Raw genomic sequence first — 57671 nt, forward strand, 5'->3', positions numbered from 1 at the left:
CATGACAAAATTGTTTAAAAGGTCTAGTAAAAAAGGTTAATAAGTCAATTATTTTGACTTTATGTACTCCGTAGAAAGGAGGTAATCCATCCCCACGTTCTCGTAGGGATACCTTGTTACGACTTAACCCCAGTCACCAGTCCTGCCTTAGGCAGTTTCTTTATAAACCGACTTCGGGCATTACCAGCTCCCATGGTTTGACGGGCGGTGTGTACAAGACCCGAGAACGTATTCACCGTAGCGTAGCTGATCTACGATTACTAGCGATTCCGACTTCATGAAGTCGAGTTGCAGACTTCAATCCGAACTGAGACCGGTTTTTTGAGGTTTGCTCCCAGTCGCCTGTTTGCTTCTCTTTGTACCGGCCATTGTAGCACGTGTGTAGCCCCACTCGTAAGAGGCATGATGATTTGACGTCGTCCCCACCTTCCTCCCGATTACTCGGGCAGTCTCCTTAGAGTCCTCAACTAAATGGTAGTAACTAAGGATAAGGGTTGCGCTCGTTGCAGGACTTAACCGAACATCTCACGACACGAGCTGACGACAACCATGCACCATCTGTCATTCTGTTAACCTCCACTATATCTCTATAGCTTTGCAGAAGATGTCAAGAGTGGGTAAGGTTCTACGCGTATCTTCAAATTAAACCACATGCTCCACCGCTTGTGCGGATCCCCGTCAATTCCTTTAAGTTTTATTCTTGCGAACGTACTACTCAGGCGGATCATTTAATGCGTTAGCTGCGCCGATGAGTTCCCCATCAGCTAATGATCATCGTTTAGGGCGTGGACTACCAGGGTATCTAATCCTGTTCGCTCCCCACGCTTTCGTCTCTCAGTGTCAGTGTATGTCCAGTTAGCTGCCTTCGCCATGTTGGTGTTCTTCCTTATATCTACGCATTTCACCGCTTCACAAGGAATTCCGCTAACCTCTACATAACTCTAGTTTGCCAGTATCCAACGCGGTTTGGGGTTGAGCCCCAAAATTTGACGCCAGACTTAACAAACAACCTACAGACGCTTTACGCCCAATAATTCCGGATAACGCTTGCAACCTATGTATTACCGCGGCTGCTGGCACATAGTTAGCCGTTGCTTTCTAATAAGGTACCGTCAAGATAATGTCATTTCCTACACTATTTTTTCTTCCCTTACCACAGCAGTTTACAATCCATAGGACCTTCATCCTGCACGCTGTGTCGCTCCATCAAGCTTTCGCTCATTGTGGAATATTCCCTACTGCTGCCTCCCGTAGGAGTCTGGGCCGTATCTCAGTCCCAGTGTGGCGGTTTAGTCTCTCAACCCCGCTAAACATCATCGCCTTGGTGGGCCGTTACCTCACCAACTAGCTAATGTTGCGCACCCCGATCTTTCAGTGAAGCAAACGCTCCTTTTATATAAAAATCATGCGATTAATATAAGTATTCGATATTGTCGAACGTTTCCGCTCGCTATCTCGATCTGAAAGGTACGTTGAGTACGTGTTACTCACCCATTCGCCGCTATGGTATTGCTACCATCGCTCGACATGCATGTATTAGGCACACAGCCAGCGTTCATCCTGAGCCAGGATCAAACTCTCGAAAAAATTGACTGTCATGTTTATATATCTAGTTTTCAAAGAACATTTTGCTAAAAAATAATTAGCTTTTATATTATAGATTAAAACTAATAAAACAAAAGAAAAATTTTATTTTTTCTAATATTTTAAAAAAACTAACTATTTTTACTATCGTTGCTTGGTTTGAATAACGATAATAATCATTATAATATAAAACTTTATATATACAAAAAAATATTTTTTAATTTCATTTTTGATTAAAAATTTTCACTGAATTTGGGGTGTTAATTAATTTTATGTCAAATTTTAGACTTGGTTCAACTATTCTAGAAACATTATGAATTCTAAAATTAATATGTCAATTATTATTCATTTTTAATTCTATTGTGTCCAAAGAATTTTGTTTGAATTTAAAACTTAAAATTTTTGTAGGAAATTTCGATAACTTGATTCTTGAATATTGATTATTTTGACTTAATTCATTATGGAGATTGAAGCATTTAATTTTTGTATTATGATCCGAGTCAAAAGAAATTATTTGATAAAAATCTCGTTTGCCGACAATATATTCAATTAAATTTTTAATAATTGATTTATTCCCATAATAACGAGTTAAAAATTCCTTGCTAAAAGCAGACAATAATGGTAAATAAATTGTTTCTTGTTTATTTTGCAAGCTTTTTCACTCAACTTGTTTTTCTTGTTCTTTCTCTAAATTTGCAAAAATTGGCCGAATATCATTTCAATAATTTTCAGAACAATTAATCCCATATCATCTTTGTCCAAAATCTATTTTATTAGATAGCCTACTATGTTTGAATGAAACATTATTCTTTTTTAAATTAAATCCGATTTCTCATTTTGTATTTTCAAATTTTAAAATTACATCTCTTGAGTCACCTTCTTCACCTTTTTTATCTTCATTTATATAAATATTAAGAATGTCATCTAAATTGTTTTTAAGGTTTGGTTCTAATTCTAAAATTAAATCAATCGTTTTGCGTAAACTTTGACGATAAGCTATTTGCTGAAATTTTGGCAAAGTAAATCATTCTTTTTGGGCAAAGCAAAAAGGATTATTCTTAATTATTTTAATTTTTCTAAATTTTTCAATTGCTTCGCTAAGTTCTAATAGAAAAGCGAATTCAAAACTTCTTCCGATTGTGTTGTGGTTCATGTTTTACTTCCAGCATATTATTTCTGTTAAATAAAGAGGAGCAGCTAAAAAAGAACAAAAATGGGAAAAGACTAAGCTTTTTCCCAAAATTTTATGTTTCTATTATATTTATATAAGGTATATTAATCAATAATAATTTCTGTGATTGAATGTTCCAAAAGATCTTTTTCTAATTCTGGAAGTTCTTTTAATTCACTTTCATAAAGTAATGCTTTATCTAAAACAGGTCTAGTAACAGGTTGTTTTGGCGCAAATAATTCACAGGTTTCATTTGCTTTAGTAATTGATAAGTCGTATGTACCAATTTCTTTTGCTAATTTAATTGTTTCGACTTTATCATTAGACATTAAAGGTCTTAAAACTAATAAATCTGTAGCAGCATTAATTGTATATAAGCTTTCGAGTGTTTGACTGGCTACTTGACCTAAATTTTCGCCATTTGAAATAGCATAAATTCTACGATTTTTAGCAAATTCGCTAGCTATTCTATAAAAACTACGACGCATTAGGTTTATTCTATAAGCTTCATTTGGTGTGAAAGTTAAATAATTAAGTATCTTAGAATAATTAGCAATATAAATTGAACTATGCATTTGATATTGACTTAAAATTTTTACAAGTTCAATCATCTTGTCAATAGTTTTTTGATCAGTTTGAGGTGGCGAGACAAATGATAAAAAGATAACATTTAGTCCCCTTTTCATTAGTTCGAAAGCTGCTACCGGGCTATCTATACCGCCTGACATAAGATGCACAACTGAACCACTAATGCCAACTGGTAAGCCACCTAAAGCTGGAAGAACTTTATCAAAAACATATGCTGCTTTTTGTCTAATTTCCACATAAATTGTGATATCTGGATTATGAACATCTACTGTTAAGTTTTGTGGATACCTTTTTAATATAAAAGCACCAGTAATTTGATTGATATCAGCACTATAATATTCAAAATTTTTATTGCTTCTGCGCGCTGAAACTTTAAAAGTTTGCACATCATCATCTATTAATGATAGGGCTGCGTAATTAATTCTAGTTATATCGTTTTCACAAATAATAATAGGACTATAACTAACAATTCCAAAAACATATTGCAACTTTTCCATATTTTTTTCTGAATAAGATAAATACATACGGTCATGTTCAATTAATGGGTATTCATTAGTTATTTTTTTAATATTGTTTGCTAGGGTTTGAATAAAGTTTTCACGGTTCTTACCTTTTAAAGTTAATTCACCATATCTTATGAGGATCTTGCTATACATATTTTCATTTTCCTTTTCTATCGATTAAGCAACCAATTAATAATTCATATGCTTCTTGAAATTTATAAGCTAGGATGTGACTATTACATAAGCGGACAATTTCATTTAATTCTTTGTTGTCAGTGTTGCGGTTGTTATTAATTTGTTCAAGCATTTTTTCAGCCATTTGTTTATAAATAAATCTTGTAAGGGTTAATTCATATAATTCTTGTAATAAGTTAATTCATTTAATTCAATGCTCATTATTATAATCTATATATTTATTTAATTGAATATCTTTGTCAACTTGTAATTTGAGCTGGATTAAATCTTTGAATTTGGATTCATTTTCACTTGAATCTTCGATTAAATCTTTTTTATCTAGCACATTGTAGTATCAAAAGTTGCACATGTGTAAATAGAACTTGTCATAGTTCATTTTGTTGATTCAATTATTGCGCTTTTGAATAACATCATTGATTTCATTGAGCAATTCACTGAACGAATCAACAAAAATGCGGAAGGTTAAAAAGCCTATATCACGGTTTTTTCATAAAGATAGCTTGATAGCATCATAATTAGAAGCGACGTTTGCGAAATTGAATTTTAAGGTTTCGAGTTTACTTTTATCATAGTTTAATACATGTTTAAGTGGAATTAACTCTTGAATATTTTTATGAAGCAGTAAAAATTGTTCATCAAAATAGTTAATAATTTTGACATTATTAGCTCTTAAATATTCATTGAAGGCAAGATTGTTTTCATATTCTTTTGTTAGAAGATGATATTGATAATAAATTTTTCTGGTTTTATCAAGTTGTTTTTGATATGGCGTTTCAGTAAAACTAGCTTGTAAGTTTTTAACTTCTTCAATTAGCTTTTTAATCTTAGTATCACGCGGATACATTTTGCTAAATTCTTCTAGTTTAATAGGCAATTGGTCAAAAATTGCTGCTTCTAAATTAACGATATGATCCACCTTTTTAATAAAGGATGAAATTCTTTTTTCATGCTCGTTAATTTCTAAAGTAACGTTTTCGATTTTGTCGGCTATTTTTCTAGCTTCTAGTTCATTAACTTGAACTAATAATCTGTTAGCTTCATTTTTTAATTCTTGATATGAATGTTGCAATTTATCTTTGTGGCTATCTAAATACTCAATAATTATTTTTAAGTTTTCAATTGAATATGTAGCTAAGCGATCAATAATTTGTCAGTGCTTGTTTAGTGTACTTGAGATACTGATGAACTCATTTTTAGCATCAAGAAAAGATTGCATAATAGATTCATATGTTTCAAATTCTTGCTCTACTAATTTAAGTTTATATTGCTTGATGTATTCTTCAATTTGTTGTTTGTAATAAAGTAAAGTATCTTGATTTTCACTCATTTTATCATCAAGACTTTTAAGTTTTTTAAGATCTCTTAAGTACTCACTTTTATTATTAGCTAGCATTCTAAAACGCAAAATGGTGCTTGAACGATTGCTATTAAATTTATTGATTTCGCTGAAGGACGTTTTGAGTTTTTCAGCATATTGTTTAAGCTTGCGGTTTCTAAATAAAACATAAATCAAAAAACCAGTAATTGTAATTGCAATTACTAAAAGAATAATTAAGCCAACTAATGATACTTTTTGAAGTGTAGTCATATTATTTTAATTATAATGAATTCTTCACAGCTTTGTTTTTTATTTATAAAATAAAAAAATGTAGCTAAGAGCCACATTAAATTATTCAGCACGTAAGTCTAAGCTTTTGTAACCTTCAACTTTTTTGCCATTATAGAAACCACAGTGTTCACAAACGTGGTGTTGTTGGATTAAGTTTGTACAGTTTTTGCATGCAACAAGGTTTTGAACTGTTAAAGCATCATGAGTACGTCTTTTGTGTTTACGTTGTTTAGATGTTTTACGTTTTGGAACTATAGCCATGAGTCCTCCTTAAGATATTTTTTTAACGCGTTTATAAAATAATATAACTATTATAATGCAAAAGTAGAAAAAATATATTTTTTTACAAAAATATTTTGCACCCATTATTTTAGGTTGTTAAAACTTAGTTTTAATATACTTTGATATCTTGATAGTAAGTTATTCCTTCATCATTAAGTGGTTTAACATAGAAATATTGTACTAGCAATTTTTCATAATCATTTACAAATAAATACGAAGTTTCATTTTGTCTGATCATTAATAAATCATCGGTAGCTCTTAATAAATCATATTGCATTGATTTTGAAAAGTTAGTGTTTATGTAATTGATGAATTTTTTACTGAATGTTAATTCGTCTAGATTGTATTCTTTTAATAATTCATCTAAAAGATTGCTTGAATTTTTATCTTTTAGTGAAGAAATTTTTTGTAAATAATTAGAGCCTAGAGTGCTTTTTAAAGCAGCACTAATTTTTTCAATCAGACTATAAAACTGTGGTTTTTGTATAAAATTATCAAATGCATTTAAGCATAATCAGATGTTAATTAATAATGATGAATCGAGTTTGATTAATGAATATAAATGTGAAGCAAAGCTGTTATCAATTGTGTGAAAAGTTTGATATTTATAAATATAATTTTGAGCTTCTGAACTAGCAAATTCATAGTTTGCATTGATGCGAGAATCGACTTCATTGATTATTTTAATTAATCTGTCATAATAATTGGTCAAATTATAAGTTTTTTCAGCGAAAACCGGGATTGTTCATTCAATTTTAGATTGGTTAAACTTAGGATTTTGTTCATAGAAAGTGTCCAAAATCTTTTTAATATTATTTTTATATAAATCAAAATGTGACGATTTAAGTTGCTTATTTAAATCTAGTATTTTATCCCCGATATAAGCTGAATCTATTAATCCATTTTTATCGCCTATTTTAGCAAAATCAATTGTTTCATAGTTATATTGGTCATTTTCCGTGTAATATTCTAGATGAATTCTATTGATATTGTCTTTTAAAGTGTACATCTTATCTTTTTCATTGTAAGGTGTATCAAAATAAGCTAGTTGAGAAATATATGAGTTTCAGTAAGTATCATAACCTAAGATTTTATTCCCAATATATTGGTTTTGCAAGTTGTTGATTAGATTTAAAAATGAAAATGAATTTTTATTATAAAAATTGTGATCAAATCCTTTTAACTCTAGAAGTTCTTTACCGTAAACTAATTTGCTAAAAGCATTGTTAAATTTATAGTTTTGATTGCTATTAAAATTTAAATTATAAAAATATTTATTAACGTTTTCATTGCTTGCGTTTGTGAATGTAAAAGTTAAACCATAAATTTTTGAATACTCTTCAATTTCTTGTTTTTGAGTTTCATTAAATAAATTAAAAGGAGCTTCTGAAACTAAATTTTGTCTAAAAGCGTTAAACATTTGTAATCTATAAGTAGCTTCATCAATTGCAACTGGGTTAAATTTTAAGATAACTTTTGATAAATATTCTGAGTTATTGTTGAAACTTTCATCTCAAGAATTATTATTTTTAAGATATGTGGCTTGATTTAAATTAAATGAATTGAGAACATATTTTGAAACAAATAACATGTTATTGCTTGTTGCTTCTTTATCATATAAAGGATTAAAAAGTGGATTATTTGTAATTTCTTTAGTTAAAAATAATGATAAATTTTTCGAATTTTGCACCGTTGAAATAAATTCAAGTGGCTTGCTTAAATCTATTTTTTTGAGGTCATATCTAAGCAATAAATTATTTAAATCAGCAAGGTTTTCTTGATATTGATATGAGTTAGCATAATCACTTTCTTGTAAAATTCTTTCTTGCTTAACCCCATTTTTATCAACATAATTAATGTTGTCTTTTAAAATCAATTTAACTTTTTTAGCATTTTTTAAATTGTTAAAAAAGTGATTACTATTAATGTTATTACTTTCATCGTTAATAATTTGTACAATTCCGCTTAAACTAGAAGCATTATGAAGTTCAACATCATCTTTATCATAAATAAACTTTTGATCTTCTCATGTTGTGATTTCAATTACTTTGGCTAATTCTAACTTTAAAAACTTGCTTGTAACTTTTGAAAAATTATGATTTATTTTGTCATATTTAGGGGTGCCGGCATAGTTTCATCTTATTAATGGACTTGATAATAAGGCTTGATTATCATTTTGAACATATGAATTTTGATTAATTATGCTTGACTTAATATAATTAGGTGAATTAAATGATTTTATGTACTCATCTTTACTTCTAGCTTCTCTTAAGTTGCAGCCAGCAGAAGCTAAAATAAATGAAGATGAAATTGCAATTGGAACTAAAAACTTTCATTTCGTTTTCATAATAACTCCTTACTTTACAAGATAAGCTTGATATAAAGCTAAACTTAAGAATTTAGATAAGAGTACATATAAACTAGTCAAAATAATAACGTATAAAAGATATGAAACATTTGATAAATCATTAATTAAATCTTGAAAAACATTACCAATATTTAGTGAGCTAGTAATACCTTTTACATTGAAAAATGCTAATGATGCTAAAACAAGTAAATCTAGTGCTAAATTATCAGCAATTAGTGAAAGGTTCATTCAACAATTTTCTAGCATAATTATTTTTCAAATAATTTGCTTATTAGACATACCTAAAACTTTGTAAGCTGTTATAAATTCAGCATTTTTAATATTAATTGTATTAGCATATGAGGTATAAAAGAAGCCAATTGAGCCAAATAAACCTAAAATTCATATAGCATTCCAAAATGAATAATTGATTATTTTAAAAAGCAAGATACTGATAATTAAAAATGGAAGAACATTAATAATATTAATGAGATGGAAACTCATTTTACTGCTGGTTTTATTTGAATAAAATCCAAGGATTGAACCTAATAATGAACCTAAAAATAATTGAATACTTATAGCAATTAAAGTAATAAGAACACTTATTCCCATAGCATGATTAAAGAAACTAAAACGATCAATTTTTTGATAATTAGTGCCAAATAATAAAATGTATTTTTGCCCGCTAAGTGCATAAATAAGTTGATATGGGTTATAATCAACTAAAAAGACATCACCAATTTGTTTATAATTTGAAACAATTTTTAAGTTAGAAAACTTTTTATTCGTTTCTAAAATTAATTTTAAAAATGGGCTATCTGGATTAAAGGTTCTTTCAACATTTGCATCATAATAATTAGGCAAATTAATTGCAATTTCACTATCTAAAACTGGTTTTGTTGGCGAATATTTATAAATTGTTGATGCTAATATTAAATAAAGCATAAATCCGAGAAATAAAGCTAGTCATAGATAATTAATTTTGTTTGAAAAGAATCTTTTTCAAAATAATGATCAGCTTGAATGATAACCAGCAAAGTTAGCATTTAGTCTTTTTTGAGACGCAAAAAGGAAATCATTTTTTGGCAAATTCATTTGTTTGATAGGGGAATTATTCATTTTGAACCCCCTTTTCTAACAAGGCATGTTTTTTAAAAACATTACCAAAATTAATTGTGTAATAAAGATTTAAACCATTATCAACTTGTAAAATGTCACTAGTTACTTCAAAAATTAAGCCTAGTGTAAATAATAAAAGTGCTTTGTAAAAGATTAAACACATTAAAACATTAATTTCACCATTTTCAAAAGCTGTAGTTAAGATTAAACTTTGTCCTGGAATTTGAAAAATTCTTTCAAGAATTAAACTGAAACTAATAATGATGATAATCATTGATAGAACTTGGTTAATTGTAGCTGCTATTAAATTTTTGAATACACCTTTAAAAAAGATACTTGTGGAACTTTGACCGCTTGTTTTAAGTACAGTTATATATTCTTGTTTTAGAATTTTTAATGTTGCATTCTTAATGATAATAGCATAATATGAAATTGCACTAATTGATAATAAAGCAACTGGTAAAAGCGATGATAATAAAGTAAAACCAAAGTTAGCATTGCTTGGAAGAATAAAATTAACTGGTAAATCAATTGCTTCAGCAAGGATCAAAATTAGTGGCGCTAAAATAAATGTTGGAATAGCTGCTAATAAGAAAATTATGAAGTTAACAATAACTTCAGAAAGTTTTTTATTTTTATAAGCTAGGAAAATTCCTATTAAAAATCCAATGATAATTGAGAAAAAGAAAGTTAAACCTTCAAATAATAGGCTCCATTTATAATAGTAGAAAAAGTATTCACTAGCATTAGAAAAACTGCTACTATGATAAACCTGCCCAAATGAATGAAAAATAGAACCAAGAAACTTAAAATATTGGTTCATTATAGGTTGATTAATTAATGATGCGTTATTAATAAAAGGAAAAATTACAACATATGACAATGATGTAATGAGAAACAAACCTAATAATACTAATAATACTTTTTTGAATAAATATTTGAAAAAGTTCATCAATTAACTTTCTACGGAATTAGTCAATAATGTTATTTGCTTTAAGTGCTTTTAAAACACCATCGCAAGCCGCTTCTTCATCTTCTCCAATAAATTTAATGGTTACGATATCATTCTTTTTAATTCCTAATGTAAGAATGTTCATAATTGATTTTAAGTTACCTACTCTACCTGTTTTGTTGTGAGTAAGTAAGATTTCGCTTTTGTATTTTGAAGCTTCGTTAGCAACAAAACTAGCAGGACGAGCGTGAAGTCCGATTGGATCAGCAATGGTGATTGTTAGTTCTTTCATATTGTTCTCCTATAATAATCTAAATACTAATAATAATTAGTTATGTTAATTATACCAAAATGTTCACTAGCTTTATTTAAAAGAACGCATTTTAGTCTTAAAAATTGGATTTGCGGGGCTTAGGATAATTATTAGTTATTTAACTTATCCAAGTTGCTTAAGTTGTGCTGAAATTTTTGCATGATTTAAAAATTTAGGAGAGCTAGGTTTTTATTGATTTATGGGCCGGGAAAAGTTTGAATTATGGTGAAGATGTTTAATAATTAAACTAGCAAATTTAAAATTTTGAATTTTCTTTAATTGCCTATAAAACAGTTAAATAATAAAATTTTGTTGCGGGTTTTTATTTGGCTTTCTTGGATTAACATTCTCAAATTTTCACATAATTTTTGCGTTGCTTCTTGCTTAAAAATTTATCTAATTAATCAGTCTCAAATATTGTTTTAAACTAGTTTTTTAAAAAATCTGCCCTAGCACATTAATATTAGATATTAAAAATTCAATATAAGGTATAATTTATACATTATGGATAAATTAGAATTAAAAGAAAAATTATTAAAAACCTTACAATCAATTGGAAAACAATTAGGTTTAGAAAAGGAGGTTTTATTAATTGAACCTAAAGGACATGCTGACCTTACAACCAATATGGCGATGGGTAACAAAGGCATGAATCCACTTGAATTAGCTAAGAAAATTGTAGGGATGATCGACAAAAAAGCTTTTAACCTTCAATCAATCGAAATTGCTGGTCCAGGTTTTATTAACTTTAACATTGCAAACGCATCATTAGTTGATGCTATTAATGAAATCGTTAAAAAAGGCAAGGATTATGGACGTGGAAATAAAAAGGGTGATTTAAATATTGAGTTCGTTTCAGCTAACCCTACTGGATACTTACACGTTGGTCACGCTAGAAATGCAGCTATTGGTAGTACAGTTGCTAACATTGTAGAATTTTCTGGAGTTAAAGTAACTCGTGAATACTACATCAATGATGCTGGTAACCAAATTAACATGCTAGCTAATAGTGTATTTGCTAGATACCAACAATTATTTGATAAATCATTCCCTATGCCTGAAGAAGCTTACAAAGGAACAGATATCATCTGATGTGCTAAAGAATTTAAGAAAAAATATGGCGATAAATTTAAAGGTGTGGCTTTAAAAGGTAAAGTTTTAGAAACCTTCAAAAATGAAGCAGTCGACTTATTTATGGAACAAGTTAAAAAAGACTGTAAAAAGTTTGGTGTATGATTTGATATCTTCTTTAGTGAAAAATCATTATATGACAACAACCGTGAAAAAATTAATGAAGCAATTAAACAATTAGGTAATACATACGAAAAAGATGGTGCTACTTGATTAAAAACTACTGTTCATGGTGATGACAAAGACCGTGTGCTTATTAAAAGTGATGGCACATTAACATACTTTGCACCAGATATTGCTTACCACAGAATTAAATATGCTAGAACAGGTAAAGACCCAGTTATTATGAATGTTTGAGGTGCTGATCACTCTGGTTATATCAAGAGAATGAAATGTGCTATGCAAGATTTAGGTTTAAATTCAGATAACTTAATCGTGTTATGCATGCAACTTGTAAGATTAATTAAAAACGGTGAAGAATTTAAGATGTCTAAAAGACGTGGTACAAGTTTCTACTTAAGAAACTTTGTTAAATTAGTTGGTAAAGATTCTGCTAGATTTATTCTTTTAGATAGAACCTACAACTCAAAATTAGACTTTGATATTGATGTTGCTACAAGTAAAACTAACGATAACCCAGTTATTTTAGTTCAATATGCTAATGCTAGAGCATATTCATTACTTAAAAAATCACAATTAAATTCAAACAAAATTAAAGCTACAGTAATTGACGAAGAAAGAGATGGAAAGTTAATTTCAACCTTGCTCGAATTCCCTGAAATTATTGAAAAATCAGCGGAAAAATACTTAACTCACTTACTTACTCAATACTTAATTAAGTTAGCTAAAGAATTTAACTCATGATATTCTAATAGTCCAAAACTTATTGGAAATGAAAATGAAGAAAGCATGTTAGCTCTTGTAAAAGCAGTTAATATCACCTTAGAAAATGGTCTTAAACTTTTAGAAGTTTCAACTCCACACAAAATGTAATAATAAAACTTGATAGGCTTAAATGCCTATCTTTTTTTGTGCCCTTAATTTGCTTACTAGGCTATTTAATAGTCTAATTAGGCAAATATTGCGAAAAAAATTAACACCTTTAAAGTGTTAATAATTTAATTAAATTTGATATTCTTTTCTGATTGCTTTAGCAAGGTTCTTGAATAATCATATAACTGTTAATGGACCAACTCCACCAGGTACAGGTGTATAACCTGCTGTTAATTCATAGTGACCTTCTAAGTTAGAATCTCCAACAAAAACTGATCTGTCTTCTTTTTTAACTAGTGTAATTCCAGCATCAATTAAATAGACACCTCTTTTAATATTATTTGGAGTAACTAAGTTAGGTTCGCCGGCTGCTGAGATTAAAATGTCAGCGTTTTCGATTCCTTTAATACCTGTATTACGGTTATAAGTTGAAACAATTCCACCTTCTTTTTTAAGTAAGAATGCTGTAGGTTTTCCAACTAAATATGAACGACCAATTACAGAAACTTTTTTGTCTTTTACATCAATATTGTAATAATGAATTATATCTAGAATAGCAGCGGCAGTTGCTGGGATAAAATATAATTCCTCTGTTTTATCATTGTAAAAGTTAAAAATACTTTTTTCACATAATCCATCAATATCTTTTCCTGAGTTTCCAAGTTGGAGCTCTTTTTTATTACTTTTTTCAGTGTTATTTATATATAAATAAAAAAAGTTATTTTTTTACATAATTACATTGTAATTTGTGGTATAATAAAGATATGAAAAAAGACAAATGACTATTAATTTCAAGAAAAAATAAGAACTCTACTTACTTATCTTTAGCACTTTCAGGAGGATTTGGCAAAGGTTATAAGAAATCTATCGGTATCGGTACAGTTGAAAAATGAGAAAAATATTGTTCTGATCCAGTAGAAAAAATTAAAAAACTATCTCAAAACTACAATACTGATTGAGATAGAAATATGATAATTAGACAATTAGAGTTAGATATAAGCAAGGTTAAAATTGAAACAAAACAGTTCAATTATGGATATGATTTGTTATACAGTTTCTTAGAAAAATTAAATCCTTTTAAAGATGCTAAAGTATCAAAATCCAAGTATTTAAATGATTTATTAAAATATATGATTTCAAATAGAATTGTAAATCCGGGTAGCATGCTTTCATCCTTTAAAAATAAAGACAAATTCAATATAAATTTAGAAGTTGAAAAGACGACATTTTATAATACTTTAGACTATTTAGCTGAAAATAAAAATAACATTTTAAAGAGTGTTAACGATACATTGATCAAAGATAAAAATAGAAAAATAGATATTATTTGATACGACTCTTCAACGGTATATTTTGAAAGTTTTGTAAGAGAAGGATTGAGATATCCAGGTTATTCTAAAGATGGAAAATTCAAAGAAGATCAAATTGTTTTAGGTTTAGCAACAGATGAAAACGGCATTCCAATTCACTATAAATTATTCAAAGGGAACACTGCTGATGCATCAACATTTATTAATTTTATTTTGGATATAAAATCACAATATGAATTAAACAAAGTAACACTCATTGCTGATAGAGGAATGAGTACAAATAGAAACATAAGATTCTTAGAAGATAACGATATTGATTACATTTTATCTTATAGATTAAAAGCGGCTTCAAATGACCGAAAGACCTTTGCAATAGATGAATCCGGCTATTTTGGAGACAATAATTTTAAATATAAAGAAACTACTTTTTATTCGTTTTGAAAGAATAGAAGAGCAAACGGACACAAGAGAAGATTGGTAGTAACATATAGTAAAAAAAGAGCATTAAAAGATAAAAATGATAGACAAATTTTAATCGATAATTTTATTAAAAGACAAGATAAAGACGGACTAGTTCATGATCAAGTAATGTTCGGTCAAAAGAAGTTTAAATTCTTCGAAAAAGTTGGTGGTAAAGGTTATTACAAACTTAACTATGACAAAATTATCGAAGATGAAAAGTTTGACGGATATTATGCTTATGAAACCTCTAGATTTGATTTATCACCTGAAGAAATTGTGAATTTATATTCAAAACAATGACAAATAGAATCAAACTTTAGAGCTTTAAAAAGTGCTTTAGCTGTAAGACCTATTTATGTATGAAGTGAAAAGCATATTGAAGGTCATTTCGTACTTTGCTTCTTATCTCTTGTTTTATTAAATTTTGTTATTAATTATTTAAACAAAGGTTTGAAAGAACTCGGTGTTGTAGATGAAAAAATCACAATCAAAAAATTACAAGATGTAATAAAAGAAACAATCAAAACATGCAAGATTATTGACGGAAAAATTGAAAGTGAAGAATATATTATTAACGACAACAATAATCAAGCAATTCAAGATTATCAAACATATTTAAGAATTTTAAATGAATTAAAATTTTAAATTATTAAAAACAGCTCATCAAACAGATGAGTTGTTAAAAATTACATTGTAAAAGTTGGAAACTGGGGCACATTAACATACTTTGCACCAGATATTGCTTACCACAGAATTAAATATGCTAGAACAGGTAAAGACCCAGTTATTATGAATGTTTGAGGTGCTGATCACTCTGGTTATATCAAGAGAATGAAATGTGCTATGCAAGATTTAGGTTTAAATTCAGATAACTTAATCGTGTTATGCATGCAACTTGTAAGATTAATTAAAAACGGTGAAGAATTTAAGATGTCTAAAAGACGTGGTACAAGTTTCTACTTAAGAAACTTTGTTAAATTAGTTGGTAAAGATTCTGCTAGATTTATTCTTTTAGATAGAACCTACAACTCAAAATTAGACTTTGATATTGATGTTGCTACAAGTAAAACTAACGATAACCCAGTTATTTTAGTTCAATATGCTAATGCTAGAGCATATTCATTACTTAAAAAATCACAATTAAATTCAAACAAAATTAAAGCTACAGTAATTGACGAAGAAAGAGATGGAAAGTTAATTTCAACCTTGCTCGAATTCCCTGAAATTATTGAAAAATCAGCGGAAAAATACTTAACTCACTTACTTACTCAATACTTAATTAAGTTAGCTAAAGAATTTAACTCATGATATTCTAATAGTCCAAAACTTATTGGAAATGAAAATGAAGAAAGCATGTTAGCTCTTGTAAAAGCAGTTAATATCACCTTAGAAAATGGTCTTAAACTTTTAGAAGTTTCAACTCCACACAAAATGTAATAATAAAACTTGATAGGCTTAAATGCCTATCTTTTTTGTGCCCTTAATTTGCTTACTAGGCTATTTAATAGTCTAATTAGGCAAATATTGCGAAAAAAATTAACACCTTTAAAGTGTTAATAATTTAATTAAATTTGATATTCTTTTCTGATTGCTTTAGCAAGGTTCTTGAATAATCATATAACTGTTAATGGACCAACTCCACCAGGTACAGGTGTATAACCTGCTGTTAATTCATAGTGACCTTCTAAGTTAGAATCTCCAACAAAAACTAATCTGTCTTCTTTTTTAACTAGTGTAATTCCAGCATCAATTAAATAGACACCTCTTTTAATATTATTTGGAGTAACTAAGTTAGGTTCGCCGGCTGCTGAGATTAAAATGTCAGCGTTTTCGATTCCTTTAATACCTGTATTACGGTTATAAGTTGAAACAATTCCACCTTCTTTTTTAAGTAAGAATGCTGTAGGTTTTCCAACTAAATATGAACGACCAATTACAGAAACTTTTTTGTCTTTTACATCAATATTGTAATAATGAATTATATCTAGAATAGCAGCGGCAGTTGCTGGGATAAAATATAATTCCTCTGTTTTATCATTGTAAAAGTTAAAAATACTTTTTTCACATAATCCATCAATATCTTTTTGTAATCTAATTCCATTCATAATAACTTTTGGAGAAATATGTTCTGGAAGTGGAAGTTGAATAACAATTCCATCTGAGTTTTCATTAATATCGTCTAATTTTTTTAGTAAGCTGTTTTGGCTAATGTTGTCTTCGTAATGGTAAAGTTTGACTTCAACACCTAATTCTGCAGCTTTTTTCATTTTATTTTTAATGTATAAAGTTGAAGCAGGATTATCACCTACTTGGATAATTGATAAGACTGGTTTTCTACCAATAATTTTTGAAATTTCTGAGAACTCTTGTTTAAGTTCTTCAGTTCTTTCTTTGGCTATTACATTTCCATCTAAGATCATTTTGCTACCTCACTTTCATACTCTTTAAGTTGTTTTTTATAACTTTCAAGTTTATCTTTTTCTAATTGAACTTTTTCTTTTGGTGCTTTATCGATAAAGTTTTTATTTGAAAGCATGCTTGAAGCTCGATTTATTTCAAATTGAATTTGAGCTATTTTTTCTTCAATTTCTTTTCTATATTTAGCTTTTTGCTCATTGCTTTCTTTGATATAAATCTTTAAAGTTCCATCTGTGAAAAGAGCATCACTATTTGGTTCTATTTCTGCTTTTGCTAATAATTTAATTGAATTAATTAATTCTGGGCTTTGCTTAATATTTAAATCATAATAAAGCGTTTCTTTCTTGCTAATGTTGTGATCTTCACGATACTTACGCAAGATTTTTACAATCTTAATAATGTTTTCAGTATTTTGAACACTAGCTGATTTTTTAACTTTTAGTTCCGGGGCTAATTCGTCCAAAAGCTCTGTTCCATAGGTTAAATTGAATAAATAATCAGTTATCATCGGCAAGAATGGATGAGCAATTAATAATAATGATTTTAAGTTTTCTAGAGCTGCTTTTTTACTTGGCATAATTCTAAGTAGCTCTACATATCATGAAGAAAATTCATTATAAATAAAGTTGCTTAATTCAACACCAATAGTTGTAAATTCATATTTAGACATTGCTTTTTTAATTTTGTTTTGCAATTGTGCTAAATGATTATTGATTCATAAATCGGCACTAGTTCATTTATCATTGCCATCATCTTCGAGACCTTGCATATATCTTGTAATGTTTCAAAGTTTATTGCATAAAGCTCAAGCACTTTTAACTTTTTTGGTTGAATAACGAAGGTCCATACCAGGAGTTGTATTTGTTACTAGGAAATATCTTAAAGCATCTGAACCATATTCATCAATCACTTTCATTGGATCAACACCGTTGTTAAGCGACTTAGACATCTTACGATTTTGTTCATCTCTAACTAATCCATGGGGCACAACTTCTTTAAATGGTTTTTCGTTCATGAATTCTAACCCAAAGAAATACATACGAGCAACTCAGAAGAAGATAATGTCATAACCCGTTACTAATAAATCGGTTGGATAATATCTTTTAAGCAATGTATCATCGCCAGGTCAACCTAAAAATGAAAACGTAGCTAGAGCACTACTAAATCAAGTATCAAGTACATCAGGATCTTGAACTCAACCTTCGCCTGGACACTCAACTTGAACTTTAGTTTCATCGCCTTTATATCAAGCTGGTATTCTATGACCTCATCATAATTGACGGCTGATAGTTCAATCATGAACATTTTCCATTCATCTTTTAATTACATTAGCAAATCTAGCAGGTGTAAATTTAACTCCATCTTTAGAGGCTAGATGTTTTAAAACATCTTTGCTAAATTTATCCATTTTAACAAATCATTGCGGCATAACTAATGTTTCAACTGGAGCCTTAGTTCTTTCCGAATAACCCACATTTGAAGTTGTTTTCTCTTTTTTAACTAGCAAGTTATTTTCTTCTAAATACTTGCCAATTGCTTCTCTAGCTTCTACACGAGTCATTCCGTGGAAGATGCTATTTTCACAATTAATTTTGCCATCTCTATCAATTGTTTCTCTGATTTGTAAGCCATGTTTTTTAATAATATCAATATCAACTTCAGCATGAGCTGAAAGTTTCATTAAACCAGAACCAAACTTTTTATCTACATATTCATCAGCAATTAAAGGAATTTCTTCTTTAGTTAATGGGTGAATAATTACAGCATCTTTTAAATGTTTATATCTTTTATCACTAGGATTATAAACTACGGCAACATCACTAAGCATCGTTTCAGTTCTAACGGTTGCAACTGTTAAAAACTCATTAGAATTTTTAATTGGATACTTAATGTAATACATTATTTGTTCAGTAGGCTCATTAATAACTTCAATATTACTTAAAGCTGTTTTAAGAATTGGGTCTCAGTTAATAGCTTTTTCGCCTTTGTAAATTAAGCCACGGTTATAAAGTTCTATAAAAGCCTTATTAACAGCATCATTTGATTTTTGATCTAATGTAAAACGTTGTCTTTCTAAGTCTAAAGCTAATCCTAAAGCTTTCCATTGATTTTGAAAACGATTAGCATAATCATCTTTTCAGTCTCAGATTTTTTGAAGGAATTTTTCGCGACCTAAATCATATTTAGTCAATTTTTCTTGTTCATATAATATTCTTTCAACTTTGCTTTGTGTAGCAATTCCAGCATGATCCATACCTGCTATTCAAAATACATCATAGCCTTCTAGTTTCTTATATCTTATGATTGTGTCCTGGATATATTCGTCTAGAGCATGACCAATATGAAGTATCCCAGTTACATTTGGAGGAGGTAATAGGATGGTAAATGGTCTTTTAGTTTCATCATGCTTACTAAAAACCTTGTTATCAATTCACTTCTGTGAGATTGCTGATTCGAATGATTTTGGGTTATATAATTTGTCAATTTGTCTCATAAAATACCTTCATTTACACTAATATTTATATATATTATTTAATATATAAATTATATCATAAAGCGGCTAATTTTTCATTCTAGCAAATTCATTAAAGTGCCATTTTTTTATAAAAAGTGCATTTAAAGTGTGAAAAATCATTGTTTTTAGCTTAAATTATTAATTTTTGCGAGTTCATAACCCATATGCTTTTTTGCTACAAAATTATGAATTATTAAAATTAATAAGGTAAAATAATTTGTATGAAAAAATTCACATTCCAACAAGAAGATACACAAAGTGTAACTAAATTAGAAGATATCCAAGAAATTAAATTTTTAACTGCTGAAGAAATTAAAAATTTGACTCCAGCTGAACGAAAGGAACTTCTTAAAGATTCTGAAACTGATATTACCGAAGCAGATCGTAAAAAATATTTAGCTAATCGTAAGAAGATGATAACTTCTTTAATTATTGTGCTTTCACTTTTTGTTTTGATTGTGGTTTTAATTATTCTTGCTGTTTTTATAATCGTTAAAAATTATTAATTAATAAAAAAATTCTTCCAATTAGGAAGAATCATTATTATTTGTTTTATTATTGAGCGCTTGCTAAAATACCTTTGTGTTTTAAAGTCTTAATTGTCTTAGCACTTACTCTTAATGTTGTAGGTCTACCATCGCTATTTACAATTGTAATTTTTTGTAAGTTAACATTAAACTTTCTTTTTGTTGCGTTTAAAGCGTGAGAACGAATGTTACCTACCATTGGTCCTTTGCCACTTAATTGATCTCTTCTTGACATGGTTGCGCTCCTTTCTTGACTAATGTAAATTTGTTTTAATTATACATTATAATTGCCTTTTACTTAATTAAAAAAATATAAATATTTTTGTGTCGCCTGAGCATACATTTTAGCAGTCTTAAACTGCTTTTTATTTTATGCCTTTATCTTAATCAGTCTATTTTATAGATTGATTAGCAAAAGGATGTTTTATAAATTAGATTAAACTAGTTAGTTTTCTGTTCAAAAGCTTGTTAATTTAAAATGATTAAATTTGTTATGCTTAGCTAAATTAATTTAGTTCTCAAAACAGAAAATAAATTAGATCAATATAAATAGTTTTCTTAACTAAATAAAAGAGAAAATAGCAAAACTTAATTTGCTATTCCTCGCATACGTAAATGATAATTCTTTTTCAATTATCGATATTATTATATATCTTTTTTAAAAATTAAAAAATTTATAAATTCCAATTTTAAAAGTCCTAATTTTGCGTAAAATCAAAAATGTTACAAAAATTATAAATTATTACCAAGAAAAGCTTTAAAATCCTAAAAAAATTTAAACGAAAATACCAAGTTTTGTAAAAAACTTGAGTTTTTTGCTTACTTTTTTCCAAAAAAGTAAGTGCCTTTTTGTCAAACTTTTTAGCACATAAAAAGTTTGGATTAGAAGCGAATGCTTCTCTTGTAATTATTTATAAAATCCATAACAGGAGTCAAATCTTGACCGTAGTAAGGGTCTATAGACTTGCCTTTTTTAAAATACCGTCTTAATAACCTGTGGCAGTTTTCGATAGAGCCTTTTTCTCCCGAACAATATGGGTGACATTTATATATTTGCTTAATACCTGGCACTTCATCTAGTTTCGCATTTTCACTACCATTATCTATGGTTAGCGAATCTATTGTCAAGTTATATTTTTGCATTAGGTATATCAGCCCATCTCTAACACCAGTGCTAGTCCGCCGTACCATATGAAAATAGAAGCGTCTAGTCTTTCTATTAATTAGCGTTACGAAACAACATTGATCAGTTTTTGAACCAATAACAGTATCTAATTCATAATCATTATCTCTAAGTCTTTCATTGATTTCTGTGCTGCGTTGATCAATGCTAACTCCAATCTTTTTAAGCTTTCGACTGTCTCTTTTTGGGGGTCGTTTTTGTTTAATTCCTTTGGTGGATAAATTGACCAAAATGCCTATTTCAAGGTCTTTAAAGACTCTTTGTGATATCAAATTATATACCATAGATTTTGAAGGTTTATAGCTGTTTGGATACTTTTCTTCAAATCTTCTTAATATTTCGTTAGCGCTTAGCTTAGGCGTTCTTTTTGCTAAATCTTTATTATTTCTATTTTGGGTATAATCATCAAAAAGCTCTGTTCAAAAATTTCTAAAATCTTGATATTGTTCTATTTTCTTTTTTGAATATGCTATTCTTTTACTTTTATCAAAATTAGCAACATTTATCATAAATTCATCAAGATTTAAATAACGAACTTTTTTAATTTTAGCATCACAACAATCACAGGTTTTTCTATCGCCTTTGCCTAAATATATTCCTTTTGAATATTTAAATAAAAACCTTTTAATCGCTTTAGTCGATATTTCAATATTTTGAGATATTTCTTTTAAAGATTGAAAATTTAGTAATCCATATATTATCTGAAACACTTCTGCAAAACCGATATGGTTTTTGTGTGTCGAGTAGTTTTTCGAGCGGCTTAAAATTTCAGAGTAATTCTTATCAACAGCGAAATGAATTTGTGAAGTTTGAATTTTGTTATGCACATTTTTACTTCTAACCAAAGTACAGAAAATTTTTTTATCGTTTTTCATATATAATTATGTTGTCCTTTCTTTTTATCATTTTTATTTTACCAAAAGGACAGAAAAATCCCGACATTTTCAAATGTTGGGACTTTTATTTCTGGAATGAATAAAAATTAAAAAATTTTACAAACTTTTTCATGAAAATAATGCATTTTTTCCGTTTATCTTGCTAAATTAGGTCGGTATTAAAAATATAAAAATATAATATTTAAGCAACGAATTATTTTAAGGGGAAAAATATGAAATCAATTAAATTACCTGCAAAAATGAAAGCATTAGTTTTCAAAGAAAAAGAAAAGATCGAAATTGTAACTAAACCAGTTCCAAAAGTAGGTCCAAATGACTTATTAATCAAAGTAACAACAACCACAATTTGTGGAACAGACATTCACATTAAAAAAGGTGAATATCCTGTTAAACCAAACTTAACAATTGGTCACGAAGCTGTTGGTACAGTTGCAGCTTATGGTGACTGTGTAACAGGTTTTACATTAGGCGAAAGAGTTTTAGCTGGTGCTATTACTCCTTCAGGATACACAGCTGCTTGCCAATACGGACAAGGTTCACAAGATGGTGAAGGTGGAGTATATGGTTACAAAGCTACAGCTGGATGAAAATTTGGTAACATCGAAGATGGTTGTCAAGCTGAATATGTTTTAGTTAGAAATGCAATGACTAACGTAGCTAAAATCCCAAGACAATTAACAGATGAACAAGTTATTTTATGTCCAGATATCTTATCAACTGGTATTAAAGGTTCTGAAAACGCAAACATCGTTTTAGGTGATACAGTTCTTTTAGTAGCACAAGGTCCTATTGGTTTATGTGCAACTATCGGTGCTAAATTACTTGGTGCTTCAACTATTATTACAGTAGATAGCAACGAAGATAGACTTAAGATGTCTAAAGAATTTGGTGCAACACACACAATTAATTACATGAAAGAAAATGTTCTTGACGCAATTAACAAGATTACAAATGGTCGTATGTGTGATGGTTCAGTTGAATGTTTAGGTCTTAACTCAACATTCCAAACTGCGCTTAAAGCATTACGTCCTGGTGGTACACTTTCATCAATCGGTGTTTACTCACATGATATAACAATTCCTATGGATAACTTTGCAGCTGGATTAGGTGATCATACTATTAGAACATCATTATGTCCTGGTGGTTCTGAAAGAATGCGTCGTTTAATGCAACTTATTTTAGATAAGAGAATTGACGTTTCAAAACTAGTTACACATAGATTTAAATTTGATGATATTCTTAAAGCATATGACTTATTTGAAAGTCATGCAGATGGTGTATTAAAAGTAGCTATTACATTCGATTAATTTTTTGACTATGAATAGCCTAAATATGATAAAATAAGTACATCGTATTATAATCAATATAACACGAGTTGGAGCAATCCAACTCTTTATTATTTAAATAAGGAGAAAAATGGACTGAAGAAAATCTTTACTTGAAAAATTTAAAGATGATATTATGGATGCAAAGCTCATCAATGAAGATGGCTTAATTAATCTAGATATCACTATAAAACAAACGGATACGGAAAATTTAGACTGTTTAAATTTAGCGATTAACGAATATATAGACCAATTTGAAAAAGACATTAATTTTGATTGCGTTGTGATACATTCACCTGGCTTTGATACTAATTACGCTATTGATGAATTAGCAAATCATATTGGTGAAACAATCGACATCAAACTTAAAAAGAGTGTTAACAAACAAGATTTTTATATCGGTAAGTTGCTTGAAGCAAATGAAACTAGCATAAAAATTAAATGAAACTGCAAAGGACAATTTAGAGATATTGAAATTCCTTTAGATGCTATTAGCAAAGTTTCATTACATATAGATTTTTAATTTAAGGAGACTACTATGAAAAAGAAAAAGATTGAAAAAGAAGCACAAGTTTCTGATACTAAAAAATGATATTTAATTATCAAAGGTTTAAATGAAAAAGAAAAATATCCTCTTGATAAATTATTAACAATTTTTCAAGATGAAGTATCAAGATTAATTCAAAAGAATATCGACCCTGATACTGAAATTGTTTTTGAATTAGATGAACCAAATGAAGAAATCAAATTATTTAATAACAATACTTCTATTGTAAGTGATGAGGAATTTAAAGAGTTATTTGAAGTAGATCCAGTACATAAATTAATTTTTATTTCTGAAAGTGAAGCTAAAAAAATTGATCCAAAACATGCTCATGCTGGTGACACTATTAAAGCTGAAATTGATTTATCAGTTATGACAAAATCAAAAGATCCTAAAACAATACAAACTTTAAAAGCAATTGACTCGTCAATTAAACAATCAATTAAACAATTACAAAAGAATATGATTTATGAAAAATTCTCAAGTAAAGTTGGTGAACCAATTCAAGTTGTCTTTTCATCACGTAATGGTAATGGATCTTGAAATGTACAAATTGTTGGTGAAGGTATCCCTGCATTCTTACCTAGTCAATTAATCAGTGCTAAAAGACATATTAACCCCGGTTCAACACATACAGTAATCATTGAACATGTTGATCAAGAATCAAAATTAAGTCAAATTACCGTTTCATTAGATTCACCTAAAATTGTTGAAAACATCATTAGAAACAATATACCTGAAGTAGCTAATGGTCAAATTGAACTTTTACAAACTGAAAGAATTCCTGGCGAAAGAACTAAAGTATTAGCTAAAAGTGCTGGTATTTTAAATGATGATGAAGTTTATGGCGCATTATTAGGAACAGATTCAGCAAGAATTCGTCCAATTTTAGAAGAATTAAATAAAGAAAACAACTATGAAAAAGACGATTTCGAAAAACTTGACTTTATTATTGCCCCTCAAGATCCAAACGACAAAGTTGAATTAATTAAAAGAGCTATGTCGCCCGCTTCAGTGGTTGATGTTGTTTTATTCAAAGACAAATATTATGTAATTGTTCTAAAAGAAGACTTATCACTTGCTATCGGTAAAAGAGGTTCAAACTCAACTTTAGCATCTAAACTTGCTAATACATATTTAAATGTAATTACAACTGATAAAGCTGATGAAATGCAACTTGCTTACGATAAAAGCAGAATTGATTTGATTAGATCAAGTGCTAGAGATAATGCAAACAGATACAATAGTTTAAAAACAAATAAAAGAAATTCAAACACATTACATAATCCTAAACCTATGACAAAACTTGTTGATAATGTTAAATTAAATCTTGCTGGTTTTGATGAAGATGTTAGATGATATGAAGAACATGAACAAGGTTTATTTGGTTCAAACCAATCAGCTGGTGATGATTTTGATGAATTATTAATGAAACATGCTGGTGATGATGAAAACTGAGATGATGAATACTCAGACGATGATGAAGATGACTTCTACAGTGAAGATGATAATAAACATGATGAAAATCAAAAACTTGATATTGAAGATTATCAAAAAGCAAAAGCATCTTTAAAAGACTTCAAAGTTGATGACGAATTAAGCTCATTCGGTTTAACTGATGATATCGATTTTGGAGAATTCCAAGATGAAGATGACTGAGACGCAAAATAAAAATTTTTCAAGAAAATGCATTGCTACAGGTTTATTAAAACCTGAAGATGAATTAATAAGATTTGATTATAATAAAAGAGAGAGCTTAGTTAGACTAGACTTAAAAAGAAATCTCAAGGGTCGTGGTGCTTATTTCATACCTACTTTAGAAAATTGAAAACTCATTCTTAAACGTAGAATTTTGAATAAAGTATTCAGAACTCAAATTGACCAAAAAGTCTATGAAACAATAGAAAAAGAATTAAAGGAGGCAAAATGTCTAAAAGAAATAGAGTAAGTAATACTGACGAAGTTAAGAGGCAACTTTCAGATATTAAAACTGAAATTGTAGATGGTACATTCATTTTTACAAATAGGTTACCTCTTGGTGAATTTGCTGAAAAAATTAAAGCAAATCCAAATGAAATCATTAAAAACTTTTTCATGAAAGGCAAATATTACACAATTAACCACATTCTTGAAGAAGAAGAAATTGCTGAAATTTGTTTAGAAAAAGGTTTAGATTTCAAAAAAGAAAATAACATTGATGCTGGTAACTTCCTTAATGAAGTCGTTTTCCATGACGACCCAAAGGCATTAATTAAAAGACCTCCTATTATTACTGTTATGGGGCATGTCGATCATGGTAAAACTTCATTAATTGATTACATCAGAAAAACAAAAGTTGCTGAAACCGAAAGCTCAGGCATTACCCAACATACTGGTGCATATCAAATCACTTATAACAATAATAAAATTACTTTTATCGATACCCCTGGTCATAAAGCTTTCAGTGAAATGAGAGCTCGTGGAGCAAAAGTAACTGATATTATTGTGCTTGTTGTAGCTGCTGATGATGGTGTTATGCCTCAAACAATTGAAGCTATTAACCATGCTAAAGCTGCTAACGTTCCAATTATTGTTTTCGTTAACAAAATGGATAAACAACAAAAAGACTTGGACAGAATTAAAAGAGAATTACTTGAAGCTAATGTTGTAATTGAAGAATATGGTGGCGATGCTCAAATCGTTTACGGTTCTGCGGTTACAGGTCAAGGAATTGAAAAATTATTTGATGCTATTTTATTATTAGCTGATATTCTTGATTTAAAAGCTAATCCAGACAGATACCCTTTAGGTACTGTTATCGAAAGCAAAATTGATAAAGGTATTGGTAATGTTTCAACAGTGATTGTTGAAAATGGTACATTATGTAAATCAGATTACATTGTGGCTGGCGCATGTTCAGGTAAAGTTAGAACTTTAAAAGATACTTTAGGAAATAATATTGAACAAGCTGGTCCTGGTACACCTGTTATTATTTCAGGTTTAAATAATTCACCGCTTGCTGGAGATAAATTCATCGGTTTCGAAGATGAAAAATATGCTAAAAAATTAGCAAACCAAAAAGCTCAAATTGATAAAAGCAATGATTTATACGAAAGAACTCAACAAATTGCTATCGAAGATGGTAAAAAAGTGTTCAACGTTATCATTCGTTCTGATGTACAAGGTACAGCAGAAGCTATTAAAAATACTGTTTCAACAATGGAAAATGAAGAAGCTGCTATTAGAGTTATAGCTGCTCAAGCTGGTCAAGTTGTAAGTAATGACTTATTACTTGCTCAAGCTTCAAATGCGATTATTATTGCCTTCAATATTAAAGTTTCACCAAATATTAAGCAAACTGCTAAAGAATTAGGTGTTAAAATCCTTAACTATGAAGTAATTTACAAAATTACTGAAGACTTACAAAAAATGCTTGATGGCGAAAAACCAGTTGTTTATGAAGAAAAGAAAATTGGATCAGCCCATGTTATCAAAACATTCTTTTATTCAAAAGTTGGCACAATTGCCGGTTGTTTGGTAGATGACGGTGTTGTAAAAGCAAATTGTAAAGTTAAAATCTTTAGAAATAGAAAAATGATTCACGAAGGCGTTCTTGAAACTCTTAAAAGAGAAATGAATGATGCTAAAGAAGTTGAAAAAGGTAAAGACTTCGGTACACACATTAAAAAATTCAATGATATTAAAAAAGATGATACGCTTGAATTCTTTGAAGATGTGCCTGTAACAGCTTAATTTAAGGATAAAATATGAAAAATATTGATTTAAAAGCACACATTAGAGATGTTCATAATTTCCCTAAAAATGGAATAATCTTCAAAGATATTTCACCTCTTTTAGCTGACGGTGAAGCATTAAATTACACTATTAATTTAATGGCTAATTATGCTAAAGATGTTGACGTTATTGTCGGACCTGATGCTAGAGGTTTCTTATTCGGAACACCAACAGCTGCCTTTTTGAAAAAGCCTTTTATAATGGTTCGTAAACCTGGAAAATTACCTGGTGCAGTTATTTCAAGAGCATACGACCTTGAATATGGTAATAATGTTTTACAAATTCAAAAAGGTTTTATAAAGCCTGGTCAAACTGTTGCAATTGTTGATGATGTTTTAGCAACAGGTGGAACAACTAGAGCTATTGTTAAGTTATTACAAGAGCAAGGAGCTATTGTTAAGAAAGTAATTCTATTGCTTGAATTAGAAGACTTAAACGGTAGAGCATCACTTGAAAAAGATGGTATTGAAGTTATATCATTATTAAAATATTAATGAATATTATGACCTTTATTAAACGAGGTCATTTTATTTTTTCGTCTGTTTTATAGGCATAAAGAAAAACCCCTTTAGGAAAAGGGGATTTGAAATGAATGCTATAAATCTAATACGAATACTTGTTCGCCTTTGTCGTTAGTTGTTTTTTCTCAAATTGTATCGAAGTAGAATACCAAGTTCTTAAATACAGCATTTAGTTGTTTGTCCTGAGTTTCCAAGTTGGAGCTCTTTTTTTATTACTTTTTTCAGTGTTATTTATATATAAATAAAAAAAAGTTATTTTTTTACATAATTACATTGTAATTTGTGGTATAATAAAGATATGAAAAAAGACAAATGACTATTAATTTCAAGAAAAAATAAGAACTCTACTTACTTATCTTTAGCACTTTCAGGAGGATTTGGCAAAGGTTATAAGAAATCTATCGGTATCGGTACAGTTGAAAAATGAGAAAAATATTGTTCTGATCCAGTAGAAAAAATTAAAAAACTATCTCAAAACTACAATACTGATTGAGATAGAAATATGATAATTAGACAATTAGAGTTAGATATAAGCAAGGTTAAAATTGAAACAAAACAGTTCAATTATGGATATGATTTGTTATACAGTTTCTTAGAAAAATTAAATCCTTTTAAAGATGCTAAAGTATCAAAATCCAAGTATTTAAATGATTTATTAAAATATATGATTTCAAATAGAATTGTAAATCCGGGTAGCATGCTTTCATCCTTTAAAAATAAAGACAAATTCAATATAAATTTAGAAGTTGAAAAGACGACATTTTATAATACTTTAGACTATTTAGCTGAAAATAAAAATAACATTTTAAAGAGTGTTAACGATACATTGATCAAAGATAAAAATAGAAAAATAGATATTATTTGATACGACTCTTCAACGGTATATTTTGAAAGTTTTGTAAGAGAAGGATTGAGATATCCAGGTTATTCTAAAGATGGAAAATTCAAAGAAGATCAAATTGTTTTAGGTTTAGCAACAGATGAAAACGGCATTCCAATTCACTATAAATTATTCAAAGGGAACACTGCTGATGCATCAACATTTATTAATTTTATTTTGGATTTAAAATCACAATATGAATTAAACAAAGTAACACTCATTGCTGATAGAGGAATGAGTACAAATAGAAACATAAGATTCTTAGAAGATAACGATATTGATTACATTTTATCTTATAGATTAAAAGCGGCTTCAAATGACCGAAAGACCTTTGCAATAGATGAATCCGGCTATTTTGGAGACAATAATTTTAAATATAAAGAAACTACTTTTTATTCGTTTTGAAAGAATAGAAGAGCAAACGGACACAAGAGAAGATTGGTAGTAACATATAGTAAAAAAAGAGCATTAAAAGATAAAAATGATAGACAAATTTTAATCGATAATTTTATTAAAAGACAAGATAAAGACGGACTAGTTCATGATCAAGTAATGTTCGGTCAAAAGAAATTTAAATTCTTCGAAAAAGTTGGTGGTAAAGGTTATTACAAACTTAACTATGACAAAATTATCGAAGATGAAAAGTTTGACGGATATTATGCTTATGAAACCTCTAGATTTGATTTATCACCTGAAGAAATTGTGAATTTATATTCAAAACAATGACAAATAGAATCAAACTTTAGAGCTTTAAAAAGTGCTTTAGCTGTAAGACCTATTTATGTATGAAGTGAAAAGCATATTGAAGGTCATTTCGTACTTTGCTTCTTATCTCTTGTTTTATTAAATTTTGTTATTTATTATTTAAACAAAGGTTTGAAAGAACTCGGTGTTGTAGATGAAAAAATCACAATCAAAAAATTACAAGATGTAATAAAAGAAACAATCAAAACATGCAAGATTATTGACGGAAAAATTGAAAGTGAAGAATATATTATTAACGACAACAATAATCAAGCAATTCAAGATTATCAAACATATTTAAGAATTTTAAATGAATTAAAATTTTAAATTATTAAAAACAGCTCATCAAACAGATGAGTTGTTAAAAATTACATTGTAAAAGTTGGAAACTCGGGAGTAGAATACCAAGTTCTTAAATACAGCATTTAGTTGTTTGTAGATTAATGGGTATCTATTCTTGTCAACTCAATCTAAACGGTCAAAGTGACTGTGTCAAATATCACCGGCAATAAGAATGTCATCTAATTTCATGCCTTCTGGTAAATCGTAAAGTGTTAATTCTGAACCATTTTTGTGTACTGGTACTAAATCAACATTATCACCTTTTTTAGTTACTCAAGCTTTAGGATCTTTTGTTTGTGCATAACCATCATAAGCTGCTTCTTTTGAATAAACATTGAAGTTTGTTGATTCGATGTAAGCAATAGGTAATTTAGCGATTAAGTAGAATGGGGCGTGGTCTGATCAATCACCTGTTTCACCTGCTTTGAAGTCATCTTTGTAGAATTGTGGGTGGATTTCTAAAATACCATCATAATTCTTTTCGGTTTTAGCTATAGTTGTTGATAATGCGTTTAATTGATCTCTAATGTGTGTTGAAGTGTTACCATCAGCTGGAGTATTTGGTGAGTGAACATAAAGTTTATCACCACCAGCAACAGTATCTAAGTTAATCATACCTACACTGTTTGCTAACAATTCATTAGTTTCTTTACCTGATGCATCAGGTGCAGGTGTTAAGAATTGACGCACAAATGCATTTGTACCAAGAACACCAACTTCTTCAGCATCAGCGAAGATAATGTGTAATCTTACACCTAATTTCTTTTTATTTTCAGCTTTAGAGTAGTGTTGTAATAATGATAAACTAGTTGCTACACCAGTACCATTATCAGTTGCACCTCAAGAAGTTTTCTTGTGACCTTCACCAAGCATAACTGTTGAATCGTAGTGTGAAACAATTCAGAAATCTTTAACATCTTCAGGTTTCATACCTTCTACGCCTGGTTCAATTGTTACAATAAGGTTTGAACCTACATTGTTTAATGCATAAACACCATTTGCTCTATCTGGACCTCTTCATAAGAAACCTTAGGTTACAACACCTTGTGTTTTTAATAATGGTGTAAGAGTGACTTTAACACTATCTAAATAGTAAACTCCTCTTTCAGTAGCTTTATCACCTTTAGTTTTTGCATATGTTGTACCAGTTTTTGGTGTTGTTTCATAAAATGTGATGTCATTGCCTTCTTTGTCTTTTTCAGTTTTTTTAGTTACTTCAGCTTGACCTGGATACATAATTTTTGTATCTTTGTTAGCATATCCCATGCTTGTAACTTCATTTTTAAGTCATAAGTATGCATGATAGCTACCGTAGTTTGGAACATCTGGGTTAATTTTTTCACTTAATGGGTGAAGTGGTTGAAGTTGACTTTGTTCAAAGCTATCACCAGTAATATCTTTTAATCCTGTATTGTCTTCTTTAACATTTTTGAAATTGCTGATATTACCAGCCCACCTACCTTGAACACCTCTTAAGTATTTTTTAAAGTTTTTAGTTGTTTCCATGTTTTCAACATCTTCTGTTTGAGTACATCCTGCTGAAATCGCTACAACAGGAATCATTGATGCTATTGGAGCAAGCAATAATAAACCTTTTTTATCTCATTTATACCTCCAAAAATGAACAAAAATATGTCCATTTCTACCTAAATTATCTCATATATATATATATATATAGTATTTCAGGGGTTTTGTGTAAAATATTCCACATTGACTTTTTAGGACAAAATTATTAAAAATTAAGCGGTTTTCAGCAATTTTATTAGCAAAATTTTGATAATAAATGATTGAGCCCATTAATTAACGGTGTTTGTTTTTGACTTTTTTGTATTAAACAAATGTGCGTGTTTTTCATTTAACAAAGAACTGCTGTTTTAAAAATTTTAAATTAGTATAAATTTACAAATAATACTATAAAACAGCGTAAAACAATATTTTAGAGTATTCAAATATATTTGATTTTCTTTTGTGTTTTTAATGATGTTGCTATTGATCTTCATCTTAAAATGAAAGTTTTTAAAACTAATGTTTTATAATTGATATACATTATTATTTTTTAAAAAGAAATTAGGACTTTAAAATTGTTGATTTTAGATTAAAGGCAATTTTAATCACTATTTGTATGCAAAGGGAAAAACGAAATGAACGATAAAATACTTAAGCAAAAGAAAACCACAACAATAGGTTATCTATGTGTTTGTTTACTTGGTATATTAATGATTAATATTACATCAGGTTTAGTTGTCAAAACCATGTTATACTCTACCTCGTTGTCTTTCGGAACGTTCTTATTCTTTTGAATATTTTTAACTATTGGTTTTTTTTATGGATTATTAGTAAGTAGTTTTTACTTAGATTATCTTTTAAATGTTAAGCATAATGAAGCTAAAGCTATAAGAAGCTTAAATAATTTTTATACTTTAATTTTCTCAACTAAGAAAATTGTGAAAATTGAAAAGGTTAAAAAGGAAACGGTTTCGAATATTAAAACCTTTAGTAAATCAAATTTAGTTATTCAAGATAGAGCAGCCATTCAATATAAATATAAACATCGCTATGATAATTTAGATACATTAACTTTTTATCCATCTAAAAACATTAATGTTTCACAAGTTGTGAAAGAGCATTTAGCCAATTTACAAGATTTAGAAGAAAAAGCAAATACATGTAGCTTTATTTATAAAAATGAAAATATAGAACTTAAGGTCTATAACTTAATTCCTGAAACTCATCTTGAACATTTAAACAAAGGTGTTTTAGTGCCTGATAATGAATGATTATTAATGTCTAAATTCAGTCAAATTTTTAGATTGTGTCGTAATTATAGTGAATCAGAACAAGATGAAAAAACAATTAAACAATTAGATGATGATCTGAAAGATTTTAATTTTGTATTATCTAATACAAAAAACACAAAACTTGAATATTCAAAATTAAAAAGTGCTTTAATCAGTTATGAAATTAATTATGGTTTTGAAAAAATCTATGAACGTCATGTTAATAATGTAGTAAGTTACTATAACCCATATTTTTTAAAAGACTTCAACTATATGATGAATGACTACATATTGCATAATAATTCTCATAAGAAAGCTTACGAATTTATTATGAACTTTAGTAAGCAATTACAAGAAGATCAAGACTTCAAAAATATTTACGAAATTATATATTCATTAACTGACAGATGAGAATCAACTATTTGTGGTTTAACTTTTGAAAATGTTATCGATATTCATAATTCAACTAATAATGAGTTTAAAATTAACATTCAAACATTTAATAGAAACTATGAACAAGCAAGAGGATATCATAAATATACTGAACTTGACGATTTCCTAAAAGTATTACCAACAAGTACTGAAGACAAAATTGAAGCCCGTAAATTATTAATACTAGAAATTAAAAGATCATTAATTTGAAATGAAAATAAATAAAAAATAAGGATGTAATAATATGAAAATTTTATTAGCAGGAACACCAAATTTTGCAGTACCTATTTTTGAAGAAATAATTAAACATTTTGATGTTGTAGGTATTGTAAGTCAACCAGATAAGCCAAGCCTTAGAGGGCATAAAACTCAACCAACTCCTACCAAATTATTAGCAGAAAAATATGGTATTAAATGTTTTCAACCTGAAAAAATTGGACAAATTAAGGATGAATTAAAAGCGTTAGATTATGATTATTTAATAACAGCAGCTTTTGGTCAATTTATTCCTGATTCAGTTTTAGCAATTGCTAAAAAATTAAATTTAAATATTCATGGATCATTACTTCCTAAATATCGTGGTGCCGCTCCTATTCAATATGCATTATTAAATAATGATAAAGAAACTGGTATATCATTAATGGAAATGGTACATGAAATGGATGCTGGCGATGTTTTTGCTACCGCTAAATATGAAATTAAACCAACTGATGCTGCTTCAACTTTATTTAATGAGTTATCTGACTTAGCAAAAAATAATATCGTTGAATGAATTAAAAAAATAGATAATAATGAGCTAAAAAGAGTAAAACAAGATTCATCATTAGTAACACTAAGTCCTAAATTAAATAAAGAAGATGCTTTTCTAAAACCTTCTTTAACATGCCAAGAAGCCATTAATATTATTCGCGCTTTTGAAATGAATCCAGGTGCTTATACAATCATTAATGATAAACGTGTTAAAATCTTTTTTGCCACAAAAGATGTAGTTAAAAATGGTATTAAAATACATTTTAGTGATGGTGATATTTATGCCACTGATTATCAATTCGAAAGTAAGAAAAGAGTTGTTTTCCCGAGTTTCCAACTTTTACAATGTAATTTTTAACAACTCATCTGTTTGATGAGCTGTTTTTAATAATTTAAAATTTTAATTCATTTAAAATTCTTAAATATGTTTGGTAATCTTGAATTGCTTGATTATTGTTGTCGTTAATAATATATTCTTCACTTTCAATTTTTCCGTCAATAATCTTTCATGTTTTGATTGTTTCTTTTATTACATCTTGTAATTTTTTGATTGTGATTTTTTCATCTACAACACCGAGTTCTTTCAAACCTTTGTTTAAATAATAAATAACAAAATTTAATAAAACAAGAGATAAGAAGCAAAGTACGAAATGACCTTCAATATGCTTTTCACTTCATACATAAATAGGTCTTACAGCTAAAGCACTTTTTAAAGCTCTAAAGTTTGATTCTATTTGTCATTGTTTTGAATATAAATTCACAATTTCTTCAGGTGATAAATCAAATCTAGAGGTTTCATAAGCATAATATCCGTCAAACTTTTCATCTTCGATAATTTTGTCATAGTTAAGTTTGTAATAACCTTTACCACCAACTTTTTCGAAGAATTTAAATTTCTTTTGACCGAACATTACTTGATCATGAACTAGTCCGTCTTTATCTTGTCTTTTAATAAAATTATCGATTAAAATTTGTCTATCATTTTTATCTTTTAATGCTCTTTTTTTACTATATGTTACTACCAATCTTCTCTTGTGTCCGTTTGCTCTTCTATTCTTTCAAAACGAATAAAAAGTAGTTTCTTTATATTTAAAATTATTGTCTCCAAAATAGCCGGATTCATCTATTGCAAAGGTCTTTCGGTCATTTGAAGCCGCTTTTAATCTATAAGATAAAATGTAATCAATATCGTTATCTTCTAAGAATCTTATGTTTCTATTTGTACTCATTCCTCTATCAGCAATGAGTGTTACTTTGTTTAATTCATATTGTGATTTTATATTCAAAATAAAATTAATAAATGTTGATGCATCAGCAGTGTTCCCTTTGAATAATTTATAGTGAATTGGAATGCCGTTTTCATCTGTTGCTAAACCTAAAACAATTTGATCTTCTTTGAATTTTCCATCTTTAGAATAACCTGGATATCTCAATCCTTCTCTTACAAAACTTTCAAAATATACCGTTGAAGAGTCGTATCAAATAATATCTATTTTTCTATTTTTATCTTTGATCAATGTATCGTTAACACTCTTTAAAATGTTATTTTTATTTTCAGCTAAATAGTCTAAAGTATTATAAAATGTCGTCTTTTCAACTTCTAAATTTATATTGAATTTGTCTTTATTTTTAAAGGATGAAAGCATGCTACCCGGATTTACAATTCTATTTGAAATCATATATTTTAATAAATCATTTAAATACTTGGATTTTGATACTTTAGCATCTTTAAAAGGATTTAATTTTTCTAAGAAACTGTATAACAAATCATATCCATAATTGAACTGTTTTGTTTCAATTTTAACCTTGCTTATATCTAACTCTAATTGTCTAATTATCATATTTCTATCTCAATCAGTATTGTAGTTTTGAGATAGTTTTTTAATTTTTTCTACTGGATCAGAACAATATTTTTCTCATTTTTCAACTGTACCGATACCGATAGATTTCTTATAACCTTTGCCAAATCCTCCTGAAAGTGCTAAAGATAAGTAAGTAGAGTTCTTATTTTTTCTTGAAATTAATAGTCATTTGTCTTTTTTCATATCTTTATTATACCACAAATTACAATGTAATTATGTAAAAAAATAACTTTTTTTTGTTTATATATAAATAACACTGAAAAAAGTAATAAAAAAAGAGCTCCAACTTGGAAACTCAGGAGTTGTTTTATAGTATTATTAGGAAATTAAAGAAAATTTAAGTTTTGTTGCAAATAACTGAAAATTTTAGAGGAAAAATCAAAATGACACTCGTTTATAAAGTGTCATTTTCATTATCGAATTTTAATACTTGAGTGTATTTAAAGCATCGTAGTAAAGACCTGCAAGTGCTTCTCCACGTTCAAAACCATAATGATAGAATAACTTTTGAAGTATTGCATCTTCTCATAATTGTGTTTCGCCATCGTAATCTTCTTTTATCGTTCAAAGTGTTTTTATAAATTGACCGAATATTTGTTCACAATAATGAGTAAAGATATTTGAATACAATTTAATCATTTCTTCTTTTGATTTAACTTTTTCGCCTTCTTTCATAAGAACTTTAAAAGTTTCAAAGAAAATATAAGCCATTGTATCTTCATAAAGATTTTCTCGAGTAGCATTTATATTATAATCTTGAACAATCTCAAGTAGGATGCTAGATAATTCAGGATCTTTAAAAATGAAATAGATAGGGCTATAGATACCTAATAAGTAATTAAGTAATTCATTTGATCCAGCTAAAACTGCTGTAGCTTGTCCAAAATTAATTGCCTTCTTAGTTTGCGTATGTTTTTTAGGGTTTATTAAAGTATCTAAGGTATATGCAAAATCAATTTTAATGTAGTCTAAATTGAATTTTCCAAAAATGCCTAAAAAAGATTGTACAGCCATTGCTAGTTCTACATTATCCATTGTGTTATTAAATGGTCATTTTTGAATGTCTAATTTGTTTCAAGGTGCTTTTAAATATATATCCGTAAGAATCATTTCATTTGCTCCTTTTAAAAAAGGAACATACAATTCTCTTTTAGATATAATAAATTTTTTATTGATTTTTTGCACATCTTTAATATAGTTTGTATAAATTGTTTTAGCGTTATTAAGACGATTCATAAATTTTTCTTTATTTTGAATATCACTTAATTTTGCAGTTGATTCATTCTTAATTAATTCAAAAGTTTCATCTAATGATTTCAAATAATAACTAGTTAAAGATTCATTTATTTTATCTATATAAGCTAAAAGATCACTTTTATTTTTGCCGTGCGAACACTTATCAATACTTTCCCTTACAATATCTCAAAATATTTTATTTTCTTTTTGTCATTCCATAGTAAAAATATTATACTTAAGCGTTTTTAAAATACTAATTATTTTATGAATTAATTTTAAAATTTTCTGCGAATAATAATGAGCTCATTCATACAATTGCCCTATAAAACAGCATAATAAAACAAAGTCACCATTGTGACTTTGCATTTTGTTATTTTCAAGGTTTGCCGATTTCTGATGATAAGTAAGCGGTTGTATCAAAACTTAAATTATTAGAAGCTAATTCTTCTTTTGTTGAATAGAATAATTTGTAATTTGGTTCATTGATGTTTTTATTTTCTTTAAGAGCTAGAAAATCTTTAACAGGATCAAATAAATATAACTTATTGTTTATTGAATATTGAACCAAAAATCTAGTATTAACAGTTGAACCAGCATTATGTTTAAATTGCAAAATTTGAACATTTTTAGGTACTTGATAATAAATTAAGTATGCTACAAAATATGCTAAACCAAATTTACCAACTTTGCCACCGTTTTTAACTGCTTTTTCAAATTCTTCTTGTCAATCAGCATTTTTTAATCACACTTTACTTACATATCCTTTTGCAGTCATTTCTTCAACAAATTTTTTAGGATCTTTAGTAAATTCTTCAAGTGCATTTTTTGGCAATTTATCGTATTTGCCTTTAAATGTAGATGTTTCACCAGCATTTGTAACTGTATAAGTGCTTGTTAAGTAACCCTTAGGACTTCTAGTTAGATAATAAAGTGGGGCAAATGATTGTTGAATTGTGTGTTCGTGTTCAGCATCATATTCATTAATAAACTTGCTTAATGTTTGCATTATATTTTTATAATACGTTAATAAGTTAGCTTCATTATTATCTTTTCTTAATGAAAGATCTTCAAAAAGGTTATTTAAAGCAATTTTAGGTAAAATACCTTGAATTTCAACTTCATTGTCGTCTGTGAAGTTACTAAATTGGAAATCAATTCTTTCTTCAACAGCATCTGGATTAAGAAGCTTTTCATATGCTTCTTTATGTGTAGAACTTAAAAAACGATGTTGATATGGTGTATCTTCAAAAAGGTATAAAAGATAAGCCTCAATCATATCCTTGTTAAGATTTGCTCTAACAGTTTTATGAGTTTTTGGATCGTTATATTTAATGTAAATTGGAATTGATATATCAAGGAATTGGTAATAGAATTCTTCTAAAGAAATAAAATCTTGATGTGTAAAGTCTCTAAATGATTTTTCGAAAACTTTTTTAATGCCTTCATATTTAGGTTCTTTGCCTCATTTAGGAGCTAAAATTTTGCTTTCAAATTCAGCGAATGATTTACCTTGGAAAATATTGTTATTTAACGAGAAGTATTTAGCATCTTTAATTCCTTGTTCTTCTTTAAAGGGGTTAATACATGAAACTAAGGCAACTGGCGCAACTAATGTTGAAGCAGTAGCTGGTAAAAGTAATTTATTTAATTTGAATTTCATAATTACTCCTATAAAGTAGCATTATAGTTTCAAGATCTAAAACCGAGATAACTAATTGCTGAACCTAGAATTAAAACGATGATGCTAAATGATAAAACCCCAATTGCATAAGCTTTTCAAGCTTGATATTCTTGTAAAAGAGTAGTTTGAATTTTTACGTTCTTAATTGATTCAATAGCTGTAACTTTATGGATAATAACTGAACAAATAATGATTAAAACCAACGCTATAACAGATAAAATTAATCAGACAATTGTGTTTTTCTTAATATTAATTTTTTTCATATTCTATCCTTTAATTGTGCTACCTTGACGGCTAATAGCAGCCATAATTCTCTTTCTAAATAAGAAGTAGAATACAAACATTGGAAGGATAACAAGAATTGCACCAGCCATTCTAATGTTATCGAACACACGTTCGTCTTGTGTTGTTGTATCTCTACCTACACCGAATAATCAAACTGACATAACTCTATAATCTGTACCAGCAACTAAGCTTGGTCATAAATATGAGTTTCATGAAGCAAGGGTTGTTAAAATAACAATTGTTAAGGTTGTTGGAGAAACCATAGGAATTGCAATTTTGAATAAGTATTTGTAACCTACAACACCATCAATCATAGCAACTTCCTTGATTCTACCAGGAATAGCTTCGAATGCATTTCTATACATTAAAGCATTAAATACTGAAGCGATGAATGGAACAGCGATAACGAATAATTGATAGAAGAATAAGCTACCACCATCTTTAGGTTTTAAGGCACTATTCATCTGTACAACTACTCATTGTTGACCGGCTAATAAGGCAACTTCAGGTAGGATTAATAAAGCCATTAAAATTGATCAGATAAATTCTTTACCATATCATTTTTTAAGGCTAAATGCATAACCTAAAAGTAATGTAACAAAGATTTTTAAAGCAATCGAAATAAGAACATTACAGAAAGTTAATAAGAATGAGAAAACATAACCTTGTTGTCAATCTTTTTCTCATGGTCATATACCTGAGTTATTTGGATTAGCGGCTGCTATAATATTTTCACCGAATCTTCATTCTTTTGGTCAAATTCCCGCTTGACCGTTTTTAAGCATATCTGCTTGGTTATTATTCATAATAGCCAATAAAATCATATATGCAAATGGGATTAAAATAATGAGTCCGAAAAAGCATAATAATAAAATTTTGAAAAAGGATTTAGTAAATAGAGCGGTAAGAGAACTATCTTGGACTTGTTGAGTAACTAAATCTCTCTTCTTTTTTAGAATAGAATTCGCGTATCTCTCTTGAATCTTTAATTTTGTTTCAAACATCAGATTCTCCTTTGTTTAATGATGCTAATGTAAGGACTCTAAAACCTCCACGAATAACTGTTGAATATGTTACCCCAATAATGAATAAGATTAATGAAGCAGCACCAGCTAAAGCATAGTTGTTTTGTTTAACATAGTAGTAAATATATAACATAAGGGTTGAGGCACCGGCTTGCGTTGCAAGTCCAGGTTTGTTGTTGAACAATGCAAGTGGGAATACTTTGATACCGTTAATAATACCCATTGTCATAATAAATGTTATTGTACTTTTTATTGATGGTAAGGTAATTGTAAAGAATTGTTTAATTCCTGATGCACCATCAATTGAAGCAGATCTATATAAGTTTTTATCAACTGATAACATCGCAGTTGTAAAAAGTAAAACGTTGAATGCTAAGCTGTTTCATACACCATTGATAAGCATAACGAGCATTGATTTAAAGGCAAAGGCACCTTCTTTGGTTTTCTTTAATCAGTCGGTTTGTCCTTCTAAACCAAATGCTCTTAACATCATGTTAAATTGACCGTTTTTATCAAAAATTTGGATAAAAGCTAAAGAAACAGCAACAGCGTTAGTAACATAAGGAAGGAAGAAGATGGTTTGTCAAAAACCTCTTAAACCTTTTCTTAACACACTAGCTACTAGTGAAGAAATAAGTAATGAAATTATCATGGTAATTGGTAAAACCAACAGACCATAGATAAAGGAGTTTCTAACACCAACAGCAAAGTATGGATCTTTAAACAGTGTTTCTAAATTTTCTGTTCCAGCAAATTTAGTAGTATCGCCACCTAAATCAGTGGTGAAAGCACTTTTAATATTGAAAATAAATGGGACAACTGTAAATGTAATTAATACTGCTAAAGCAGGAATAATTAACACAAACGCGAAAAAGAAGTTTGTTCTTTTATCAACAACTGAAATTGCGATTGAATCCGCATTTGTTTTAGTTTGTTTACTTAAAGAATATTCTAATAAGGCTTGATTGTTAGTCTTGGCACTTATATTACGGTAGAAATTATTCGACATTATATTCTACTCTCTCTTCAGTTACAGCGTCAAAGATATGTAATCTATCAGCTGGCATACTGAAGTGAATTGTGTCCCCTACTTTAAAGTCATATTTGTTGTTAACTAAGAAGTTTAATCTAACTTTATCTTGAGTTTCAACAATTAATTTAGATTCTTTACCGAAGTTTTCAACTGCTTTGATAAGACCTGAGAAATTAGCTCCTTTCGCAGTTGTTTTAATAATATAGTCTTCGGCACGAACACCAACTTTAACTTGTGCGTGGTCAATGTTTGGTATAGTAATACCTTTGATTTCAACACCGGCTACAGTTAATTTACCGTCGGTATATTCACCAAGCATTAATCCCATTTCAGGCATACCAATGAAACGAGCAACGAATTCATTAACTGGTTTGTTATAAAGTTCAAGTGGTGAACCCATTTGTTGAACTCTTGAAGTTGACATACAGATAACAATGTCACTAATTGACATAGCTTCTTCTTGGTCGTGGGTAACAAACACTGTGGTAATACCTAAGCTTTGTTGAATTTCGCGTATTCATTGTCTTGTGTTAATTCTTAATTTAGCATCTAAGTTTGATAATGGTTCGTCCATTAATAAAATCTTAGGTTTTTTAACAATCGCACGAGCAATAGATACACGTTGTTGTTGACCACCAGATAAACGGGTTGGTTTCTTTTGTAAAATTGGAAGAATGTCAACACGTTTTGCAACTTCAAGAACTGATTTATGAATAGCTTCTTTAATTGTAAGAATATCTTCTGACAATTTAGCAATTTTTTCTCTTTGTTCTTCGCTTAAGTTAGCTGTATGCAATTTAGCATCTTCACGCATAATAGCTTTGAAGTTGTATTTTGCATCTAATTGTTTTTCAATGCTTGCATGTTCTTTTTCAAGAATTACTGGAACGATTGAAAGATTTCTTTTGAGTCTCTTAAGTTTGTCGTCTTTGACTTTTTTAATGTCTTTTTGGGCAATTTTGTACTCTTCTTTTAGAGTAGCAACTTTGTCTTTATTGTCTCTTTCAATTTCAATAACTTTCATGCAATATCTGCAAATCATTGAATTTTTAAGAATTCTTTTTTCAAGTTTAACTAATTGAAGCGCATCTTTTAATTCAAATGATAATTTATCGTATTGAGTAATTTTATCAATTAAAGTTTTGTATTTAGCTTCAAGTTCTTTTAATTCTTCATACCTATTTTCACCTTTAGGTTGTTTGAATTTTAATAGACCTGATTCTTTGATTTCGTTGATGATATCACATTTAGCATATTCTTTTTGAATGTTGTTAGCCTTAACGATTGAATCTTCAATAGTTAAGTTCTTTGTGATTTTCTTGTAATCATCTTTTAATTCATCAAAATATTTCAATGTCTTTTTAGCTAAAATGCTATAAGCTGATTCATAACGGTTTTTAGCTAAGTTGTAAGCACTTTGGCTTCTAACATAGTTTTGTCTAAGATTTGAGTATTCTTTTGAATTCATTCTTTCCATTTCGTCAAGAATTTCTCTTGTGTAAACTACTGTTTCTAAGTATTGTTCACATTCTTCATCTGTAGCACCTAAATGTTTAAGATAAATAATGTTGATCTTAGTTTGAGCAATAATTCTTTTTGAAATGATTGAGTTTTGTCAATCTGCATCATTTTTTAACGGGAATGCAATGTTACCGTAAACACTCATGTGAGGATATAAGGCATAGTTTTGGAAAACGAAACCTAATTTTCTTTTTTGAGGGGTTAAGTTTGTAACATCTTTACCGTAAAATAATACATTACCACTACTAATAGTAAGTAAACCTGAAATAGCATTCAAGGTTGTTGTCTTACCACTACCTGATGGCCCTAATAATGTAACTAACTTTCCTTCTGGAATTGAAAAGCTTACATTATCAACAGCTAAAGTTTCACCGAAGTCGATGAACACATTTTTAAGCTCAATTGCTGGAATTGACTTGTCAATTTTGTTATCTTTAACTCTTTTGACAAGCATCTTATATTGTTCATAGTCTTCCGGAGTTGGTTTTGCTGTTGCTTTTTTAATAAGTTTAAAAAGTCTTTTTAAAAGCATATTTTCCTTAATAATATTAAATTTTATAATTGTATCAATTCTAAATTATATAGTATGTAATATATTCGCATAAGTTTAAAACTTAAATTTCCTAAAATAATTAAAGTATAGTGAGAAAACTATTTCTTGACTAGTTTACCTTTTTCAAAAACTTCGCCATTAGCGTAAACCACTTTAATTGGTTGATATCCGCTTTTGGCATAATCATATACAGAAGAGCCTTTATAATCTGGATCCCCTCCTGCATCTTTAACAAATGGTCTTCAGCCTTCACCAATTGGTTTTATTAAATAAGCTGTCTTAGATATTTTTTCATAAGGGTTCGATGCATGTCTAATTGATCATTGGCTAAAGAAACCTTGATTATTATCTCTTGCATATTTTAATGCTAAAGCCATTAAATAATATGTTCAATATTGTAAATGAATTGGATGCCTCATAGCAGAAATTTCTCTACCGAGCGGCAATGTATAACCGGCTTTTAAAATTTCTACTGAGTATGACCTATCAACATCAGTAATCTTAGATACCTTGTCTTTTTCATAAGAGAAGAAGATATCAGCAGTAATTCTGCCAAAGGTATCTTTTGTTCCTCCCGAGGTTAAAAATAAATAAACTTCTTTCCCATTTTTAAGAGTTTTTTCTGCATAAGCAGATGATTGAAGAGCAAATTGTAATTCTTGTTTTGAAGCTTTTCTTACATTTGCACCATCGCCTACTGCTTTTTCAGGTGTATCAATACCAGCAATTCTGACTTTAACTGGTTGATTTGCATGAATACCAGCAGAACCATTATCTTCTAAAGGAGTTACGGTAACAGTATCGCCGTCAGCGCCTTTTAAGATTCTAGCTCTGACCATTTCATCACTTACTTTTTCAGGATCAAGAATAATCCTTGTATCTAATTCAACAATTTTGGGTCCATCTTCAAATTTATTGCAACTAATAGTCGCAACAGAAGCAATCGGAGCAACAATTCCTACTAAAGAACCTAATAAAATTTTTTTATTCATGTTCTACCTTTTCCTAGATCTTATTAATAATAAAATAGATAGAAACATCAAACCACCAGTTTATTGGTAGGTTTAATGTTTTTTTATATAGATATTAATAAAAATTATTTAAAAGCATTAATTTTAGGTGTTAATGGTTCTACAATTTCTTTTTCAAATGTGAAACCAGCTAATTCACTTGGTTTTGCTTTTCTTATTAAATCAGTAAGTGATTTATATACAGCGTTAAATTCATCTCTATATGCATTTGAGTAAATACTTGATGGTTCTTCATATAATTTAATGTCTTTAGATGATAAGGCATCAAATGCAATTTTAAGATATGGATTTTTCTTAAGTTCTTTATCTAATGCTTTATCTTGTCCAAAGTCTTTAAATGGAACTATGTAGCTTGCAACTCTAGCAATGTGGTCGAAGTTAGTTTCTTCAGTTACTACATTTTTGGCATCTGTGAATTTGTGTTTAGTAGTTGATGTTAAGTATTTTACAAATTTAACAGTTGCTAAGTTTAATTTTTCATTCTTATAAATTGCATATAAGTTAGGTCCTTGTAAAAATGCTGTTTGTGTTTTTGAATCAGCAGCATATCTTGTAGGTGGAATAAATACAACTAGTTCATCTTGACCTAAAGTAGATTCCTTAGTTGGGATAATAATTTTGATTGTATCGCCATATGGTGTGTCTACTGATGGAACTGTTTTAACAATATAAATTGCATAATTTGTTCCTTTTTGTGAGAAAATACCAATTTTTTCGAAATTTGTTGTTTCTTTATCAAGAGCCGCAATATCTTCTTTTAGATTTTCTGGTACAGTGATAATTAACATACCTTTTTGAATCTTTGCAATGTTAGCATCATATTTTGCATCTACTGCAACATAGTCATATTGTCCAGCTTTTGAACCAGCTTTCAATAATGGGTTAGCATATTTACCAACTCCTAATTTTCCATCTTTTTCTTCAATTTTTAAAATATTACTAAGTTTAACCTTGTTTTTACCTTGAACATATGGAGTAACTGTTTTAATGTAGTTGTGTGAATAACCAGCAGTTGAACCAAAGTTAGAACCTAATTTATGGTTAACTTCGTCAGCAGATGCATATGCACCACCTCCATAAATTTTTAAAGCACCTTTAGCAATTGCTTCTTTAATTTTGTCGTACATTTCTTTTTCAATCTTAGTTGTACTGTTATTAGGGTCAAGAATTGATTTGAAATCAACTGTTATAATGCCTTCATCGTTTTGTGTAACTTTCATTGGCATTTTTCCATCATTAGCATCAAGTTTTGAATATAAGAATGTATTTAATGAACCAGATGCATCATCAATACCTAAAAGAGCAACTGATGAGGTTTTGCCTTTTGGAGCTTTTTTGTCTTTATTAGCAGTTTCTGATTTAACAGATGTTTTAAACATTTGAATTGCTTTTGTAATAAAATCAAGATATTGTGTAAAGCTACCAAAAACATTACTTTTTGTAAATTCAGGAACAGCAGCTGTATCACCAAATATACTTATAATTTCATTTGTTGGTCTAGCTGCACCAAAGTAATCTTCTCCAGCAATAATTTGGAGGTCTTTATCTCAATCTGCAGCATCTAATTTAAATATTGTTTTAAGTTCATCGTTAACTTTGTAACCAGCGTTTTGTAATGTCTTAAACACATATTTAAAGATAGGTCCGTTAATACCGAAAGCGATTGATGATTTTAAAAGTGGCAATGCATAGTTCCCACCAGCAGCAACACCTTGAATCTTGTCATTAAATGATGAGAATTTTTCATCAAAAACATCTGCGCTAACAGCATAGTCTTTAAATTTTTCATCAGCAAAGTTAATTTGTCTTTTAGCTTTAACAATTTCAGCAATGGTTGTACCATAGTTAACAGTTAAGCTTGGGGTGTCAGTTGATTTGTTTTTCATACCTGAAACAACAAACTCATTACCAGCTATATAACCTGAACCTATATTTTTAAGTTTAACTGGCATATAGTCTGGTTGGTCTTTTGCTTCTTTATTATAGTTATCAATAATATCACTAACAGCATTTCATTGTTCTTTACCTTGAGTAAAAGTTACACCGAAAATAACTGTGTCACCTTTAATTTCTCAACCACAACTTACAGTTGCGGCAACTGGTAAGATTGTTAATGCTGATCCTGCTACACCAGCAAGAATCTTTTTAAATTTATTGTTTTTCATAAATTCCTTTCATCATAGCAAAGAATAGTCTAATAAATCATTAGAAAATCACTATAACTTTAATTAATTTAAAAAAATCATTTACGTATGGCTGTCCTATTTATATAATAAATATAAATATCAGCTTTAATATTATGATATAAAATATTTTTTTAAGCCTGTAATCTTAAAATATTTTAAGAAAAAGTGGAAATATCCACATTTAAGACACTTTTTAATCGATTTTTTGAAAACAGTCTGAAATTGTTATATAATTATTTTTTAAATATTGTTTATAGATGGTTAACTTAAAACCTTAATTCAAATGGATTATTAATCTTATTTCAAAGCATTTTTAATTACTATTTCTCTTAGTATAATTTTGAATAGAAAGAAACATGAAATCAAAAATTAAAAAAATATTACTATCGTCTTCAATTATTCCATTAACCGTGATTGCTTCATCAGGGTTATCTATTTCATGTTCTAGCAAAAAATCTATACAAGTTTTTAACGAATATATTCAAACTATTGAAAAAGTAAACAGCACTCAAGAAATGTATAAAACTAAAGAACCAAAAGATGAAAACACTAAAATTGCTTTAAATTTGATTAATCAATTTTATGTTCAAGACTTTTTTGATGCTAAAAAAGCATTAGATTCCCAAAATAATAATGAAATTCTTTTCTATTTGAACGAGCACTTAAATGAAGGTTTAGAAATTAGTAAGCAAATTGTTGAAGCATATAAACCTGATTTTGAAGCAAGTGATGATCTAAAACAAATTAATGAAAAATTTAAAACTTTAAGAGATAAACTTTGATCTTTTCAAACTAATAAGGATTCAATAACGCCTGATGAAAAAAATAAAAATAAGAGCTCTTTAAATAATTTGAAAATTGTTTTAAATGAATTTGTTAATTATTTTTCATATGACATTTTGCAAACGCGTAATATTGTTGCTATTGAAACAATTTATAAAAAACTAGATTTGATTAAAGAACAATTAATCAATTTAATAAACTGAAATATAAATAATATTGATAATACAAATGACTCAAATATTAAGAAAAATAGAATTCAAAAAGCATATGATGATGCCTTAAAAAGAAATGACGAATTTAAGAAAAATAGTAATCCTTTTGTTTATAAAAATGAACTTTTATTATCTAATGTTCTAAATTCTTGTTTTGTTTCATTGCAACAATCAACAATCAAAAAAGACTCTAATGAATACTGAGATAATCAAGAGAAAAATTTTTATCGTTTGTGATTTATAAATTCTTTATTTGACTATAAAACAGAAGAATACAACAAAATAATTAAGAAAGTTGAACCCTCTCAAATAGCATCAATTAAAGATGAATTTAGATCAACAATTAAAAAAGCAGAAACTTTCTATAAACCAAATTATATTGGTGAATATGTTTATTTTAATAAAGTATATGATGACTTTGCAAAATTAGTAAATTATATTTGAATGTTGGGTCCTAAAGATTCAAAAGATTCACTATTTATTGTTTCTGTTTATGAAGGATGAATCAACAACTTTAATGCATCATTAAAATCATTTGAACAATGAAGCAAATTAATTGATAATTTTGAACCTATTACTATCCATAATAATTTTCTAGATAATCTTGATTTCCCATCATTTATGCATCATTATAATATTTACACAGTTTCATATAATGCTCTTTATTCAAATCAAAATAATAGAGGAAGTTAAAAATGAGCTGCGTTTTCTAAGCAATTTAATCTTAGAATTCATAGTTCATTTTTTGTATTAAAAAAAATAAAAAAGTTAATGATTACATTAACTCATTAATTGGCGGGAGTTAAAGGAATCGAACCCTTACAAGCAGTTTTGGAGACTGCGGTACTGCCATTATACTAAACTCCCTTTTTGCTTATTTATTATATAACAATAATGTGACTTTCTCGGTTTTTAAAAATGAAAATTGAACCTTAGTCCTTTAATACTTTTCTTGTTTAAATTATTTAATACTTTTATTAAATGCCCTATAAAACAGTTAAATTAAGCAAATAAAGGTAATAAAAAACGAGCCTTGCTCGCTAATTTACACAATTCCGTGTTGATGGAAAGAAAGAATAAATGCACAAATAATAATACCTAGCATAAATAATAAAATAGTTCATTTCCTGAGTTTCCAGGTTGGAGCTCTTTTTTATTACTTTTTTCAGTGTTATTTATATATAAATAAAAAAAAGTTATTTTTTTACATAATTACATTGTAATTTGTGGTATAATAAAGATATGAAAAAAGACAAATGACTATTAATTTCAAGAAAAAATAAGAACTCTACTTACTTATCTTTAGCACTTTCAGGAGGATTTGGCAAAGGTTATAAGAAATCTATCGGTATCGGTACAGTTGAAAAATGAGAAAAATATTGTTCTGATCCAGTAGAAAAAATTAAAAAACTATCTCAAAACTACAATACTGATTGAGATAGAAATATGATAATTAGACAATTAGAGTTAGATATAAGCAAGGTTAAAATTGAAACAAAACAGTTCAATTATGGATATGATTTGTTATACAGTTTCTTAGAAAAATTAAATCCTTTTAAAGATGCTAAAGTATCAAAATCCAAGTATTTAAATGATTTATTAAAATATATGATTTCAAATAGAATTGTAAATCCGGGTAGCATGCTTTCATCCTTTAAAAATAAAGACAAATTCAATATAAATTTAGAAGTTGAAAAGACGACATTTTATAATACTTTAGACTATTTAGCTGAAAATAAAAATAACATTTTAAAGAGTGTTAACGATACATTGATCAAAGATAAAAATAGAAAAATAGATATTATTTGATACGACTCTTCAACGGTATATTTTGAAAGTTTTGTAAGAGAAGGATTGAGATATCCAGGTTATTCTAAAGATGGAAAATTCAAAGAAGATTAAATTGTTTTAGGTTTAGCAACAGATGAAAACGGCATTCCAATTCACTATAAATTATTCAAAGGGAACACTGCTGATGCATCAACATTTATTAATTTTATTTTGAATATAAAATCACAATATGAATTAAACAAAGTAACACTCATTGCTGATAGAGGAATGAGTACAAATAGAAACATAAGATTCTTAGAAGATAACGATATTGATTACATTTTATCTTATAGATTAAAAGCGGCTTCAAATGACCGAAAGACCTTTGCAATAGATGAATCCGGCTATTTTGGAGACAATAATTTTAAATATAAAGAAACTACTTTTTATTCGTTTTGAAAGAATAGAAGAGCAAACGGACACAAGAGAAGATTGGTAGTAACATATAGTAAAAAAAGAGCATTAAAAGATAAAAATGATAGACAAATTTTAATCGATAATTTTATTAAAAGACAAGATAAAGACGGACTAGTTCATGATCAAGTAATGTTCGGTCAAAAGAAATTTAAATTCTTCGAAAAAGTTGGTGGTAAAGGTTATTACAAACTTAACTATGACAAAATTATCGAAGATGAAAAGTTTGACGGATATTATGCTTATGAAACCTCTAGATTTGATTTATCACCTGAAGAAATTGTGAATTTATATTCAAAACAATGACAAATAGAATCAAACTTTAGAGCTTTAAAAAAGTGCTTTAGCTGTAAGACCTATTTATGTATGAAGTGAAAAGCATATTGAAGGTCATTTCGTACTTTGCTTCTTATCTCTTGTTTTATTAAATTTTGTTATTTATTATTTAAACAAAGGTTTGAAAGAACTCGGTGTTGTAGATGAAAAAATCACAATCAAAAAATTACAAGATGTAATAAAAGAAACAATCAAAACATGCAAGATTATTGACGGAAAAATTGAAAGTGAAGAATATATTATTAACGACAACAATAATCAAGCAATTCAAGATTATCAAACATATTTAAGAATTTTAAATGAATTAAAATTTTAAATTATTAAAAACAGCTCATCAAACAGATGAGTTGTTAAAAATTACATTGTAAAAGTTGGAAACTCGGGAAAACAGTTAAATTAAGCAAATAAAGGTAATAAAAAACGAGCCTTGCTCGCTAATTTACACAATTCCGTGTTGATGGAAAGAAAGAATAAATGCACAAATAATAATACCTAGCATAAATAATAAAATAGTTCATTTGAATACTTTTTTGTCATGGTGTGCGTGATAGAATTCAGGTAAGAATTCAACAATCGATGTAAAGATAAATACACCACCAACAAATGATTGAACAATTGCTCTAAGTTGTCAAACATCACAAATGTATTTACCAACTCAAGCACCTAAAACCATAAATGGAATAAAGATTAATAATGAAGCAGATGAAGTTCATAAAGCATATGCTCTAGATTTACCTATTTCTCTTAATCTATAATAAAACACTAATTGTTCTGGTATTAAGTGTAAGACAGCAGAAATTCAGAAAGCAATTGAAACTGTTGTAATAACATGAGTACCTTGTCCCATGATACTAATAATATAACCAATTAAAAAGCTTTCGGGTATTCTGTGAACTAATAATAAAAGAATAGCTACTAATTTATATGAAGGATGATTTTCACTTTTTTCTTCTGTTTTAATTTCTTCTAAGTGGGTTGGCGCAATTTGATGATCATGATGGTCATCGCCATGATCATGAGCTAAATCATGTGTATGAATAAATACACTAGCTTCTTTATCTTTTGAAATCTTTTTCTTAGCAGCATAACGAATTAAGCTTCTTATACCTCAAGCAAATAATAATCCAAAAGATAATCCACCAACAACAACCAGAATGTTTCATCCATAAGTTATTCATTTATTATCGCTAGCTCCATAAATTGAACTTATTTCTAAGGATTCTTTTAAAAATCCAAACGTCGCCATGGTTAGAAAGAAACCACAAATAAATGAATAAAGGTAAATATTACTTTTGGTACTTAGTTTTTCTTTGCTTAAAGCAAAGATAACTGTAACTAAAAAGGGAATTAATGTTAATCCAAAAAAGCCTATGATGATAAAAATCAAATAGGTTACATCTTGATTATATGTTAATTCATAAATTGGTGTTCAAATGTCAATTTGTTTCATTTAAATAATTCATTTCTACATAGAATTATTCAGTAAATTCTATATTGTGAAATACTTCTTGTACGTCATCGTCATCTTCAAGTTTTGCGATAAATTCTTGAATTTTTTGTGACTTTTCAGCATCGAAGGTTACATATGAATTTGGAATATATGTAATTTCACATTGCATAAATTCTGTAATGTTTAAATCTTTTTCGATAGCTGTTTTACATTGGTTGAAGTTTTCAACACTTGTTGTAATGATGTATGAATCATCAGTAACTTCAATATCTTCAGCTCCATTTTCAATAGCTGTTAAAGTTAAAGTGTCTTCATCAATTAATGATTTAGAGATTTCTAAAACACCTTTGTGATCAAATTGGAATGGTACAGTACCAGTTTTACCTAATTTAGCATTTTGCCTATTAAATAAAGCTTGAATACTACTTGTTGTTCTGTTGATGTTATCACTTAAAGTTGTAACTAAGAAAGTAGCACCTCCGCTAATTGTAGCGTTGTATAAGGTTTCAACGAATTTAGCTCCTTCTTTAGCTCCACCTTTGGCTTTTTCTAAAGCTCTTTCAATGTTAGCTTTAGGCATACTTTTAGCTTTAGCTTTAGCAATAGCTAATCTTAATGCTGGGTTTGAATCTGGATCTGGTCCACCTAATTCAGTAGCCGCAACATAAATTTCTTTAAACATTTTTTGAAAAATCTTTCCTCTAGCAGCATCATTAGCACCTTTCTTGTGCTTAATTCCGGCTCAGTGTGAGTGTCCTGACATGTCTGTTCCTCTTTCTATCTTTTTTTATATTAATGAATGTAATTAAAATAATAAATATTTTAATATTATAATACTGATTTAATTTGATTTGAAATATTTTTCAATGCTAAGTGGTTTGGGTGGGCTTAAACGTTTATGTTTACTAATTGAATGCATTCTTTTAATTTTAGCTAATTTATCTTTATCGATTTCGCTTGTGTTATTAATTAAATAATTATCTAAATCATCGTATGAAAAACCTAGCTCTTTTTCATCACTTTGACCATCTCATAAACCTGCTGATGGTGTTTTATTGATTATACTTTGTGGGATGTTTAAATGCTTAGCAAGTGCTCTAACTTCTGATTTTAATAATTGAGAAATTGGTAATAAATCAACTCCTCCATCACCATATTTTGTAAAGTAGCCAATAAAATATTCATCTTCATTATCGGTACCTAAAACTAAATAATTGTTTTGTTGCGCATAAGCATATAATGTGGTCATTCTTAATCTTGGTTTGATATTACTTAAAGACATTAAATTAGTAATTTCATCATCGCAAGCTTTTTGAATTTCTAAAAAAGTATTTTTTAAATTAACTTCTTTAAATTCTAAATCTAGTGCACCACTTAATAAATTAATGTCATTAGCATCATGGCTCATATTATCAATAGGCATTACAATTCCTAAAGTATTATTAGGAAAAGCTTTCTTACTTAAAGCGCATACTAAAGCACTATCAATACCACCGCTTATACCTACAACGCAGCCTTTACATTTAGCAGCAAGTGTTTTTTCTTTAATTCAATTAACTAAATAATTTGCATATTCTTCAACTTTATTTTCATCAAAAGGACTATTTAAATCATTTTGATATCTTAAGCCTTTTCTTTCTTTGTTTTTCATTAACACCTCAAATCACTTCTTTTATATTTTTAATATAAAAGGCAATAAAATTTTACTATATTTAACTTGCTTTATATGAAAACTAATATTAAGTTGTTAGAAAATGTTGCATCAAGCGAACATATTACAAGCTAAAATAATAAAAAATATAGCGCTTTTAATTTTCTAAAAGCACTATAAAACAGTTAAATAATGAAATTTTTGTTTTTTATAAATCGCAATTATTCAGAACTAGAATTGTTTTGTTCAGCATATTTATTTTCGAGGATATTATTTTTTAATTCATCTTCATCACGACTAATTTGAATAATTTCACGTTGTTTTAAAGCTTTAAAAAGATTTGAATTTGGATTTGATTGATTAAACACATTTGCTCTAATTTTCATGTATTTAGGTTCAACTGAATTTAATTTTTCTCAAGCTGATTCACTTAGTTCAACTAGCGATTCTAATGCTTCTTCATCAGTATCTAAATCAGGCATAACAAGGAATTCTTTGAAGTTTGAATTTTTAAAAGTTTCAAGTTCTCTTTCAACTTGTTTTCAATCATCAATATGATTAAAATGATCAAATAATTCAGCACCATATTTAACTCTTAATTCATATTTATCAGTGTCAACTATTGTGGTATTAGCATGATAATATTCTTCATTTTTTCTAATAGTATCTTCGATAAATCAAAGAAAAGTTTCGATTTTATAATCACGAAATATGTTCGCTAAAACCATGCTCGATTCTTTCACTTTATCAAAAATTTGGATAGTGTCATTAGCTGAATAAACATCTCTTTTTTTAGTTAAAACAGCATAAATCTTTTTTGTGTCTTCATTCTTAAACGCAAATGAAAAATTAGCTCTTTTAGAATCGATTATTGTTTCATCGTTTTCGGTACGACTTGTTGAATAAATTAATTTATCTTTATCAATAAATTCATAATTATAACTAGCAAAAAGCGCCATAGATGTATTAGTTATAAATTTATAATATTTGTTTTCTTGAGTTCTTAAAAATGATTGATAAAGTTTAGTTTTAAAATCAAAGGGATTGAGTAATGATTCATATCTATAAGGCGCATCGATTAGTTTTAAGATAAGTTTTTTAGCATTATTATTTAATAATGCATCTTTTAATTGTTGTTGAAAAAGTGAAAAGTCCATTATTCTCCTTGTTGTGTTGTGTCGTTAATTAATTCTTTTAATTCTTTAGCTTCTTTAATATCTTCTGAATTATCACTTGGTTTAATATCGATTGTTTTCTTGCTAAAAGTTACAAAACGAGTAAATCAAAATCTCTTTTTGGTTGGAATTAAATGATTTAAAAAGTTATTCATAGCACTTGGCACAGTATATAGTGGCGAATGAGTTGTTCCGATTTTCATAGCTGGTCTATTTAATTCTTCAGCATATTTTAAAAAGGCTTCTGTACCTATTACTCCGTCTTTATCACCTATTACAAAAACTAATTTTTCAGCAGCTTCATGATATTTCTTGTCTAGATTTTTCATAAATTCAGGATTAAGAACATAATTTGCTAATAAGTTATATCATCTGCCTTTGCGACTAAACGAATCAAGTAATCTTCTGCCTTTTTTAGTGAATTTAGCTCCAAACATAATTAATTGACCTAAAAATGAAGGTTTTTGAGTTTCAAAATCACCGATTACACTTTTTAATGTTTTATAACCTTTTGTATATTGCATTGATGGATTAATAGTTGAAAGCATAACAATTTTCTTAACTCTTTTATCGCTTGCTAGTTCTACTGCTACTCCACCAGCCATTGAGTGAGCAACTATTACAATCTTTTTACTTTTAATATTTTTTAAAACGATTTTGGCAACTTCGATTCAATCTTCAAGTTTAATTTCTTCCGGTTTAAGTTCTTTTCAATAAATGCTTCCAGGGAAATTTAATGCAACAACATTAAAATTATGTGGCATTTCTTTGATTAAATTAATAAAGTCACTACTTGAATTTAAGCCATGTAAAAATAAAAAGGTTGTGTCCTTTTTGTTATCTTGTAAATAAATTGGAATGATGTCATCTTTATATTTTAAATAGTTAAATTTCATATATTAATTTTACAACATATAAAAGTAATTGTTCTAAGCCTTTTTTCTTAAAATTGCAACAACTTCAATGTGATGAGTTTGGCTGAACATATCACAAGGTCTTAGGTAAACTAGCTCATAACCTTCCTTAATTAAAAGGTCACAGTCTCTACAAAGTGTATGATAGTTACAACTAATATAGCCAACTTCATTTGGACTGATTTCAACTATTTTTTTAAGGAAGTTTGGATGTAATCCTTCACGTGGCGGATCAACAATAATTTTGGTTAATTTTTGATCGATTTTATCAATGGTTTTTAAGACATCGCTAGCATAAAATGTTACATTATTAACGTTGTTTAATTTAGCATTTTCTATAGCATCTCTAGTTGCTTCCTTAACAATTTCTAAACCATAAACTCACTTCACTCTGTTTGCTATCATGATTGAAATTGTGCCTATTCCTGAATAAGCATCAAGTACAATATCATCTTTAGAAAGCTTCATGTTATCAAATAATAAATTGTATAAATTATTTGATTGATATGGATTAATTTGGAAAAAGCTATTGTAGTTTACTTTAAAAGTAAAATTGCCGATTTTGTCTATTAAACAAGTGTTTTGGGAAATATATTGATTAATAATTTTATCTTTATAAACAATTAAAATGCTTAATAATTTTGGGAAAGCATTATGAACATCTTCAATAAATTTCTTAGGTAATTGGAATGGTTTTTGAGCATTAAAAACTAAAAGCATTTCATCGTTTAGCGAAGAACATTTAACTAAAATTTGGTTAAATGAATTGCCTTCTTTAATGATTTCTGGATAATTATTTATATTATTTTGAATTCAAATTAAAAGGTCATTAATTGGATTTAAAGCTAAATCATATGACTTTTGAGGAATTAAATTATGTGTCTTTTTTTCATATAAACCGAGTTCAATTTTATTGTTTAATAGCTCGGTAAAAACAGCAAGTTTATTACGATAATTTCAGATTTTACTTGAAGGTAAAATGGGCAAAATATTTGAATAATGAATGTTCCGATTAAATAAATATTTGACATTGTTTCCTTTAAAAGCTAGCTGATCTTCATACTTTAAATTTGCTAATGCAGTTGAACCACTTTTCATTAATTCTTCATTATCTATATCAACTCTAATTGGTGACTTATTGTAAAGTTTAATTACCTTAGCATCAGCATATTTTGAGTTAACATTTTTAACTAAAATATCAGCAGTTTCGCCAGGTAATAAGTTTTCTACAAAGACTGGAAAATTATTAATTTTAACGGTTCCTAAACCTTGATATGAATGTTCAATAGCTTGTACTTTTTCATAAACTTGTAAATTCACTTTTTTCATAGTTTTATTTTACATTAAATTAAAAAAATATATCTTTTAAAGATATAAAAGATATACTAAAAGTCTATTCAATCATTAACACAATATTCATCTTTCTTTTGTTTAATTTCATAAACTAAAGATTCTGCTGAATATTTTTGTTTAGGAGTTTTAGCTTCCGCTAAATAACTTTCTTCAAGTTCTTTTCAATTAAGTGGGGAAGCTATAATAGTTAATTTATTATTTTCATTTCTGGTTTTGAAAATTGATGAAAGCACTTCATATCTAAATCAGTCGTTAGCTTTTTCTAAACCCAAGTCATCAACAATTAAAAGCGAAACATTTTGTAAGTCAGAAATAATTTCGTTGTATGACTCACGATTATCATTTAATTTCTTAGTTAAAAAGGTAAATAACTCACGACTTTTTACATAAACAGTAGAAATACCTCTAGTTGCAAAAGTATTTGCAATAGCGCTACAGATATAAGTTTTACCTGAAGCTCTTTTGCCATAAAGGTACATACTCTTTAAAAATTCAACTGATTTGTTTTGTTCTAAAGCGTCTCTTAAGATTTTAATCTTAGCTACAATATTTTTTCTTTCGTTAGTGGTTTGCTTAATCTTGCTTACTTTATCATCAATGTTTGGATTACTAATTTGCGTATAAAGCAAGTTAATTGCTCTAGTTATGTTTTTAGAATAATTATTTTTAGCAGCTAACCTTTTAAAAACAAGCACACCATTAACACGTGATATATTATAAATTCATGGATACACTTGAGGAAAGTCTAAAGAATCCTTCATATTAAGAAATTCAACTAAATTATCGACTATTTCATCGTTTGTGATTGCGTAAGTTGCAATCATTTTCTTTGAAATTTTGTGGTTAGTAATCAATTTTAAAGCTTTATCAATCACTTGTTCTTGAGTTTTGCCTAATAATTGAATGTTTAAATCAACTTGTGGAACTTTCATCTTAACCTCTTTATTATTTTA

47 protein-coding genes, 1 tRNA gene, 1 rRNA gene and 1 pseudogene (1 of these 50 running past the window's edge) are annotated in these 57671 nt (G+C 28.3%); 16 read left to right on the plus strand and 34 right to left on the minus strand.

Annotated features, from left to right (window positions below; translation table 4 throughout):
• Positions 1 to 74: 74 nt before the first annotated feature.
• From ACJA22_RS03640 to ACJA22_RS03680, 9 genes are all read right to left on the minus strand, one after another.
• Positions 75 to 1587: ribosomal RNA gene (locus tag ACJA22_RS03640) — 16S ribosomal RNA — on the minus strand.
• Between the two features lie 214 nt (positions 1588 to 1801).
• On the minus strand, positions 1802 to 2737 hold the full coding sequence (locus ACJA22_RS03645; protein ID WP_406616907.1) for a HaeIII family restriction endonuclease: 936 nt from the start codon (positions 2735 to 2737) through the stop codon (positions 1802 to 1804).
• A 122-nt stretch (positions 2738 to 2859) separates the two neighbouring features.
• The gene (gene thiI / locus ACJA22_RS03650; protein WP_406616908.1) at positions 2860 to 3999 is read right to left on the minus strand and encodes a tRNA uracil 4-sulfurtransferase ThiI; all 1140 of its coding nucleotides are present in this window, start codon (positions 3997 to 3999) and stop codon (positions 2860 to 2862) included.
• Positions 3992 to 5629, minus strand: a complete 1638-nt coding sequence (locus ACJA22_RS03655) for a coiled-coil domain-containing protein (RefSeq protein ID WP_406616909.1) — start codon at positions 5627 to 5629, stop codon at positions 3992 to 3994. The genes thiI and ACJA22_RS03655 overlap by 8 nt, the downstream gene beginning before the upstream one ends.
• Before the next feature lie 81 nt (positions 5630 to 5710).
• Entirely contained in the window at positions 5711 to 5911 is a 201-nt protein-coding gene (rpmF, locus tag ACJA22_RS03660; protein WP_406616910.1) for a 50S ribosomal protein L32, read from the minus strand.
• Positions 5912 to 6041: 130 nt separating this feature from the next.
• Complete coding sequence (locus ACJA22_RS03665) at positions 6042 to 8279, minus strand: OppA family ABC transporter substrate-binding lipoprotein (RefSeq protein ID WP_406616911.1); 2238 nt, start codon at positions 8277 to 8279, stop codon at positions 6042 to 6044.
• Between the two features lie 9 nt (positions 8280 to 8288).
• Positions 8289 to 9398: an ABC transporter permease subunit gene (locus tag ACJA22_RS03670; RefSeq protein ID WP_406616912.1), complete on the minus strand. Its 1110-nt coding sequence runs from the start codon at positions 9396 to 9398 to the stop codon at positions 8289 to 8291.
• Positions 9391 to 10350, minus strand: a complete 960-nt coding sequence (locus tag ACJA22_RS03675; protein WP_406616913.1) for an ABC transporter permease subunit — start codon at positions 10348 to 10350, stop codon at positions 9391 to 9393. The genes ACJA22_RS03670 and ACJA22_RS03675 overlap by 8 nt, the downstream gene beginning before the upstream one ends.
• A 19-nt stretch (positions 10351 to 10369) precedes the next feature.
• The gene (locus ACJA22_RS03680; protein ID WP_406616914.1) at positions 10370 to 10642 is read right to left on the minus strand and encodes an HPr family phosphocarrier protein; all 273 of its coding nucleotides are present in this window, start codon (positions 10640 to 10642) and stop codon (positions 10370 to 10372) included.
• Between the two features lie 525 nt (positions 10643 to 11167).
• On the opposite strand from ACJA22_RS03680, the gene argS reads away from it, so the two are divergent.
• Entirely contained in the window at positions 11168 to 12787 is a 1620-nt protein-coding gene (gene argS / locus ACJA22_RS03685; RefSeq protein WP_406616915.1) for an arginine--tRNA ligase, read from the plus strand.
• Positions 12788 to 12916: 129 nt separating this feature from the next.
• Here argS and ACJA22_RS03690 read toward each other — a convergent pair whose 3' ends face one another.
• On the minus strand, positions 12917 to 13495 hold the full coding sequence (locus tag ACJA22_RS03690) for a hypothetical protein (protein WP_406617573.1): 579 nt from the start codon (positions 13493 to 13495) through the stop codon (positions 12917 to 12919).
• Positions 13496 to 13551: 56 nt separating this feature from the next.
• Between ACJA22_RS03690 and ACJA22_RS03695 the strand changes: the two genes are divergently transcribed.
• Entirely contained in the window at positions 13552 to 15204 is a 1653-nt protein-coding gene (locus tag ACJA22_RS03695) for an IS1634 family transposase (protein WP_406616916.1), read from the plus strand.
• A 48-nt stretch (positions 15205 to 15252) separates the two neighbouring features.
• Positions 15253 to 15996: pseudogene (locus ACJA22_RS03700) on the plus strand (DALR anticodon-binding domain-containing protein); the annotation flags it as partial.
• 128 nt (positions 15997 to 16124) lie between these two features.
• On the opposite strand, the gene ACJA22_RS03705 reads toward ACJA22_RS03700, so the two are convergent.
• The gene (locus ACJA22_RS03705; RefSeq protein ID WP_406616917.1) at positions 16125 to 16979 is read right to left on the minus strand and encodes a bifunctional 5,10-methylenetetrahydrofolate dehydrogenase/5,10-methenyltetrahydrofolate cyclohydrolase; all 855 of its coding nucleotides are present in this window, start codon (positions 16977 to 16979) and stop codon (positions 16125 to 16127) included.
• The gene (locus ACJA22_RS03710) at positions 16970 to 19471 is read right to left on the minus strand and encodes a valine--tRNA ligase (protein ID WP_406616918.1); all 2502 of its coding nucleotides are present in this window, start codon (positions 19469 to 19471) and stop codon (positions 16970 to 16972) included. Before ACJA22_RS03710 ends, ACJA22_RS03705 begins: the two co-directional genes overlap by 10 nt.
• A gap of 242 nt (positions 19472 to 19713) precedes the next feature.
• Here ACJA22_RS03710 and ACJA22_RS03715 point away from each other — a divergent pair, with 242 nt between their 5' ends.
• Positions 19714 to 19998: a hypothetical protein gene (locus ACJA22_RS03715; RefSeq protein WP_406616919.1), complete on the plus strand. Its 285-nt coding sequence runs from the start codon at positions 19714 to 19716 to the stop codon at positions 19996 to 19998.
• Between the two features lie 49 nt (positions 19999 to 20047).
• Here the strand turns inward: ACJA22_RS03715 and rpmB are convergent, their stop codons facing one another.
• Both rpmB and ACJA22_RS03725 read right to left on the minus strand, forming a co-directional pair.
• Positions 20048 to 20254, minus strand: a complete 207-nt coding sequence (gene rpmB / locus ACJA22_RS03720) for a 50S ribosomal protein L28 (protein WP_406616920.1) — start codon at positions 20252 to 20254, stop codon at positions 20048 to 20050.
• A 647-nt stretch (positions 20255 to 20901) separates the two neighbouring features.
• A complete protein-coding gene (locus tag ACJA22_RS03725) occupies positions 20902 to 22077 on the minus strand; it encodes an IS30 family transposase (RefSeq protein WP_406616729.1) in 1176 nt (391 codons plus the stop codon).
• A 233-nt stretch (positions 22078 to 22310) separates the two neighbouring features.
• On the opposite strand from ACJA22_RS03725, the gene ACJA22_RS03730 reads away from it, so the two are divergent.
• From ACJA22_RS03730 to ACJA22_RS03760, 7 genes are all read left to right on the plus strand, one after another.
• Positions 22311 to 23405: a zinc-binding dehydrogenase gene (locus ACJA22_RS03730; RefSeq protein ID WP_406616921.1), complete on the plus strand. Its 1095-nt coding sequence runs from the start codon at positions 22311 to 22313 to the stop codon at positions 23403 to 23405.
• Between the two features lie 109 nt (positions 23406 to 23514).
• Positions 23515 to 23946: a ribosome assembly cofactor RimP gene (locus ACJA22_RS03735; RefSeq protein WP_406616922.1), complete on the plus strand. Its 432-nt coding sequence runs from the start codon at positions 23515 to 23517 to the stop codon at positions 23944 to 23946.
• Positions 23947 to 23961: 15 nt separating this feature from the next.
• On the plus strand, positions 23962 to 25638 hold the full coding sequence (locus ACJA22_RS03740) for a NusA N-terminal domain-containing protein (RefSeq protein ID WP_406616923.1): 1677 nt from the start codon (positions 23962 to 23964) through the stop codon (positions 25636 to 25638).
• Positions 25619 to 25915, plus strand: a complete 297-nt coding sequence (locus ACJA22_RS03745) for a YlxR family protein (RefSeq protein ID WP_406616924.1) — start codon at positions 25619 to 25621, stop codon at positions 25913 to 25915. The genes ACJA22_RS03740 and ACJA22_RS03745 overlap by 20 nt, the downstream gene beginning before the upstream one ends.
• Positions 25894 to 27699, plus strand: a complete 1806-nt coding sequence (gene infB / locus ACJA22_RS03750; protein ID WP_406616925.1) for a translation initiation factor IF-2 — start codon at positions 25894 to 25896, stop codon at positions 27697 to 27699. Before ACJA22_RS03745 ends, infB begins: the two co-directional genes overlap by 22 nt.
• Before the next feature lie 23 nt (positions 27700 to 27722).
• Positions 27723 to 28235, plus strand: coding sequence for an adenine phosphoribosyltransferase (locus tag ACJA22_RS03755; RefSeq protein ID WP_406617574.1), 513 nt, complete (start codon positions 27723 to 27725; stop codon positions 28233 to 28235).
• Positions 28236 to 28560: 325 nt separating this feature from the next.
• Entirely contained in the window at positions 28561 to 30213 is a 1653-nt protein-coding gene (locus ACJA22_RS03760; protein WP_406616738.1) for an IS1634 family transposase, read from the plus strand.
• On the opposite strand, the gene ACJA22_RS03765 is transcribed toward ACJA22_RS03760, so the two are convergent.
• Both ACJA22_RS03765 and ACJA22_RS03770 read right to left on the minus strand, forming a co-directional pair.
• Positions 30202 to 31158, minus strand: a complete 957-nt coding sequence (locus ACJA22_RS03765) for a M28 family peptidase (protein ID WP_406616926.1) — start codon at positions 31156 to 31158, stop codon at positions 30202 to 30204. The two genes, ACJA22_RS03760 and ACJA22_RS03765, sit on opposite strands and share 12 nt — an antisense overlap.
• A gap of 99 nt (positions 31159 to 31257) precedes the next feature.
• Positions 31258 to 32025: a hypothetical protein gene (locus tag ACJA22_RS03770; RefSeq protein WP_406616927.1), complete on the minus strand. Its 768-nt coding sequence runs from the start codon at positions 32023 to 32025 to the stop codon at positions 31258 to 31260.
• Positions 32026 to 32369: 344 nt separating this feature from the next.
• On the opposite strand from ACJA22_RS03770, the gene ACJA22_RS03775 reads away from it, so the two are divergent.
• Complete coding sequence (locus tag ACJA22_RS03775) at positions 32370 to 33662, plus strand: MAG4530 family protein (RefSeq protein WP_406616928.1); 1293 nt, start codon at positions 32370 to 32372, stop codon at positions 33660 to 33662.
• Between the two features lie 19 nt (positions 33663 to 33681).
• Positions 33682 to 34545 (plus strand): methionyl-tRNA formyltransferase, encoded by an 864-nt coding sequence (gene fmt, locus ACJA22_RS03780; RefSeq protein WP_406616929.1) that lies wholly within the window; start codon positions 33682 to 33684, stop codon positions 34543 to 34545.
• Between the two features lie 34 nt (positions 34546 to 34579).
• On the opposite strand, the gene ACJA22_RS03785 is transcribed toward fmt, so the two are convergent.
• The 9 genes from ACJA22_RS03785 to ACJA22_RS03825 form a co-directional block, all read right to left on the minus strand.
• Positions 34580 to 36232, minus strand: coding sequence for an IS1634 family transposase (locus ACJA22_RS03785; protein WP_406616930.1), 1653 nt, complete (start codon positions 36230 to 36232; stop codon positions 34580 to 34582).
• A gap of 240 nt (positions 36233 to 36472) precedes the next feature.
• Positions 36473 to 37504 carry a hypothetical protein gene (locus tag ACJA22_RS03790; RefSeq protein WP_406616931.1) on the minus strand — a complete coding sequence of 344 codons (1032 nt, stop codon included), beginning with the start codon at positions 37502 to 37504 and terminating at the stop codon, positions 36473 to 36475.
• Between the two features lie 151 nt (positions 37505 to 37655).
• Complete coding sequence (locus ACJA22_RS03795; RefSeq protein WP_406616932.1) at positions 37656 to 38945, minus strand: hypothetical protein; 1290 nt, start codon at positions 38943 to 38945, stop codon at positions 37656 to 37658.
• 8 nt (positions 38946 to 38953) lie between these two features.
• On the minus strand, positions 38954 to 39229 hold the full coding sequence (locus ACJA22_RS03800; RefSeq protein ID WP_406616933.1) for a hypothetical protein: 276 nt from the start codon (positions 39227 to 39229) through the stop codon (positions 38954 to 38956).
• Positions 39230 to 39232: 3 nt separating this feature from the next.
• Complete coding sequence (locus ACJA22_RS03805; RefSeq protein WP_406616934.1) at positions 39233 to 40255, minus strand: carbohydrate ABC transporter permease; 1023 nt, start codon at positions 40253 to 40255, stop codon at positions 39233 to 39235.
• Positions 40164 to 41285, minus strand: coding sequence for a carbohydrate ABC transporter permease (locus ACJA22_RS03810; protein ID WP_406616935.1), 1122 nt, complete (start codon positions 41283 to 41285; stop codon positions 40164 to 40166). The genes ACJA22_RS03805 and ACJA22_RS03810 overlap by 92 nt, the downstream gene beginning before the upstream one ends.
• A complete protein-coding gene (locus ACJA22_RS03815) occupies positions 41275 to 43362 on the minus strand; it encodes an ATP-binding cassette domain-containing protein (protein ID WP_406616936.1) in 2088 nt (695 codons plus the stop codon). The genes ACJA22_RS03810 and ACJA22_RS03815 overlap by 11 nt, the downstream gene beginning before the upstream one ends.
• Positions 43363 to 43481: 119 nt before the next feature.
• The gene (locus ACJA22_RS03820) at positions 43482 to 44375 is read right to left on the minus strand and encodes a thermonuclease family protein (protein ID WP_406616937.1); all 894 of its coding nucleotides are present in this window, start codon (positions 44373 to 44375) and stop codon (positions 43482 to 43484) included.
• A 104-nt stretch (positions 44376 to 44479) separates the two neighbouring features.
• Complete coding sequence (locus tag ACJA22_RS03825) at positions 44480 to 46579, minus strand: P68 family surface lipoprotein (RefSeq protein ID WP_406616938.1); 2100 nt, start codon at positions 46577 to 46579, stop codon at positions 44480 to 44482.
• A gap of 377 nt (positions 46580 to 46956) precedes the next feature.
• Between ACJA22_RS03825 and ACJA22_RS03830 the strand changes: the two genes are divergently transcribed.
• Positions 46957 to 48288, plus strand: coding sequence for a hypothetical protein (locus tag ACJA22_RS03830; protein WP_406616939.1), 1332 nt, complete (start codon positions 46957 to 46959; stop codon positions 48286 to 48288).
• Positions 48289 to 48388: 100 nt separating this feature from the next.
• Here the strand turns inward: ACJA22_RS03830 and ACJA22_RS03835 are convergent.
• Positions 48389 to 48462 (minus strand) — tRNA-Trp (locus tag ACJA22_RS03835).
• 375 nt (positions 48463 to 48837) lie between these two features.
• On the opposite strand from ACJA22_RS03835, the gene ACJA22_RS03840 reads away from it, so the two are divergent.
• Together ACJA22_RS03840 and ACJA22_RS03845 are read left to right on the plus strand one after the other, a co-directional pair.
• On the plus strand, positions 48838 to 49497 hold the full coding sequence (locus ACJA22_RS03840; RefSeq protein WP_406616940.1) for a hypothetical protein: 660 nt from the start codon (positions 48838 to 48840) through the stop codon (positions 49495 to 49497).
• A 12-nt stretch (positions 49498 to 49509) separates the two neighbouring features.
• A complete protein-coding gene (locus ACJA22_RS03845) occupies positions 49510 to 50421 on the plus strand; it encodes a transposase (protein ID WP_406617575.1) in 912 nt (303 codons plus the stop codon).
• Between the two features lie 193 nt (positions 50422 to 50614).
• Here the strand turns inward: ACJA22_RS03845 and ACJA22_RS03850 are convergent, their stop codons facing one another.
• From ACJA22_RS03850 to ACJA22_RS03885, 8 genes are all read right to left on the minus strand, one after another.
• Positions 50615 to 51625: a ZIP family metal transporter gene (locus tag ACJA22_RS03850; RefSeq protein ID WP_406616941.1), complete on the minus strand. Its 1011-nt coding sequence runs from the start codon at positions 51623 to 51625 to the stop codon at positions 50615 to 50617.
• Between the two features lie 25 nt (positions 51626 to 51650).
• Complete coding sequence (locus tag ACJA22_RS03855; protein WP_406616942.1) at positions 51651 to 52388, minus strand: YebC/PmpR family DNA-binding transcriptional regulator; 738 nt, start codon at positions 52386 to 52388, stop codon at positions 51651 to 51653.
• Between the two features lie 78 nt (positions 52389 to 52466).
• On the minus strand, positions 52467 to 53276 hold the full coding sequence (gene nadE / locus ACJA22_RS03860) for an NAD(+) synthase (RefSeq protein ID WP_406616943.1): 810 nt from the start codon (positions 53274 to 53276) through the stop codon (positions 52467 to 52469).
• A gap of 221 nt (positions 53277 to 53497) precedes the next feature.
• Complete coding sequence (locus ACJA22_RS03865) at positions 53498 to 54433, minus strand: HpyAIV family type II restriction enzyme (RefSeq protein ID WP_406616944.1); 936 nt, start codon at positions 54431 to 54433, stop codon at positions 53498 to 53500.
• Positions 54433 to 55347 carry an alpha/beta fold hydrolase gene (locus tag ACJA22_RS03870; RefSeq protein WP_406616945.1) on the minus strand — a complete coding sequence of 305 codons (915 nt, stop codon included), beginning with the start codon at positions 55345 to 55347 and terminating at the stop codon, positions 54433 to 54435. Before ACJA22_RS03870 ends, ACJA22_RS03865 begins: the two co-directional genes overlap by 1 nt.
• 33 nt (positions 55348 to 55380) lie before the next feature.
• Positions 55381 to 56694 carry a 23S rRNA (uracil(1939)-C(5))-methyltransferase RlmD gene (gene rlmD, locus ACJA22_RS03875; RefSeq protein ID WP_406616946.1) on the minus strand — a complete coding sequence of 438 codons (1314 nt, stop codon included), beginning with the start codon at positions 56692 to 56694 and terminating at the stop codon, positions 55381 to 55383.
• Positions 56695 to 56750: 56 nt separating this feature from the next.
• Complete coding sequence (locus ACJA22_RS03880) at positions 56751 to 57650, minus strand: ATP-binding protein (RefSeq protein WP_406616947.1); 900 nt, start codon at positions 57648 to 57650, stop codon at positions 56751 to 56753.
• Between the two features lie 13 nt (positions 57651 to 57663).
• Positions 57664 to 57671 carry the 3' portion of a DNA replication protein DnaD gene (locus ACJA22_RS03885; RefSeq protein WP_406616948.1) on the minus strand. It continues 958 nt past the right edge of the window, so the window shows 8 of its 966 coding nt (coding positions 959-966); the start codon falls outside the window, past its right edge; the stop codon is at positions 57664 to 57666.

This window comes from Mycoplasmopsis adleri, from assembly GCF_045276205.1.
Lineage (GTDB): Bacteria > Bacillota_I > Bacilli_A > Mycoplasmatales > Metamycoplasmataceae > Mycoplasmopsis > Mycoplasmopsis adleri.